Annotated in this window: 51 protein-coding genes and 4 pseudogenes (1 of these 55 running past the window's edge); 30 read left to right on the forward strand and 25 right to left on the reverse strand. The window is 68.1% G+C overall.

The window, feature by feature from the left end:
- The 8 genes and pseudogenes from BM060_RS22415 to BM060_RS22450 all read left to right on the forward strand — a co-directional run.
- Positions 1-331, forward strand: a pseudogene (locus tag BM060_RS22415) (IS4 family transposase); the annotation flags it as partial.
- A 127-nt stretch (positions 332-458) separates the two neighbouring features.
- Entirely contained in the window at positions 459-2,735 is a 2,277-nt protein-coding gene (locus tag BM060_RS22420) for a putative bifunctional diguanylate cyclase/phosphodiesterase (protein ID WP_074983134.1), read from the forward strand.
- Between the two features lie 129 nt (positions 2,736-2,864).
- On the forward strand, positions 2,865-3,047 hold the full coding sequence (gene oscA, locus BM060_RS22425) for a sulfur starvation response protein OscA (RefSeq protein WP_009614015.1): 183 nt from the start codon (positions 2,865-2,867) through the stop codon (positions 3,045-3,047).
- 89 nt (positions 3,048-3,136) lie between these two features.
- Entirely contained in the window at positions 3,137-4,135 is a 999-nt protein-coding gene (locus BM060_RS22430; protein WP_074983137.1) for a sulfate ABC transporter substrate-binding protein, read from the forward strand.
- A gap of 89 nt (positions 4,136-4,224) precedes the next feature.
- Positions 4,225-5,043 (forward strand): sulfate ABC transporter permease subunit CysT, encoded by an 819-nt coding sequence (gene cysT / locus BM060_RS22435; RefSeq protein WP_074983139.1) that lies wholly within the window; start codon positions 4,225-4,227, stop codon positions 5,041-5,043.
- A 10-nt stretch (positions 5,044-5,053) separates the two neighbouring features.
- Positions 5,054-5,926 carry a sulfate ABC transporter permease subunit CysW gene (cysW, locus tag BM060_RS22440; protein ID WP_074983141.1) on the forward strand — a complete coding sequence of 291 codons (873 nt, stop codon included), beginning with the start codon at positions 5,054-5,056 and terminating at the stop codon, positions 5,924-5,926.
- Positions 5,927-5,929: 3 nt separating this feature from the next.
- Positions 5,930-6,919, forward strand: coding sequence for a sulfate/molybdate ABC transporter ATP-binding protein (locus BM060_RS22445; RefSeq protein WP_074983143.1), 990 nt, complete (start codon positions 5,930-5,932; stop codon positions 6,917-6,919).
- A 91-nt stretch (positions 6,920-7,010) separates the two neighbouring features.
- Complete coding sequence (locus BM060_RS22450; RefSeq protein ID WP_074983145.1) at positions 7,011-7,760, forward strand: sulfite exporter TauE/SafE family protein; 750 nt, start codon at positions 7,011-7,013, stop codon at positions 7,758-7,760.
- A 435-nt stretch (positions 7,761-8,195) separates the two neighbouring features.
- Here BM060_RS22450 and BM060_RS22455 read toward each other — a convergent pair whose 3' ends face one another.
- Positions 8,196-8,768: a TetR/AcrR family transcriptional regulator gene (locus tag BM060_RS22455; RefSeq protein ID WP_074983147.1), complete on the reverse strand. Its 573-nt coding sequence runs from the start codon at positions 8,766-8,768 to the stop codon at positions 8,196-8,198.
- 98 nt (positions 8,769-8,866) lie between these two features.
- Between BM060_RS22455 and BM060_RS22460 the strand changes: the two genes are divergently transcribed.
- Positions 8,867-9,610, forward strand: coding sequence for an SDR family oxidoreductase (locus tag BM060_RS22460; protein ID WP_061563079.1), 744 nt, complete (start codon positions 8,867-8,869; stop codon positions 9,608-9,610).
- A gap of 29 nt (positions 9,611-9,639) precedes the next feature.
- Positions 9,640-10,230: a 2-hydroxychromene-2-carboxylate isomerase gene (locus tag BM060_RS22465; RefSeq protein ID WP_074983149.1), complete on the forward strand. Its 591-nt coding sequence runs from the start codon at positions 9,640-9,642 to the stop codon at positions 10,228-10,230.
- A gap of 36 nt (positions 10,231-10,266) precedes the next feature.
- On the opposite strand, the gene BM060_RS22470 is transcribed toward BM060_RS22465, so the two are convergent.
- Complete coding sequence (locus BM060_RS22470) at positions 10,267-10,671, reverse strand: hypothetical protein (protein ID WP_074983150.1); 405 nt, start codon at positions 10,669-10,671, stop codon at positions 10,267-10,269.
- A 129-nt stretch (positions 10,672-10,800) separates the two neighbouring features.
- Between BM060_RS22470 and BM060_RS22475 the strand changes: the two genes are divergently transcribed.
- Complete coding sequence (locus tag BM060_RS22475; RefSeq protein WP_074983152.1) at positions 10,801-11,589, forward strand: MmyB family transcriptional regulator; 789 nt, start codon at positions 10,801-10,803, stop codon at positions 11,587-11,589.
- 6 nt (positions 11,590-11,595) lie between these two features.
- On the opposite strand, the gene BM060_RS22480 is transcribed toward BM060_RS22475, so the two are convergent.
- Positions 11,596-12,120 carry an Mpo1 family 2-hydroxy fatty acid dioxygenase gene (locus tag BM060_RS22480; protein WP_074983154.1) on the reverse strand — a complete coding sequence of 175 codons (525 nt, stop codon included), beginning with the start codon at positions 12,118-12,120 and terminating at the stop codon, positions 11,596-11,598.
- Between the two features lie 79 nt (positions 12,121-12,199).
- On the opposite strand from BM060_RS22480, the gene BM060_RS22485 reads away from it, so the two are divergent.
- Both BM060_RS22485 and BM060_RS22490 read left to right on the forward strand, forming a co-directional pair.
- On the forward strand, positions 12,200-12,895 hold the full coding sequence (locus BM060_RS22485) for a Crp/Fnr family transcriptional regulator (RefSeq protein WP_043315039.1): 696 nt from the start codon (positions 12,200-12,202) through the stop codon (positions 12,893-12,895).
- A 224-nt stretch (positions 12,896-13,119) separates the two neighbouring features.
- On the forward strand, positions 13,120-13,884 hold the full coding sequence (locus BM060_RS22490; protein ID WP_043315038.1) for a hypothetical protein: 765 nt from the start codon (positions 13,120-13,122) through the stop codon (positions 13,882-13,884).
- On the opposite strand, the pseudogene ppk2 reads toward BM060_RS22490, so the two are convergent.
- Together ppk2 and BM060_RS22500 are read right to left on the reverse strand one after the other, a co-directional pair.
- A pseudogene (gene ppk2 / locus BM060_RS22495) lies at positions 13,859-14,790 on the reverse strand (polyphosphate kinase 2). The gene BM060_RS22490 and the pseudogene ppk2 overlap by 26 nt on opposite strands.
- A 226-nt stretch (positions 14,791-15,016) precedes the next feature.
- Positions 15,017-16,003: a magnesium transporter CorA family protein gene (locus BM060_RS22500; RefSeq protein ID WP_043315036.1), complete on the reverse strand. Its 987-nt coding sequence runs from the start codon at positions 16,001-16,003 to the stop codon at positions 15,017-15,019.
- 89 nt (positions 16,004-16,092) lie between these two features.
- Between BM060_RS22500 and BM060_RS22505 the strand changes: the two genes are divergently transcribed.
- The 3 genes from BM060_RS22505 (at position 16,093) to BM060_RS22515 (ending at position 19,636) form a co-directional block, all read left to right on the forward strand.
- On the forward strand, positions 16,093-16,365 hold the full coding sequence (locus BM060_RS22505) for a hypothetical protein (protein WP_074983159.1): 273 nt from the start codon (positions 16,093-16,095) through the stop codon (positions 16,363-16,365).
- 61 nt (positions 16,366-16,426) lie between these two features.
- Positions 16,427-16,660 (forward strand): TIGR02647 family protein, encoded by a 234-nt coding sequence (locus BM060_RS22510; RefSeq protein ID WP_009614040.1) that lies wholly within the window; start codon positions 16,427-16,429, stop codon positions 16,658-16,660.
- Between the two features lie 132 nt (positions 16,661-16,792).
- The gene (locus tag BM060_RS22515) at positions 16,793-19,636 is read left to right on the forward strand and encodes a class I adenylate cyclase (RefSeq protein ID WP_074983161.1); all 2,844 of its coding nucleotides are present in this window, start codon (positions 16,793-16,795) and stop codon (positions 19,634-19,636) included.
- A 204-nt stretch (positions 19,637-19,840) separates the two neighbouring features.
- Here BM060_RS22515 and rnk read toward each other — a convergent pair whose 3' ends face one another.
- From rnk to BM060_RS22535, 4 genes are all read right to left on the reverse strand, one after another.
- A complete protein-coding gene (gene rnk / locus BM060_RS22520) occupies positions 19,841-20,248 on the reverse strand; it encodes a nucleoside diphosphate kinase regulator (protein WP_074983162.1) in 408 nt (135 codons plus the stop codon).
- 108 nt (positions 20,249-20,356) lie between these two features.
- Positions 20,357-20,557, reverse strand: a complete 201-nt coding sequence (locus BM060_RS22525) for a DUF1289 domain-containing protein (protein WP_074983165.1) — start codon at positions 20,555-20,557, stop codon at positions 20,357-20,359.
- The gene (cyaY, locus tag BM060_RS22530) at positions 20,535-20,870 is read right to left on the reverse strand and encodes an iron donor protein CyaY (protein ID WP_064584849.1); all 336 of its coding nucleotides are present in this window, start codon (positions 20,868-20,870) and stop codon (positions 20,535-20,537) included. Before cyaY ends, BM060_RS22525 begins: the two co-directional genes overlap by 23 nt.
- Positions 20,871-20,879: 9 nt before the next feature.
- On the reverse strand, positions 20,880-21,929 hold the full coding sequence (locus tag BM060_RS22535; RefSeq protein WP_074983167.1) for an AraC family transcriptional regulator: 1,050 nt from the start codon (positions 21,927-21,929) through the stop codon (positions 20,880-20,882).
- 386 nt (positions 21,930-22,315) lie between these two features.
- Between BM060_RS22535 and lptM the strand changes: the two genes are divergently transcribed.
- From lptM to BM060_RS22565, 6 genes are all read left to right on the forward strand, one after another.
- Positions 22,316-22,456, forward strand: coding sequence for an LPS translocon maturation chaperone LptM (lptM, locus tag BM060_RS22540; RefSeq protein ID WP_009614052.1), 141 nt, complete (start codon positions 22,316-22,318; stop codon positions 22,454-22,456).
- 11 nt (positions 22,457-22,467) lie between these two features.
- Positions 22,468-23,715 carry a diaminopimelate decarboxylase gene (gene lysA / locus BM060_RS22545; protein WP_074983170.1) on the forward strand — a complete coding sequence of 416 codons (1,248 nt, stop codon included), beginning with the start codon at positions 22,468-22,470 and terminating at the stop codon, positions 23,713-23,715.
- Between the two features lie 10 nt (positions 23,716-23,725).
- A complete protein-coding gene (gene dapF / locus BM060_RS22550; protein WP_074983172.1) occupies positions 23,726-24,556 on the forward strand; it encodes a diaminopimelate epimerase in 831 nt (276 codons plus the stop codon).
- Positions 24,557-24,581: 25 nt separating this feature from the next.
- The gene (locus tag BM060_RS22555) at positions 24,582-25,283 is read left to right on the forward strand and encodes a DUF484 family protein (RefSeq protein ID WP_074983174.1); all 702 of its coding nucleotides are present in this window, start codon (positions 24,582-24,584) and stop codon (positions 25,281-25,283) included.
- 82 nt (positions 25,284-25,365) lie between these two features.
- Positions 25,366-26,286, forward strand: a complete 921-nt coding sequence (gene xerC / locus BM060_RS22560; RefSeq protein WP_074983176.1) for a tyrosine recombinase XerC — start codon at positions 25,366-25,368, stop codon at positions 26,284-26,286.
- Positions 26,283-26,975 (forward strand): HAD family hydrolase, encoded by a 693-nt coding sequence (locus BM060_RS22565; protein WP_074983178.1) that lies wholly within the window; start codon positions 26,283-26,285, stop codon positions 26,973-26,975. The genes xerC and BM060_RS22565 overlap by 4 nt, the downstream gene beginning before the upstream one ends.
- A gap of 834 nt (positions 26,976-27,809) precedes the next feature.
- On the opposite strand, the gene sutA is transcribed toward BM060_RS22565, so the two are convergent.
- The 4 genes from sutA to glnK form a co-directional block, all read right to left on the reverse strand.
- On the reverse strand, positions 27,810-28,133 hold the full coding sequence (gene sutA / locus BM060_RS22570) for a transcriptional regulator SutA (protein ID WP_009614062.1): 324 nt from the start codon (positions 28,131-28,133) through the stop codon (positions 27,810-27,812).
- A gap of 77 nt (positions 28,134-28,210) precedes the next feature.
- A complete protein-coding gene (locus BM060_RS22575) occupies positions 28,211-28,636 on the reverse strand; it encodes a secondary thiamine-phosphate synthase enzyme YjbQ (protein ID WP_043268164.1) in 426 nt (141 codons plus the stop codon).
- Positions 28,637-28,737: 101 nt separating this feature from the next.
- Positions 28,738-30,072, reverse strand: a complete 1,335-nt coding sequence (locus tag BM060_RS22580) for an ammonium transporter (protein WP_074983180.1) — start codon at positions 30,070-30,072, stop codon at positions 28,738-28,740.
- Positions 30,073-30,106: 34 nt separating this feature from the next.
- On the reverse strand, positions 30,107-30,445 hold the full coding sequence (glnK, locus tag BM060_RS22585; protein ID WP_003457590.1) for a P-II family nitrogen regulator: 339 nt from the start codon (positions 30,443-30,445) through the stop codon (positions 30,107-30,109).
- 544 nt (positions 30,446-30,989) lie between these two features.
- Between glnK and BM060_RS22590 the strand changes: the two genes are divergently transcribed.
- The 3 genes and pseudogenes from BM060_RS22590 to BM060_RS22600 all read left to right on the forward strand — a co-directional run bounded on the left by BM060_RS22590 (position 30,990) and on the right by BM060_RS22600 (position 35,031).
- The gene (locus tag BM060_RS22590) at positions 30,990-33,020 is read left to right on the forward strand and encodes an acyltransferase family protein (protein WP_074983182.1); all 2,031 of its coding nucleotides are present in this window, start codon (positions 30,990-30,992) and stop codon (positions 33,018-33,020) included.
- Positions 33,021-33,112: 92 nt separating this feature from the next.
- Positions 33,113-33,379 carry an accessory factor UbiK family protein gene (locus BM060_RS22595; protein WP_074983184.1) on the forward strand — a complete coding sequence of 89 codons (267 nt, stop codon included), beginning with the start codon at positions 33,113-33,115 and terminating at the stop codon, positions 33,377-33,379.
- A 186-nt stretch (positions 33,380-33,565) separates the two neighbouring features.
- Positions 33,566-35,031 (forward strand): annotated as a pseudogene (locus BM060_RS22600) (YifB family Mg chelatase-like AAA ATPase).
- Positions 35,032-35,034: 3 nt separating this feature from the next.
- On the opposite strand, the gene BM060_RS22605 reads toward BM060_RS22600, so the two are convergent.
- Entirely contained in the window at positions 35,035-35,265 is a 231-nt protein-coding gene (locus BM060_RS22605) for a DUF1127 domain-containing protein (protein ID WP_074983187.1), read from the reverse strand.
- A gap of 174 nt (positions 35,266-35,439) precedes the next feature.
- On the opposite strand from BM060_RS22605, the gene BM060_RS22610 reads away from it, so the two are divergent.
- Positions 35,440-36,891: an aminotransferase-like domain-containing protein gene (locus tag BM060_RS22610; RefSeq protein ID WP_074983189.1), complete on the forward strand. Its 1,452-nt coding sequence runs from the start codon at positions 35,440-35,442 to the stop codon at positions 36,889-36,891.
- Between the two features lie 335 nt (positions 36,892-37,226).
- Complete coding sequence (locus BM060_RS22615) at positions 37,227-38,039, forward strand: TlpA family protein disulfide reductase (RefSeq protein WP_074983191.1); 813 nt, start codon at positions 37,227-37,229, stop codon at positions 38,037-38,039.
- 22 nt (positions 38,040-38,061) lie between these two features.
- On the opposite strand, the gene BM060_RS22620 is transcribed toward BM060_RS22615, so the two are convergent.
- The 3 genes from BM060_RS22620 to BM060_RS22630 form a co-directional block, all read right to left on the reverse strand.
- Entirely contained in the window at positions 38,062-39,114 is a 1,053-nt protein-coding gene (locus tag BM060_RS22620; protein ID WP_058488046.1) for a hypothetical protein, read from the reverse strand.
- 207 nt (positions 39,115-39,321) lie between these two features.
- On the reverse strand, positions 39,322-40,374 hold the full coding sequence (locus tag BM060_RS22625; RefSeq protein WP_074983193.1) for an HAD family hydrolase: 1,053 nt from the start codon (positions 40,372-40,374) through the stop codon (positions 39,322-39,324).
- 179 nt (positions 40,375-40,553) lie between these two features.
- A complete protein-coding gene (locus BM060_RS22630; protein WP_074983195.1) occupies positions 40,554-41,474 on the reverse strand; it encodes a LysR substrate-binding domain-containing protein in 921 nt (306 codons plus the stop codon).
- A 137-nt stretch (positions 41,475-41,611) separates the two neighbouring features.
- On the opposite strand from BM060_RS22630, the pseudogene BM060_RS22635 reads away from it, so the two are divergent.
- Positions 41,612-43,080: pseudogene (locus BM060_RS22635) on the forward strand (NorM family multidrug efflux MATE transporter).
- Here the strand turns inward: BM060_RS22635 and BM060_RS22640 are convergent.
- Entirely contained in the window at positions 42,981-44,702 is a 1,722-nt protein-coding gene (locus BM060_RS22640) for a putative bifunctional diguanylate cyclase/phosphodiesterase (protein ID WP_370311013.1), read from the reverse strand. The pseudogene BM060_RS22635 and the gene BM060_RS22640 overlap by 100 nt on opposite strands.
- A gap of 232 nt (positions 44,703-44,934) precedes the next feature.
- Between BM060_RS22640 and rep the strand changes: the two genes are divergently transcribed.
- Positions 44,935-46,944, forward strand: coding sequence for a DNA helicase Rep (rep, locus tag BM060_RS22645; RefSeq protein WP_074983200.1), 2,010 nt, complete (start codon positions 44,935-44,937; stop codon positions 46,942-46,944).
- Between the two features lie 374 nt (positions 46,945-47,318).
- A complete protein-coding gene (locus BM060_RS22650) occupies positions 47,319-47,891 on the forward strand; it encodes a xanthine phosphoribosyltransferase (protein ID WP_074983203.1) in 573 nt (190 codons plus the stop codon).
- Positions 47,892-48,040: 149 nt separating this feature from the next.
- Here BM060_RS22650 and BM060_RS22655 read toward each other — a convergent pair whose 3' ends face one another.
- From BM060_RS22655 to BM060_RS22685, 7 genes are all read right to left on the reverse strand, one after another.
- The gene (locus BM060_RS22655) at positions 48,041-49,879 is read right to left on the reverse strand and encodes an acetyl-CoA hydrolase/transferase C-terminal domain-containing protein (RefSeq protein WP_135499852.1); all 1,839 of its coding nucleotides are present in this window, start codon (positions 49,877-49,879) and stop codon (positions 48,041-48,043) included.
- Positions 49,880-51,009: 1,130 nt separating this feature from the next.
- Positions 51,010-51,435 (reverse strand): c-type cytochrome, encoded by a 426-nt coding sequence (locus BM060_RS22660; RefSeq protein WP_074983207.1) that lies wholly within the window; start codon positions 51,433-51,435, stop codon positions 51,010-51,012.
- Between the two features lie 158 nt (positions 51,436-51,593).
- On the reverse strand, positions 51,594-52,142 hold the full coding sequence (locus BM060_RS22665; RefSeq protein WP_009614094.1) for a cupin domain-containing protein: 549 nt from the start codon (positions 52,140-52,142) through the stop codon (positions 51,594-51,596).
- A 168-nt stretch (positions 52,143-52,310) separates the two neighbouring features.
- Entirely contained in the window at positions 52,311-53,390 is a 1,080-nt protein-coding gene (gene alr / locus BM060_RS22670; protein WP_074983210.1) for an alanine racemase, read from the reverse strand.
- 111 nt (positions 53,391-53,501) lie between these two features.
- Positions 53,502-53,855, reverse strand: coding sequence for a RidA family protein (locus BM060_RS22675; RefSeq protein WP_043268137.1), 354 nt, complete (start codon positions 53,853-53,855; stop codon positions 53,502-53,504).
- The gene (gene dadA, locus BM060_RS22680) at positions 53,830-55,125 is read right to left on the reverse strand and encodes a D-amino acid dehydrogenase (protein WP_043268135.1); all 1,296 of its coding nucleotides are present in this window, start codon (positions 55,123-55,125) and stop codon (positions 53,830-53,832) included. Before dadA ends, BM060_RS22675 begins: the two co-directional genes overlap by 26 nt.
- Positions 55,126-55,477: 352 nt before the next feature.
- On the reverse strand, positions 55,478-55,538 hold the 3' portion of the coding sequence (locus BM060_RS22685) for a YdbL family probable chaperone protein (protein ID WP_074983213.1). 284 nt of this gene lie beyond the right edge of the window; 61 of the gene's 345 nt are visible here — the last part of the coding sequence; the start codon falls outside the window, past its right edge — the gene reads right to left on this strand; it ends in the stop codon at positions 55,478-55,480.

Raw genomic sequence — 55,538 nt, forward strand, 5'->3', positions numbered from 1 at the left:
ACTCTGGATTTACCTGCTGGCACACAACCTGATTCGCCTGATCATGGCGCAATCGGCCTCGATGGCTGACTGCCTACCCCGTGAATTGAGCTTCAAGCACAGCCTCCAGCTATGGCTGGCGTGGCGGCAATTCGACGATGATCCTGACGGAGGTACGACTCTTCGCGGCCTGCTGGTTCTGGTCGCGCAACAGCGTGTCGGCAATCGCTCCGGGCGAGTTGAACCCAGAGCCCTCAAGCGAAGGCCAAAGCCCTACCCATTACTGACCTGCACACGTCAATCTGCTCGGGCAGCGATCAAGAAACACGGTCATCCGAAAAGGGTTAAGTAAGTGCCATTCAGGCCAGCTCGCATTATCACCAAGCGTGGCGGGAAAACCATCCGGTCTTTTTGATATGAACAGGGGCCAATGGCCATCCTCTATACTGCGCAGCCAATAACTCGCTCCCCTCGCGATAATGAATCCACGCCCGAGTGCCCTCCGCATCTGTTTGCTGTACCTGCTGTTCGCCTGCTTATGGGGGCTTACGAGCGACCAGTTGTTGCGCCTGGCGGTCGGCGACGCTGACCTGCTGCCCTGGCTGGTGGCGAAAAAGTATCTTTTCTTTGCCATCAGCGCCGGCGTGCTGTTCCTGCTGCTGGCCCGGCAGTTCAAGTGGATGCAGCGCACCTTCGCCGCCCGCGAGAGCAGCGAACGGCGCTTCGAACGGGCCCTGGACGCCCTGGACGACGGCCTCTGGGAATGGGACGTCGAGCGCCACCAGGTGTTCTACTCGCCCGGCTACGCGCGGATGACCGGCCTGAGCGAGGCGGAACTGGGCGACAGCTTCGAGGCCTGGGAACGGCGGCTGCACCCGGACGACCGCGACAGCGTGCTGGCCCAGCACCGCGACCTGCTGCAACGGCGCAGCCAGCGCCTGGAATGCACCTACCGCCTGCGCCACGCCGACGGCAGCTACCGCTGGGTGCATGCCCGCGCGCGCCTGAGCGGCGGCCACGACGGCGAGCCGCTGCGCATGACCGGCATCAGCCGCGACGTCACCGAGCAGCGCGAGGCCAACGACCACCTGCGCCAGGCCGCGGCGGTGTTCGAGGCGACCCAGGAAGGCCTGCTGGTGACCGACGACAAGGGCGTGATCCTCCACGTCAACCCGTCATTCCAGCGCATCACCGGCTACAGCACCGACGAGGTGGTGGGGCGCAATCCCTCGATGCTCAAGTCCGGGCGCCAGGACGACGCCTTCTACCAGCGCATGTGGCAGGCCCTGAACAGCGAAGGCCTGTGGTGCGGGGAAATCTGGAACCGGCGCAAGAGCGGCGAGGTGTACCCGCAGTGGCAGCACATCTGCGCCGTGCACGACGAACAGGGGCGCCTGACGCACTACGTCGCGGTGTTCTCCGACCTCAGCAGCATCAAGCGCTCGCAGCACGAGCTGGACTTCCTCGCCCACCACGACCCGCTCACCGGGCTGCCCAACCGCCTGCTGCTGCGCGAGCGCATCGAGCAGGCCCTGGCCCGCGCCGACCGCGAACAGGGCAGCGGCGCCCTGCTGCTGCTCGACCTGGACCACTTCAAGCACGTCAACGACAGCCTCGGCCACAGCGCCGGCGACCAGCTGGTCAAGACGGTGGCCGAGCGCCTGCGCGGCTGCCTCGACGAGCACGCCTCCCTGGCGCGCCTGGGCGGCGACGAGTTCGCCGTGGTCCTGGAGAGCCAGCAGCCGCACCACGCCAGCAGCCTCGCCCAGCGCCTGCTGGAGGCCATGCACGCGCCCTTCGAGGTGCAGGGCCAGCCGATCTACATCTCCGCCAGCATGGGCGTCAGCCTGTTCCCCGACGATGCCCGCGACGTCGACCACCTGCTGCGCCACGCCGATGCCGCGCTGTTCCAGGCCAAGGCCAGCGGGCGCAACCTGTACGCCTTCTACACCCCGGAGCTGACCGCCCGCGCGCGTTCCCACGTGCAGGTGGAAGCCGCCCTGCGCCAGGCGCTGGAGCACGACGAGTTGCGCGTGTACTACCAGCCGGTGCACGACCTGGCCAGCGGCCAGGTGGTCGGGGTGGAGTCGCTGGTGCGCTGGCAGCACCCGCAGCGCGGCCTGGTGCCGCCCTGCGAATTCATCCCGGTGGCCGAGGAATGCGGGCTGATCGCCGCCATCGACGCCTGGGTGCTGGACCAGGCCTGCCGGCAGATGCGCCAGTGGCTGGACGACGGCGTGGCGCTGGATTTCGTCGCGGTGAACCTGTCCAGCCGCCTGTTCGGCCGCGACGGCCTGGAACAGCGCGTGGCCCGCGCCCTGCAGGAAAGCGGCCTGCAGCCGCGGCACCTGGAGCTGGAAGTGACCGAGAGCGCCATCATGCAGAACATCGACCAGTCGGTGGCCCTGCTGCAGCGCCTGCGGGCGCTGGGCGTGCAACTGGCGATCGACGACTTCGGCACCGGCTATTCCTCGCTGATGCGCCTGAAACGCATGCCGGTGCAGAAGCTGAAGATCGACCAGGGCTTCGTCGCCGGCCTGCCCGGCGATGCCGAGGACGCCGCCATCGCCCGCGCCATCATCGCCCTGGCCCGCAGCATGGGCCTGAGCGTGGTGGCCGAGGGCATCGAGCGCCCGGACCAGGCGGCCTTCCTCCTCGACCACGCCTGCGACTTCGGCCAGGGCTACTGGTACGGCCGTCCGCAGCCGGCCGACGAGCTGCCCTGGGCGCGGACGGCGGCGACCGAATCGAATTAAAACCTGGTGGAATATAAAAATTCTTAAATAGTATTTTTAAGAATATTCGACTCCTGCCTAAGATGCGCTCACACCGCACGCGCCGCCCATCCGGGACGGCCCGGCGAAGCCCACCAAGGAGCCCAGATCATGAGCGCAACCCTCCGTAGCCTGGAAGGCCAGGACGAAGCCAACATCCTGCGTGAAGTGCAGAGCGCCCTGCGCGGTCTGCGTTTCGGCGCCGTCGAGATCACCGTGCACAACGGCCAGGTGGTGCAGATCGAGCGCAAGGAGAAGTTCCGCCTGCAGCAGCCCGCCAGCCGCCAGAGCTGACCCCCGGGGCCCATGCGCCCCACCGCGACGCCCCCGATAAGAACACGCCAACAAGCACAACACTGAAGATTCGTATCCAGGAGCTGCACATGTCCATCCGCCGTTTCGCCCTGGCCGCCCTGGCCAGCGCCTTGATCGCCGGCCCCGCGGCCGCGGCCACCCAACTGCTGAACGTCTCCTACGACCCGACCCGCGAGCTGTACCAGGCCTACAACGCGGCCTTCATCAAGCACTGGAAGGCCCAGGGCGGCGACGACCTGACCGTGCAGCAATCCCACGGCGGCTCCGGCAAGCAGGCCCGCGCGGTCATCGACGGCCTGAAGGCCGACGTGGTGACCCTGGCCCTGGCCGGCGACATCGACGAACTGCACAAGCTCGGCAACCTGCTGCCGGCCGACTGGCAGGCGCGCCTGCCGGACAACAGCACTCCCTACACCTCGACCATCGTGTTCCTGGTGCGCAAGGGCAACCCCAAGGGCATCAAGGACTGGGCCGACCTGACCAAGCCGGGCGTCGAGGTCATCACCCCGAACCCGAAGACCTCCGGCGGCGCCCGCTGGAACTTCCTGGCCGCCTGGGCCTGGGCGAAGAAGCAGTACGGTAGCGACGACAAGGCCCAGGACTACGTCAAGGACCTGTACAAGCACGTGCCCGTGCTGGACACCGGCGCCCGCGGCTCGACCATCACCTTCGTCAACAACAACATCGGCGACGTGCTGCTGGCCTGGGAGAACGAAGCCTTCCTGGCCAAGAAGGAACAGGGCGGCGAGAACTTCGAAATCGTCGTACCCTCGCTGTCCATCCTGGCCGAGCCGCCGGTGGCGGTGGTCGACAAGACCGTCGACAAGAAGGGCACCCGCAAGGTCGCCGAGGAATACCTGAAGTACCTGTACAGCGAGGAAGGCCAGCGCATCGCCGCGCAGAACTTCTACCGCCCGCGCAACGCCAAGGTCGCCGCCGAGTTCGCCAACCAGTTCCCGAAACTGGACCTGGTGACCATCGACAAGGACTTCGGCGGCTGGAAGGTCGCGCAGCCGAAGTTCTTCAACGACGGTGGCATCTTCGACAAGATCTACCAGGCGCAGTGAACCGCGCAGCCACAAGCGGCGAGCCATAAGCTGCAAACAGCTCGCTTGCCGCTTGTGGCTTTCGGCTTGTAGCTAACCGAGAGGTTTCAATGTCACGACGCATCTCCCCGGTCATACCCGGCTTCGGGCTGACTCTGGGCTACACCCTGGTGTATCTCAGCCTGTTGGTGCTGATTCCGCTGGGGGCCCTGTTCCTCAAGACCACCGAGCTCACCTGGGAACAGTTCTGGACCATCATCACCGCCCCGCGCGTGCTCGCCGCGCTCAAGCTGAGCTTCGGCACCGCGCTGATCGCCGCCCTGATCAACGGCGTGATCGGCACCCTGCTGGCCTGGGTGCTGGTGCGCTACCGGTTCCCCGGGCGCAAGATCATCGACGCCATGATCGACCTGCCCTTCGCCCTGCCCACCGCCGTGGCCGGCATCGCCCTGACCGCGCTCTACGCCCCCAACGGCATGATCGGCCGCTTCGCCACCGAGCTGGGCTTCAAGATCGCCTACACCCCGCTGGGCATCACCCTGGCGCTGACCTTCGTGGTCCTGCCCTTCGTGGTGCGCACGGTGCAGCCGGTGCTGGCGGACATCCCCCGCGAGGTCGAGGAAGCCGCCGCCTGCCTGGGCGCCAAGCCGCTGCAGGTGTTCCGCCACGTACTGCTGCCGGCGCTGCTGCCGGCCTGGCTGACCGGCTTCGCCCTGGCCTTCGCCCGCGGCGTCGGCGAGTACGGCTCGGTGATCTTCATCGCCGGCAACATGCCGATGAAAACCGAGATCCTGCCGCTGCTGATCATGGTCAAGCTGGACCAGTACGACTACACCGGCGCCACCGCCATCGGCGTGCTGATGCTGGTGGTGGCCTTCGTCCTGCTGCTGCTGATCAACCTGCTGCAACGCCGCATCGAGACCCCGTAAGGAGCGCGCCATGAGTTCCGTAACGCTTTCCACCGCACAAGCGGCGAACGCCGCCCGGCGTGGCGCCCCCTGGGGCCGCCGGGCGCTCATCGGCCTGGCCTGGCTGGCCTTCGCCCTGTTCCTGCTGATGCCGCTGTTCGTGGTCCTGAGCGAGGCGCTGAAGCAGGGCTTCGGCACCTTCCTCGAGTCTATCGTCGAGCCCGACGCCTTGGCCGCGCTGAAACTCACGCTGATCGCCGTGGGCATCTCGGTGCCGCTGAACCTGGTGTTCGGCGTGGCCGCCGCCTGGTGCGTGACCAAGTTCGAGTTCCCCGGCAAGAGCATCCTGGTGACGCTGATCGACCTGCCGTTCTCGGTCTCGCCGGTGATCGCCGGCCTGATCTACGTGCTGCTGTTCGGCGCCCAGGGCTACTTCGGGCCGTGGCTCAGCGACCACGACATCCAGATCGTCTTCGCCGTGCCCGGCATCGTCCTGGCCACCATCTTCGTCACCTTCCCCTTCGTCGCCCGCGAACTGATCCCGCTGATGCAGGAACAGGGCACCCAGGAAGAAGAGGCCGCGCGCCTGCTCGGCGCCAACGGCTGGCAGATGTTCTGGCACGTGACCCTGCCGAACATCAAATGGGGCCTGATCTACGGCGTGGTGCTGTGCACCGCGCGGGCGATGGGCGAGTTCGGCGCGGTGTCGGTGGTTTCCGGGCACATCCGCGGCGTCACCAACACCCTGCCGCTGCACGTCGAGATCCTCTACAACGAATACAATCACGTCGCCGCTTTCAGCGTCGCCACCCTGCTGCTGCTGATGGCCCTGGTCATCCTGCTGCTCAAGCAGTGGAGCGAGTCGCGCCTGTCCCGATTGAAAGTCAAAGCTGACGAGGAATAAGCCATGAGTATCGAAATCCGTAACGTCAGCAAGAACTTCAACGCCTTCAAGGCGCTCGACGACATCAACCTGGACATCCACAGCGGCGAGCTGGTGGCCCTGCTCGGCCCCTCCGGTTGCGGCAAGACCACCCTGCTGCGGATCATCGCCGGCCTGGAGACGCCGGACGCCGGCAACATCGTCTTCCACGGCGAGGACGTCTCGCAGCACGACGTGCGCGACCGCAACGTCGGCTTCGTGTTCCAGCACTACGCGCTGTTCCGCCACATGACGGTGTTCGACAACGTCGCCTTCGGCCTGCGCATGAAGGCCAAGAAGGAACGCCCGAGCGAGGCGCGCATCGCCGAGAAGGTCCACGAACTGCTGAACATGGTGCAGCTGGACTGGCTCGCCGACCGCTACCCGGAACAGCTCTCCGGCGGCCAGCGCCAGCGCATCGCCCTGGCCCGCGCCCTGGCGGTGGAGCCGAAGATCCTGCTGCTGGACGAGCCCTTCGGCGCCCTCGACGCCAAGGTGCGCAAGGAGCTGCGCCGCTGGCTGGCGCGCCTGCACGAGGAGATCAACCTCACCAGCGTGTTCGTCACCCACGACCAGGAAGAGGCGATGGAAGTCGCCGACCGCATCGTGGTGATGAACAAGGGCGTGATCGAGCAGATCGGCTCGCCGGGCGAGGTCTACGAGAACCCGGCCAGCGACTTCGTCTACCACTTCCTCGGCGACTCCAACCGCCTGCACCTGGGCAACGACGAGCACCTGCTGTTCCGCCCGCACGAGGTCTCGCTGTCGCGCCAGGCGGTGGAAGCGCACCGCGCGGCGGAAGTCCGCGACATCCGCCCGCTGGGCGCGATCACCCGGGTGACGTTGAAGGTGGACGGCCAGGACGAGCTGATCGAGGCCGAGGTGGTCAAGGACCACGACAGCCTGGTCGGCCTGGCCCGCGGCGAGACGCTGTACTTCAAGCCCAAGGCCTACCAGCAGGTGGCCAGCATCTGAGGCGCCGCCCGTTGCAGAAGAACCCCGCCGCGGCGGGGTTCTTCGTTTGCGGGTATCCTGCCCCGCTCCACCGCCAAGGCAAGGCCCGCCCATGTTCGACTCGCTGCCCGCGCACCTGGACCTGATCGTCCTTACCTTCCTCCTCGCCGGCCTGGTCAAGGGCGTGGTCGGCCTCGGCCTGCCGACGGTGGCGGTCGGCCTGCTCGGGCTGCTGATGCCGCCGATGCAGGCGGCGGCCATCCTGGTGGTGCCCTCCACCGTCACCAACGTCTGGCAACTGGCCGCCGGGCCGCGCTTCCTCGGGCTGCTCAGGCGGATGTGGGGCATGCTCGCCGGCATCGTCGCCGGCACCCTGGCCGTGGGCTGGTGGCTGGGCGGCGAACACTGGGCGGCGGCCACGCCGCTGCTGGGCGTGGCGCTGGTCCTCTATGCGCTGCTCGGGCTGTCGGCGAAGCGCTTCCAGGTGGCGCCGGCACACGAGGCCTGGCTGTCGCCGCTGATCGGCCTGGCCACCGGCGCCATCACCGCGGTCACCGGTGTCTTCGTGATCCCCGCGGTGCCTTACCTGCAGGCCCTGGGCCTGGAGAAGGACGACCTGGTGCAGGCCCTCGGGCTGTCCTTCACCGTCTCCACCCTGGCCCTAGCGCTCACCCTCGGGCAGCAGGGCTCGCTGTTGCATGCATCGGTGCTGGGAGTGTCGTTGCTGGCGCTGCTGCCGGCATTGGCGGGGATGTACCTGGGGCAGTGGCTGCGCAACCGCATCAGCCCGACGGCCTTTCGCCGGTGCTTCTTCGGGGGGTTGTTGTTGCTTGGCGCGGACCTGGCCCTGCGGGGACTCTGAGGCCCTGGGGCTCTGGGGGCTTTTCGTAGGAGCGAGCTTGCTCGCGAATGGTGCCTCCCGGAAACATCGATACCAACCTGAACACCGCCCCTCTCCCCAGCCCTCTCCCTGAAGGGAGAGGGAGCTAGTCCGTGCCGGCGCGAAGGCCGTGCCTCATGGAGGCATCAGGCTTTATGCGTAGCATCAGGAAGAGCCGAAACATCAGCACACGCCAAACAGCCCCTCTCCTCAAGGGAGAGGGAGCTAGTCCGTGCCGGCGCGAAGGCCGTGCCTCATGGAGGTATCAGGCTTTATGCATAGCATCAGGGAGAGCCGAAACATCAGCACACGCCGAACGGCCCCCTCTCCCTTCAGGGAGAGGGCTGGGGAGAGGGTGCGGAGTCAATCCAAGGCACCGTAGCCAGAGGGAAACGCCATTCGCGAGCAAGCTCGCTCCTACGAAGAAACCCCATCCTCCAACCGCCGCAGCAGGAACCCCCTGCTCGACTCGATGATCGCCCGCTGCGTCTCCTCACTGGCCGTCATCCGCGCCAGCAACAACGCCCCGACGCACTGGGCAAGCATCGCCCACGCATCCTCCGCATTCCCCAACTCCTCCGCCCAGGCCTGCTGCAGCCCGAGCATCGCCGTCTCCACCGTGCCGCGCACCTGCTCGTCGGCGCGGGCGATGTCCGCGCCCAGGGCGGGAATGGCGCAGCCGCCGTCGACGTTCTGCACGTGGGCCAGCGTCAGGTAACGCTGCAGGCAGCGCTCCAGGCGCTCGCGGCCGTGGCTGTCGCCGGCCTTGCCCAGGCGCTCGGCGCTGCGCGTCAGCTCGCGTTCGACGATGGCGGCGAACAGCGCATCCTTGGACGGAAAGTGGTTGTAGAAGGCACCGCCGCTCAGCCCCACCGCCTTCATCAGCGCGTCCACGCCGACACTGGCGAAGCCTTCGCGCTTGGCGATGGCGCCGCTGCTCTCCAGCAGGCGCTGGCGGGTTTCTTCCTTGTGGCTGGCTGAGTAGCGCATGGCGTGGGCTCCGGAAACGGCTTGACGGCTGCCGGAAGCATAACATAACGTTCGTTTACCAAACGATCGTTTACCCATAACAAACAGAGGAAACGAACATGAGCGCTGCCTCCCCCAACGAAAAGAAAGTGGTGCTGGTGATCGGCGCCGGGGACGCCACCGGCGGCGCCATCGCCCGCCGCTTCGCCCGCGAGGGCTACGTCGCCTGCGTCACCCGGCGCTCGGCGGACAAGCTGCAACCGCTGGTCGACGCCATCCGCGCCGAGGGTGGCGAGGCCCACGGCTTCGCCTCGGACGCGCGCAAGGAGGAGCAGGTGGCGGAACTGGTGGAGACCATCGAACGCGACATCGGCCCCATCGAGGCCTTCGTCTTCAACATCGGCGCCAACGTGCCCTGCAGCATCCTCGACGAGACCGCGCGCAAGTACTTCAAGATCTGGGAGATGGCCTGCTTCTCCGGCTTCCTCACCGGCCAGGCGGTGGCCCGGCGCATGGTCGCGCGCCAGCGTGGCACCCTGCTCTTCACCGGCGCCACCGCCGGCCTGCGCGGCGCCGCCGGGTTCGCCGCCTTCGCCGGGGCCAAGCACGGCATCCGCGCGCTGGCCCAGAGCATGGCCCGCGAGCTGGGGCCCATGGGCCTGCACGTGGCCCACGTGGTGGTGGATGGCGCCATCGACACTGAGTTCATCCGCGACAACTTCCCGGAGAAGTACGCGCAGAAAGACCAGGACGGCATCCTCGACCCCGAGCACATCGCCGACAACTACTGGTACCTGCACAGCCAGCCGCGCGACGCCTGGACCTTCGAGCTGGACCTGCGGCCCTGGATGGAACGCTGGTAATCCACAACGACAACAAAGAGGGATCACCCATGAGCAAAAGCGTCGAGTTCTACTTCGACTTCGGCAGCCCCACCTCCTACCTGGCCTACACCCAGCTGCCGGGCATCTGCGCCGCGGCCGGCGCCGAGCTGGTCTACCGCCCGGTGCTGCTGGGCGGCGTGTTCCAGGCCACCGGCAACGTCTCGCCGATCGCCGTCCCGGCCAAGGGCCGCTACACCCTGATCGACATGCAGCGCTTCGCCCGCCGCTACGGCGTGCCGCTGAAGATGAACCCGCACTTCCCGATCAATACCCTGCTGCTGATGCGCGCCGCCACCGGCGTGCAGTTGCGCCAGCCGGAACGCTTCGAGGCGCTGCTGGCCTGCGTGTTCAAGGGCATGTGGGTGGACGCCCTGAACCTGGGCGACGCGGCGGTGCTGGGCCCGCTGCTGGCCGAGGCCGGCTTCGATCCACAGGCGCTGCTGGCGCTGGCGGCGGACCAGGAAGTGAAGGACGCGCTCAAGGCCAACACCGAGGCGGCCATCAAGCGCGGCATGTTCGGCGCGCCGACCATGTTCGTCGGCGAGGAGATGTTCTTCGGCCAGGACCGCCTGGACTTCGTCCGCGAGGCGCTGGCCTGAAGCGAAGGGCGGCCCCGCAAGGCCGCCCCTCGCGCCTCACAGGCCATGGAGCACGGCGGAGCGGCGCAGGCCGAAGAACTCAAGTTCCGCCAACACCCCGACCACCAGCGCCTGGCCGATGACGAAGGCGCAGCCCAGCACGCTCGGCTGAACCCAGCCGCTGAGCAGCAGGAACAGGCTTTCCAGCACCCACAGCAGGTTGGCGGCGATCACCGCCCAGACGCCGGTGCGCGGCAGCACCTCGCAATTGGCCATCCAGGCCAGCACCAGGGCGAAGGGCAGCAGCACGATGCCGGCCACCATCAGCAGTACGACGGGCAGGCCGAACAGTTCGCTCAGCGGGTTGGCGGCCAGCGCCAGCAGCAGGCCGGTGGCGCCGCCGGCGAGGGCGTCCAGTTGCAGGGAACGGCGGAGCAGCGGGGACGGTTGCAGCAGAGTCATGGCGAATCCTCCTGAACGAAGCGCCGCCGGTCCGCGGCGCCTGGCCGAAGAATCCGCCGCGGCGGGCACAGCGTCGATTACCTGCCAGGTAATGGCCGGGCCCCGGACAGAGGTCTATCGTTCGTTCCCATGGACAGCCAAACCCTCCCCGTCGGCGCCCTGCTGCGCCAATGGCGCCAGCGCCGCCGCCTCAGCCAGCTCGACCTGGCCTGCGACGCGGACATCTCCACGCGCCACCTGAGCTTCGTCGAGACCGGCCGCGCCCTGCCCAGCCGCGAGATGCTCCTGCACCTGGCCGAACAGCTGGACATCCCGCTGCGCGAGCGCAACCGCCTGCTCGGCGCCGCCGGCTACGCGCCGGTGTATTCAGAGCGGACGCTGGACGACCCGGCACTGACCGTGGCGCGGCAGGCCATCGACCAGTTGCTCAAGGCCCACGAGCCGAACCCGGCGATGGTGGTGGACCGCCACTGGAACCTGCTGGCCTCCAACCACGCGGTGAGCGTCTTCCTCATCGGCGTGGCCCCCGAGCTGCTCGCCGCGCCCTGCAACGTGCTGCGCATGAGCCTGCACCCGCGCGGCCTGGCACCGAGCATCCTCAACCTGGGACCGTGGAAGGCGCATGTGATGGCGCGCCTGCAGCGGGACATCGACGCCAGCGGCGACCCGCAGTTGCAGGCCCTGCGCGACGAACTGGCGCTCTACCCGGCGCCGCCCCACGAAGAGCAAGCCAGCGGCGACATGGTGCTGATACCGGTGCAACTGAACACCGAGCTGGGCGTGCTCAGCCTGATCGGCACCATCACGGTGTTCGGCACGCCGGTGGATGTGACGCTCTCGGAGTTGGCGCTGGAAACCTTCTTCCCCGCCGATGCGCGCAGCGCGGAAATCCTGCGCCGGCTCACCGGCGCGGGCTAGGGAAGATCAGACAGCCGCCTTGCGCTCGCGGATGCAGGTCGGCCCGGCGCGCTCTTCCACGGCGCGGCGCACCTCGTCGCGCAGGCCGAGCAGGAAGGCCGCCTCGGCGGCGACGAACAGCGGGCCGACCACCAGCCCCATCAGGTCGTCGACGAAGGCCGGCTTGCGCCCCTCGTACCAGTGGCCGACGAACTGGATGAACCAGCCCACCACGAACAGGCCGATGCCCCAGGCCAGCCAGCTGGCGGTGGAACCCGCGGCCAGCACCGCGCCGGCCCACAGCGACAGCGCCAGGAGCACGCCCATGAGCACGCCGAAGCGCAGGTCCAGGCGCAGGTAGAACGCCAGCGCGGCCAGCGCCAGCAGGGTCGCCGGGGCCAGCAGCAGGCCGCCGGCCTCAAGACCCGGGCGCGACAGCAGCACGGCGATGGACAGGACGATCATCGGGATGCCGATGAAGTGGCTGAGGATGTTGCGCCGGTCGCGGTGGTAGGCCGCGTACTGCGCCAGGTGGTCGACGAGTGTTTTCATTGTTCTGTCGTTCTCGGGCAAGGTACTGGCATCATGGCTTGGACTGCCGTACCACTCTGTCAACTAGCCGACAAAGCCCATGCCCGACACCGCCGACTGCCTGCAACGCATCGCCTCCGGCCGCTGGTTCCAGCACCTGCCCGCCGAACTGCGCGAAGCCCTCGGCCAGGCCGCCATCGTCCGCCGCCTGCCCGCCGGGCAGCGCCTGTTCGCCCGCGGCGACGCCCCCTGCGGGCTGTATTGCGTGGTCGAAGGCAGGATGCGCGTCGGCGCGGTGGGCGCCAGCGGCAAGGAAGCGCTGCTGGCCCTGGTGGAGGCGCCCAACTGGTTCGGCGAGATCTGCCTGTTCGACGGCCAGCCGCGCACCCACGACGCCTACGCCGAAGGCCCCACCACCCTGCTGCAGGTGCCGCTGCCGGCGCTGCACGCGCTGCTCGCCGAAAAGCCGCAGTACTGGCGCGACTTCGCCCTGCTGATGAGCCACAAGCTGCGCCTGGCCTTCACCGTGCTGGAGGAACAGGCCCTGCTGCCGGCCGCCCAGCGCCTGGCCCGGCGCCTGCTGATGCTGGCCGCCAGCTACGGCGAGGCGCAGGCCAGCCAGCGCGAGCTGCACCTGCCCCAGGAACAGCTGGCGGCCATGCTCGGGCTGTCGCGGCAGACCACCAACCACCTGCTCAAGGAGCTGGAAGCCCGCGGCGTGCTGCGCCTGAGCTACGCCGGCATCGAGATTCTCGACGCCCACGGCCTGCGTCTGGCCGCGGGAGAGGAAGCATGACGCCGTCGGCGAATCACTCTTTCGATCGGTTGCAACGGCCGGCGCAGGCGCTAGCCTTTGCTGGCCCGGAGCATCGGGCGGGGCGCCAGGGGGAGCGCGCCCCGGTACGGTGACCCCTCGCAGGTAACCGGCCGGCCAGGCAAGGCCGGCGCTGTTCGCGAAACCACCCACGCCCGCCAAGGCGTGGCCAGGCGGCCAACAAGAACAACAGGGAAACTCCCGCCATGAACCGCAAATACCTCCTGCAGTACCTGTTCGTCTGTATTCTCACCCTCCTCGCCCTGCCCGCCCGGGCCAACCTGCCCAGCGACGAGCAACAGCTGCAGGCCATGCAGGTCGACGCCTGCCGGGCCCTGGGCAGCCTGATGCTGTTGCGCGGCGAAGGCTTCCAGGAGAACCACGCCAACCAGCTGAAGGCCGACCTGGCCGCCCTGGACGCGGCGGTCAAAAGCTACGCCAAGGCCGACGACGGCCTGCGCAAGGCCCACCAGGCGCTGCTCGCGCAGATCCAGGCCGGCACCACCTACGGCCCCAAGGAAGAGGACCTGCCCTGGACCTACCTGCCGGACCTGAGCCGCGCCCTGCGCGACTTCCTCGGCCAGGTCGAGCGCTTCGTGCCGCCGTCCGCGGCCGACGAGCTGCCGCTGTGGCAGGTGCCGGTGCGCATCGAATACCTTTCCGTGCAGTACCTGGCGCGTTCCTACCTGGGCGTGCTGGAGATCGCCCGCGAGGCGCCGCAGAGCTACCTCGGCCAGGACGAGAAGACGCTGCTGCCGCTGATCAGCCGCAGCCTCTCGCGCCTGCCACCGGGCGCGGCGAGCGGCAAGCTGCAGATGCGCTGGAACTACCTGGAAACCGCCCTGGGCGACATGAACAGCAAGAGCAACGCCCTGGTCAGCGCCTCCGGCCGGCCCTGGGCGCCGATCATCGTCGAACGCCACGCCCGCGAGCTGGCCGGCCAGCTCATGCAGCTGAGCCAGGCGCAGTGAGGCAGGCCCGGCGGCCCCTCAGGCCGCCGGGGCGCTCTCGCTGGCCTCGACCTGGCGCGGCAGCGGCGGCGTGGCATGCGGGCGCGCCAGCTCGTCGCGGTCCAGCTGGGCCGCACGCCCCACCAGCAGCGGGTCGGGGGCGTGGGCGATGGCCAGGTCCTTGCCGGGGTAGTCCAGCGTGTGCAGGAAGTGGCGTAGGCAGTTCAGCCGCGCACGCTTCTTGTCGTCGGACTTGACCACCACCCAGGGCGCGTCGGCGGTGTCGGTGTGGAAGAACATCGCCTCCTTGGCCTGGGTGTAGTCGTCCCAGCGGTCCAGCGACTGGATGTCGATGGGCGACAGCTTCCAGTGCTTGAGCGGGTCGTCGCGGCGCGACACGAAGCGCCGCAGCTGCTCCTCGCGGCTGACCGAGAACCAGTACTTGAACAGCTGGATGCCGTTGCGCACCAGCATGCGCTCCAGTTCCGGCGTCTGCTGCATGAACTCCAGGTACTGGCGCGGCGTGCAGAAGCCCATCACCCGCTCGACGCCGGCGCGGTTGTACCAGGAGCGGTCGAAGAAGACCATTTCGCCCGCGGTGGGCAGGTGCTGGACGTAGCGCTGGAAATACCACTGGCCGCTTTCCGCGTCGCTGGGCTTCTCCAGGGCGACCACCCGCGCGCCACGCGGGTTCAGGTGCTCCATGAAGCGCTTGATGGTGCCGCCCTTGCCGGCGGCGTCGCGGCCCTCGAAGAGCACCACGATGCGCTGCCCGGTTTCCTTCACCCAGCTCTGCACCTTCAGCAGTTCCACCTGCAGCTGCGCCTTGAGCGCCTCGTATTCCTTGCGCTGCAGGCGTTTGCGGTAGGGGTAGGACGAGGGCAGGCCGGCGGAGCCGGAATCCTCGTTGCTGCCGCGCGGCGCCATGGCCACGGTCAGGGCGACCGGGCCGTGGCTCTGGGCACGGATTTCCTCGCCGCCGCGGGTCGGCGTCGGGGCCTCCAGGGCAGCGAGGACGGGCGGGTTCTTGGCATCGGGCTGCGGCATGGTCTCCTCCTGTGAGACATGGGGCTCGGGCGAGCAATCCCCCCACTCTGCTAGCTGCCGGGTACGGCGATCTTGATCGATATCAAGGCCGCGCGCCCCGGCAACGCTACAGCCAGCCGCGGAACTTGAACCAGAGGTACGGGATGATCGCCGAGACCACCATGGCCACCAGCGCCAGCGGGTAGCCGCTGGCCCAGGCCAGTTCCGGCATGTGCTGGAAGTTCATGCCGTACACGGTGCCCACCAGGGTCGGCGGCAGGAACAGCACGGCGGCGATGGAGAACACCTTGATGATGCTGTTCTGCTCGATGTTGATCAGGCCCAAGGTGGCGTCGAGCAGGAAGGTGATCTCGCCGGACATCTTCGACTGGTACTCGCCCAGCGAACGCACGTCGCGCTCCACCGACTTCATGCCCAGGCGCGCTTCCTCGCTGATCCAGGCGTTGCCATTGCCGCTCTGGCGGAAATAGGCCAGCGGCCGGCTGACGCTGAGCAGGCTCTCGTTGAGCTTGGACAGCAGCGAGTTGGTGCGCCCCAACTGCTTGACGATCTGCTGCAGGTCGGTCTTGGGCACGCGGGAGCGGGGCAGCTCGCCATGGTCGGTGAAGATGTCCCGCGACAGCGTGTCCAACTGGCCCTGCACCGACTCCAGCACGTCGGCGATGCGGTCCACCACCGCGTCCATCAGGTTGACGAACAGCAGGTCGCTGGCGCCCTTGCAGCCGCTGCGCTGCACCCGCGTCTCGAAGGTGCGGAACGACAGCACGTCGGCGTATCGCACCGTCACCAGCCACTGCGGGGTGAGCACGCAGGTGACCTCGGCGGTGTTCGGCCGGTGCTCGCGGATGCCGCTGACCACCGAGGTGGTCATGTACAGCGCGCCCTTGCTCTCGTAGAAGCGCGAGGAATCCTCGATCTCGGCCATTTCCTCGCGGGTCGGCACGTCCACTTCGATGAAGGACTCCAGCAGGCGCTCCTCCTCTTCCGTGGGGTGCAGCAGGTCGATCCACAGCGTGCCCGCCGGCATGGCCGCGCCGACTTCGCCGGTGTGGCGCTGCAAGCGGTCGCCGTCGAGGGTGTAATAGGTGATCATGTCGCATCCGCGTCCTTCTGCGGCCATCCAGGTCAGCGCAGGTTGGACAACTTCCCCCGGCTGCACAAGCCCGCACGGAGCCACCCGGCATGAGCGACATCGACGACGGCGAAGAATCCTTCGCGGCAGAAACCCTGATCCAGGCCATCGAGAACCAGATCGAAAGCGGCGAGCCGGCGGCGGCCCGCGCGGTGCTCAACAAGCTCACGCTGGTCGGCTACGAGCGCGAGGAGGCCCTGGAAATGATGGCCCTGGTGCTGGCCCACGAGATCCAGGCGATGCTCGCCGAGGAACGCGCCTTCGACGGCGCCTGGTACGAGCAGGCCCTGCGCGCATTGCCGCAGCTGCCCGGCGAGGAATGAGCTTGCCGAGCGCGGGGTGGCTGTGGCTAAACTGGCGCAACATCGCCACCGAGGAGTCGCCATGGCCTTCACCCAAGAGCTGGTAGCGGAACTGGAATTGCTTGCCCTGTTCGATCTCGAGAACACCCAGGCAGGCCTGAAGATCCACCATGACGCGGCCCCGACGGCCGTCTCTGCGGCCGGGCGATTGCACGCCAAGGGCCTGATCGACCAGCCCGACGGCGGCTACCTGACCAGCCTGGGGCTGGACGCCGCCGAACACGCCCAGGTGCTGCTGAACATCCTCAAGCCCTGAACCCCGCGGCCGCCATCCATCGGCGGCCCGCCCCATTTCCTTAAGGACAGCCCCGCCGCGGTCGATATACAGTGCAGATCATGCGGTAATGGCACTCAGCCATAACCGCCCGATAGCTGACCGCGGCAGGCCATGACCTTCACCCACGAGATTCGTCCGGACATCGACGACGGCATCGACCGCAAGGTCCTGGCGCGCCTGCGCAAGCGCTTCCTGGCGATCAACCAGGGGCGCCTGGAGCGCGCCACGGCCGCGCTGTCGAGCCGCCAGCAACTGGTGCTGCGCCTGCTGCCGCTGCTGCTGGACGTCAACCACCCGCTGCTGCCCGGCTACGTCTCCGGCGCCACCCCGGCGGGGCTGTGCGGCTTCGTCCCCGACGACGAGCTGCTGGCCGAGGCCCAGCGCCTGACCCGCTCGTTCAGCTACAAGCCGCGCCGCGGCGAGGCCGACCTGCCGATCCATGGGCTGTTCCTGATGGGCAGCCTGGGCACGGTGGCCCAGGAGGAGCGGAGCGACCTCGACCTGTGGGTCTGCCACGCCCCGGGGCTCGCGCCCGGCGCGGTGGCCGAGCTGCAGCGCAAGTGCGAGCTGCTGGAGCGCTGGGCCGCGGGCCAGGGCGCCGAGGTGCACTGCTTCCTCATCGACCCGCGCGGCTTCGTCAGCGGCGCGCGCAACGCCCGGCTGACCTCCGACGACTGCGGCACCAGCCAGCACTACCTGCTGCTCGACGAGTTCTACCGCACCGCCATCTGGCTCGGCGGGCGCACGCCGCTGTGGTGGCTGGTGCCGGAATACGAGGAAGGGCGCTATCGCGACTACGTCGAGCAACTGCTGAGCAAGCGCTTCATCCGCCACGGGGAAGTCCTCGACCTCGGCCACCTGGCGCACATCCCGCCCGGCGAGTTCGTCGGCTCGGGCATGTGGCAGTTGTTCAAGGGCATCACCTCGCCCTACAAGGCGGTGCTCAAGCTGCTGCTCAGCGAGGTCTACGCCAGCGAGCACCCGCAGGTCGCCTGCCTGGCCCTGCGCTTCAAGGCCGAGGTCTACGCCGGGCGCCTGGAACTGGACGAGCTGGACCCGTACATCCTGCTCTACCGGCGCCTGGAGGAATACCTCCTCGCGCGCGGCGAGCAGGAACGCCTGGAGCTGGTGCGCCGCTGCCTGTACCTGAAGGTCGGCAAGAAGCTCAGCCGCCGCCCGCAGCAGGGCCGCAAGAGCTGGCAGCGCCTGCTGATGGAGCGCCTGACCGGCGCCTGGGGCTGGGACGGGCGCGTGCTCGGCCTGCTCGACGCGCGCAGCCAGTGGAAGGTGCGCCAGGTCACCCTGGAGCGCCGCGCCCTGGTCAACGAGCTGACCTACAGCTACCGCTTCCTCTCGCGCTTCGCCCGCCAGCAGCGGGCCGCCAGCGGCATCGACCCGCGCGACCTGGGCGTGCTCGGCCGGCGCCTGTACGCCGCCTTCGAACGCAAGGCCGGCAAGGTCGAGCACATCAACCCGGGCATCGCCCCGGACCTGGGCGAAGACCTCCTCACCCTCGCCCGCCTGCCCGCCGGCAACGCCGCCGAGGGCGGTTCCTGGGCGCTGTTCCCGGGCAACCTGACGGGCGCCGAGCTGGCCGACTACGCGCCGCTCAAGCGCGCCCGCGAGCTGATCGAGCTGCTGGCCTGGAGCCACCGCAACGGCGTGATCGATGGCGGCACCCGGCTGTCGCTGCAGCCCGGCGACAGCGACCTGAGCGAACACGAACTGGGCAACCTGCTGCTCGGCCTGCAGCAGGCAATGCCCATGCCCCTGGAAGAAGTGGCCGAAAGCGCCCTGCTGCGCCCCAGCGCCCCGGCCAGCGTGCTGATCCTGGTGAACGTCGGCCTCGACCCGCTGCGCCAGCACAGCCAGGCCAACCTGCACATGACCAGCGGGCGCACCGACTCGCTGGGCTACTCCGGCATGCGCGACAACCTGGTGCTGACCCTCGACCAGGTCACCCTGAACAGCTGGAACGAACTGCTGGTCAGCCGCTACGCCGGCCCCGGCGCGCTGCTCGACTGCCTGCGCGACTACCTCAACGCCCTGCCCGCCGACACCGCGCCGCCGCGCCTGCTGGTGCGCTGCTTCTGCCGCAACCGCGCGGCGGCCATCGCCCAGCGCGTCGAGGAACTGTTCCAGGACGCCTACGCCCAGCTGGCCAGCGGCAACGGCGGGCGCTACCTGCTGCAGATCCGCCAGCAGTACCACCTGCTGCGCCTGCAGCCGGGCCAGGTCAGCCACCAGAGCCTGGCCGACCTGCCGGCCCTGCTCGAACACCTGGGCGAACGCCAGGGCGCCTATAGCCCGCTGCACCTGGACCGCCACGCCCTGGAAGGCGAGGACCTGGCGCTGCTGCTGCCGCTCGGCCGCCCCGGCTGCCTGCAGGTGTTCTACCGCCTGGACGAGGACCAGGCCACGCTCTACCTGCTGGACGAACGCAACTCCCTGTGGCACGGCCGCCAGGCCTGCGACGACGAGCAGACGCTGCTGGTGCCGCTGCAGCGTTTCCTCCAGGCCATGCTCTACCGGCGCAGCGCGCAGCTGCCGCTGGGCGAGGCGCAGCCGGTGCAGGAAATCATTTATTACGAATTGCTACCGGCCGGCCGCGGACGGGCTCGCCGGGTGGAACGCCGCCAGGCGCCGCCCAGCGCGCAGGAGCGGCCCTACTACAACGTCCAGGCGATCGTCGAGCCGGGGGCGGGGCAGCGTTCGCGCATCACCCTGTACTGCAACCACCGCGAGTTTTCCGAACTGGAGTACGGCGCCGGGCTGTTCCAGGCCGTGGCCCGGCACATCCTCGCCCAGCGCCGCGGGCAGGAGCGCTACCCCTGCTACATCACCGACCTGGACCTGTCGGCGGTGGCCGCCGAGTCGGCGCTGCAGAGCATCCATTACCTGCGCTACAAGCAGCGTCTGGAGAGCGCGCTGAACCAGGCCCTGGCCGAGGCCTGAGGCCGCCTCAAAGCCTATTCACGATCTCGCGAGCTAGAGCAGAACAAGGCGCAACGACCAACGGGAGTAACAGCCGAAGGCTGGCCCGAAGGGCGAGCGCAGCGAGTCAAACAGGCGAGGAAGCGCAGTTTAGTCCACTAAATGAGCATTACTCGCCTGTTTTTAACGCAGTTATGCCGACGCGCAGCAGATCGTGACGGACGCTCAGCGGTTGTAGTCGCCGGCGGCTTCGGGCTGATAGGTGATGTCCAGCAGGCTCAGCTTGAGGGTCTTGCCGCCCGGGGCCGGCCAGTCGATGCTCTGGCCGACGGTCAGGCCCAGCAGCGCGGTGCCCACCGGCGCGAGGATGGATACCTTGCCTTCGCCGCCAGCGTCCTCCGGGTAGACCAGGGTCAGCAGGTACTCCTTGCCGCTGCTTTCCTCGCGGCAGCGCACGCTGGAGTTCATGGTCACCACGCCCGGCGGCACCTCGTCGTGGCCGACCACGTTGGCGCGGGACAGCTCGGCTTCCAGCGCTTCGGCGGCCGGGCCGTACTCTTCCAGGCTGTCGAGCAGGCGCTCCAGACGTTGCAGGTCGAGACGGGTAACGGTGATGGACGGTGCGGTGGTCATGATGGCCGGCAGACTCCTTGGCAGTGGATCAAAAAAAGAAAAACCCCGCCCAAGGCGGGGTTTTCAGCGGACACTAACACAGTACCGCGAATAAGCAAGACCACCCGGTCAGGGGCCCGGCCACAGCGGTTTGCGGCGTGCCAGGGCGGCCTCGACTATCTGCCGCCGGCGCATGCCGTCGGCCTCGTTCCATTCGAGAATCTCCGCCAGGCTGCGCCCGCAGCCCAGGCAGACGTCGCCCTCGTCCAGGCAGCAGCGCCGGCAGCAGGGCGAGGGGACCGGCGCCTCAGAGGCCGGGGAACTCGACATCCGCGCCCGCCTGCTCGAGGGTCGCCCGGTTGAGCAGCGCGCCCAGCGGCTCGCGGGTGCTGTCGCTCAGCCACAGGCTGCCGGACTCGTCGTAGTCGAAGTGGAAACCGCCGGAACGCGCCGCCACCCACAGCTGGCGCAGCGCCGGCTGGCGGCTGAGGATCAGCTGGCTGCCGTTCTCGAAGCGCACGGTCAGCACGCCGCCGGAATTCTCCAGGTCCACGTCCAGGTCACTGTCATCGAAGGCGTCTTCCACCGTGGTCTGCACCTCGTCGACGAGGTCGTGGAAACGGGCTTCGCTCATGCTGCTCATGCATTGTCCTCAGGAATCTGCCAAAGGCTGCAGTGTACGCCGGTATTGCCCGAGACTCTGCCCCGTCCAGCGGCGGAAGGCCCGCGCCAGCGAGCCGGTCTCGCTGAAGCCGACCAGGCTGGCGACGTCGGCCAGCTCCAGCGCCGGGTCGCGCAGGTGGTGCAGCACCAATTGCTGGCGCGTCTCGTCCACCAGGCGGCTGAACGACAGGCCGCTGTCGCGCAGGCGGCGCTGCAGGGTGCGCGGGCTCAGGGCCAGCTCGCCGGCCAGGGCCTCCAGGTCCACGGCCTGCTCCGGCAGGCGCTCGGCCAGGCACTGGCGGGCCCGTTCGAGCACGCCCTCGCCGCGGCGGATGCTCTCCAGCAGGCGCCCGGCGTAGGCGTCGAGGGTGCGCTGGATCTGGCTGTCGGCCTGGCCCAGGGGCAGCGCCAGCAGGCGCCGGGGGAAGACCAGAGCGTTGTCCGCCTGGCCGAACAGCACCGGGCAGCGGAAGATGCGCCGGTGCTCGGTGGTGTCGGCCGGCGCCGGGTGGCGGAAGCGCACTTCCAGCGGCGCCTGCTGCAGGCCGCTGATCCAGTGGCCGAAGCGCAGCCAGCAGGCCAGGGTCTCCTCCGCCAGTTGCCGCTGCTGGCGCGGCAGCAAAGGCTCCCAGCGGTGCCGCACCAGCGGCTCGTGGCCGGCGCGCGGCGGCTCGTCGGCCAGCTCGACGCGGCCCAGGCTGCCCACCAGCTCCGCATAGCGCGCCTGGCGGTGCAGGGCGTCGCCGAGGGTCGCGCAGCTCATCAGCAGGTAGCCGAGCACGCCGAAGTGGCCGGGGCGCACGGCCTCGCCCAGGTGCAGGCCGAGGTCGGCGTCGCCGCTCAGCGCCAGGCCCAGCTCCAGCAGGTCGACATAGACGCTGGCGGCGATGCGCGCCTCGCGCTGGTCGAGGATCGACGGCTCGAGCTGGACGCCGGCCAGCAGCCGTTGCGGCGCGACGCCGCGACGCTCGAGGTGGTCCACCAGGCCCTGCACGTAGGCGATGGAAATGGAACCGGCGAGTGGGACGGGGGCTTGCATGGGTCCTCCGTTTTTTCTGTCAGATCCTAGGGGCTGGCGGGGGCTGATCGCAAACCGCGTTGCTGCGAAAAATGTCGTCAGGCTAGGCGCGGGACGCCGGGAATGGTCGCCCCTTGCCAAGTCCCGCAACGATGCATGGCGACATTTTCCGCGCAACCCGAAGGGACGGGACTGCTCCGGCGCGCCGCCGCCCATCCGTCGTGTGACTGCGCGACGGGGTCAAGGCAGGTGCCGTACTCGCGCTGGAACAGGCGCCGTCGCGGCTGCGAGCAGCCCCCGCCAGCCCCTTTGGAAGGCCCGCCGGGCGGGAGTCCACTCGCATAGGCAAGGCGCCGGGGGGCCGGTATACTCCGGTCCAATTACGCTTTGAATACAAGGATTCCGCCATGAAGCGACTGCTTCTTCCCTTCGTCGCGCTCGCCGTGCTCAGCGCCGCGCTCGCCGGCTGCGGCCAGAAAGGCCCGCTGTACCTGCCGGACGACCAGCAAGCCCAAAGCAAGCACAGCAAGGACCGCTACGGTCTGTAAGGGAGCAGCACATGGAGGCATTCAACGTCCGTGACGGGCAACTGTTCGCGGAAGGCGTGGCGTTGTCGGCGCTAGCCGAGCGCTTCGGCACGCCCACCTACGTCTATTCGCGCGCTCACATCGAGCAGCAGTTCCGCTCCTATACCGACGCCCTGCAGGGCCTGCCGCACCTGGTCTGCTTCGCGGTCAAGGCCAACTCCAACCTGGCCGTGCTGAATGTCCTGGCGCGCCTGGGCTCGGGCTTCGACATCGTCTCGCGCGGCGAGCTGGAACGCGTGCTGGCCGCCGGCGGCGACCCGGCCAAGGTGGTGTTCTCCGGCGTCGGCAAGAGCCGCGACGACATGCGCCGCGCCCTGCAAGTGGGCGTGCACTGCTTCAACGTCGAATCCGCCGTGGAGCTGGAACGCCTGCAGGAAGTAGCCGCGGAACTGGGCGTGAAGGCGCCGGTGTCGCTGCGGGTGAACCCGGACGTGGACGCCCAGACCCACCCCTACATCTCCACCGGGCTGAAAGAGAACAAGTTCGGCGTCGACATCGACGAGGCCGAGGCCATCTACGCCCGCGCCGCCGAGCTGCCGAACCTGGAAGTGAAAGGCGTGGACTGCCACATCGGCTCGCAGCTGACCCAGCTGGAGCCCTTCCTCGACGCCCTCGACCGCCTGCTGGCGCTGGTCGACCGCCTGGCCGCGCGCGGCATCCTGATCCGCCACCTGGACCTGGGCGGCGGCCTGGGCGTGCGCTACCGCGACGAAACCCCGCCGCCGGCCAGCGACTACATCCGCGCCATCCGCGAGCGCCTGGGCAGCCGCGCGCTGACCCTGGTGTTCGAGCCGGGCCGCTACATCGTGGCCAACGCCGGCCTGCTGCTGACCCGCGTGGAGTACCTCAAGCACACCGCGCACAAGGACTTCGCCATCATCGACGCGGCGATGAACGACCTGATCCGCCCGGCGCTGTACCAGGCCTGGATGGACGTCACCGCGGTGCGCGAGCGCAGCGGCGCCAAGCGTACCTACGACCTGGTCGGCCCCATCTGCGAGACCGGCGACTTCCTCGCCAAGGGCCGCGAGCTGGCCCTGGAGGAAGGCGACCTGCTGGCGGTGCGCTCGGCCGGCGCCTATGGTTTCGTCATGAGTTCCAACTACAACACCCGCGGCCGCGCCGCCGAGGTGCTGGTGGATGGCGAGCGGGCCTTCGAGGTGCGCCGCCGCGAGACCGTCCAGGAGCTTTACGCCGGCGAAAGCCTGCTGCCGGAGTGAGGCCGAAACCATGCTACTGCGCTTCACCAAGATGCACGGGCTGGGCAATGACTTCATGGTCCTCGACCTGGTCAGCCAGCACGCCCACGTGCTGCCCCGCCACGTCAAGACCTGGGGCGACCGCAACACCGGCGTCGGCTTCGACCAGCTGCTGATCGTCGAGCCGCCGGGCAGCCCCGAGGTCGACTTCCGCTACCGCATCTTCAACGCCGACGGCAGCGAAGTGGAACAGTGCGGCAACGGCGCGCGCTGCTTCGCCCGCTTCGTGCTGGACAAGCGCCTGACCATGAAGAAGACCATCCGCGTCGAGACCAAGGGCGGCATCATCGAGCTCAGCGTCGCCAACGACGGCCAGGTCACCGTGGACATGGGCGCGCCGCGCCTGGCGCCGGAACAGGTGCCCTTCGTCGCCGACGCCGAAGCCACCAGCTACGCCGTGGAAGTCGACGGGCAGACCGTCGAGCTGGCCGCCGTCTCCATGGGCAACCCCCACGGCGTGCTGCGGGTGGACGACGTCGACAGCGCCCCGGTGCGTACCCTGGGCCCGCAGTTGGAGGTGCACCCGCGCTTCCCGGCCAAGGCCAACATCGGCTTCCTCCAGGTGCTCGACGCCAACCATGCGCGCCTGCGCGTGTGGGAGCGCGGCGTCGGCGAGACCCTGGCCTGCGGCACCGGCGCCTGCGCCGCCGCGGTGGCCGGCATCCGCCAGGGCTGGCTGCGCTCGCCGGTGCAGATCGACCTGCCGGGCGGCCGCCTGAACATCGAGTGGGCAGGCCCCGGCCAGCCGGTTATGATGACCGGGCCCGCCGTGCGGGTGTACGAAGGCCAGGTCCGCCTGTAACCCGAGACGCCAAGCCGAGACGCCCATGACCGAGAACAGCCCGGAACACCGCCCGCCGCTGGATGCCGAACAGGTCGCCGAGTACCTGCGCGAGCATCCTGAATTCTTCGTCGAGCACGACGAGCTGATCCCGGAGATGCGCATCCCCCACGAGAGCGGCAGCGCCGTCTCGCTGGTGGAGCGCCAGGTGCGCCTGCTGCGCGAACGCAACATCGAGATGCGCCATCGCCTGGCGCAACTGATGGACGTGGCCCGCGACAACGACCGGCTGTTCGACAAGACCCGCCGCCTGGTGCTCGACCTGCTCGACGCCACCAGCCTGGAGGAAGTGGTCAGCACCGTGGAAGACAGCCTGCGCCACGAATTCCAGGTGCCCTACGTCAGCTTCATCCTGTTCAGCGACAACAACCTGCCGGTGGGCCGCTCGGTGAGCAGCGCCGAGGCGCACCAGGCCATCGGCGGCCTGCTCTCCGGCGGCAAGACCGTCTGCGGCGTGCTGCGCCCCCACGAGCTGGCCTTCCTGTTCGGCGAAGCCGAGCGCGAGGGCGTCGGCTCGGCGGCGGTGGTCTCGCTGAACTACCAAGGCCTGCACGGCGTGCTGGCCATCGGCAGCCCGGACCCGCAGCACTACAAGAGCTCCCTCGGCACCCTGTTCCTCGGCTACGTGGCCGAGGTCCTGGCCCGCGTCCTGCCGCGCTTCTCCGCGCCGCTGCGGTCGGTACGCTAGCCAGGCAGCGGCAAGCCTCAAGTTTCAAGCCGCAAGCAAGGCAACGCGGTGGAAGCCGGGCTTTTCACTTGGAGCTTGAAGCTTGAAGCTTGTAGCTGACATCGATGCCTTCCTCGAACACCTGCGCAGCGAGCGCCAGGTGTCCGCGCATACCCTCGCCGGCTACCGGCGCGACCTGCTCAAGGTCGTTGCGCTGTGCGAGAAGAACGGCATCGCCGACTGGGCCGACCTGCAGGTGCGCGAGCTGCGCGCGCAGGTCGCCCGCCTGCACGCCCAGGGCCTGGCCAGCCGCAGCCTGGCGCGGCTGCTCTCGGCGGTGCGCGGGCTCTACCAGTACCTGATCCGCGAGGGCCGTTGCCGGCACAACCCCGCCGACGGCCTGGCCGCGCCCAAGGCCGCGCGCAAGCTGCCGCGCACCCTCGACGCCGACCGCGCCGGGCAACTGCTCGACGGCGCCCTGGAGGACGACTTCATCGCCCGCCGCGACCAGGCCATGCTGGAGCTGTTCTATTCCTCCGGCCTGCGCCTGTCCGAGCTGGTCGGCCTGGACCTCGACGGCCTGGACCTGTCCGCCGGGCTGGTGCGGGTACTCGGCAAGGGCAACAAGGTCCGCGAACTGCCGGTGGGGCGCGCCGCGCGCAAGGCCATCGAGGACTGGCTGCCGCTGCGCGAGATGGTCCGCCCGGCCGACCGCGCGCTGTTCGTCGGCCACAGCGGCAAGCGCCTGACGCCGCGCGCCGTGCAGCTGCGGGTGCGCCAGGCCGGCGTGCGCGAGCTGGGCCAGCACCTGCACCCGCACATGCTGCGGCATTCCTTCGCCAGCCATATCCTGGAATCCTCCCAGGACCTGCGCGCGGTGCAGGAACTGCTCGGCCACGCCGACATCGCCACCACGCAGATCTACACCCACCTGGACTTCCAGCACCTGGCCAAGGTCTACGACAACGCCCACCCGCGGGCCAGGCGCGTCAAACGCGATACCGATACAGGAGCCGAGGAATGAGCATCCGGCTGGTCACCTTCGACCTCGACGACACCCTCTGGGACGTCGCCCCGGTGATGAACAGCGCCGAGGCCACCCTGCGCGAATGGCTGGCGGCGAACGCCGAGCAACTGGGCCCGGTGCCCATCGAGCATCTGTGGGAGATCCGCGCGCGGCTGATGCAGCAGGACCCAATGCTCAGGCACCGCCTGAGCGAGCTGCGCCGGCGCATCCTCCTGCACGCCCTGCTCGACGCCGGTTATCCACAGGCGGAAGCGGCGGACCTGGCCGAGGCCGGCTTCCAGGTCTTCCTCCATGCGCGCCACCAGGTCAGCCTGTTCCCCGAGGTGCACCCGACGCTGGAGGCCCTGGCCAACCGCTTCATCCTCGGCGTGCTCACCAATGGCAACGCCGACGTGCGCCGCCTGGGGCTGGCCGACTACTTCCAGTTCGCCCTGTGCGCCGAGGAGCTGGGCATCGGCAAGCCCGACCCGAAGCCCTTCCAGGAAGCGCTCAAGCGCGCTGGCGTTGAGCCGCAGCAGGCGGTGCACATCGGCGACCACCCCAGCGACGATATCGCCGGCGCCCGTCGCGCCGGCCTGCAGGCCATCTGGTTCAACCCGGCGCGCAAGGCCTGGGAGGGCGAGGAAGCGCCCAGCGCGATCATCCACAGCCTCGCGGAGCTGCCCGGGGTGCTGGCGCGGCTGTAATCGAAATGCTCCTCGTGGGAGCGCAGTGTCGTTCCCTTAAGAAAAAATGCCGTTTCTCTGCCTGGGAGAAACGGCGTTTTTCATATGGGAGGGGGCTGTGGCTTCGCTTGCGAATCCTGATCCCTCGCTCCGATCCTCACCCCCGTCATTCCCGCGAACGCGGGAACCCAGAGACTTCTTTGGGGTTGGGCTTGGTGTAGCGCGCCGCTCCGAGTGCGTTGATGTCTCTCGTTTCGCCCCCTCGGGCGAGTCCCTTTTGTCAAACGCCACAAAAGGAACCAAAAAGGCTTGCCCCGACATACGGGCCCGATGGAGCCGGGCTACCCTCACGAATTCCCCCGCCACGGAGGCCCGCCCCGAGGGTACGTCCCTGTAGCCCATCGGGGCTCTCGCGACATCCATGTCGCATGACCTCCTGAGCGCCGGTTTCGCTCGGCCTTCTGAAGGGGCACTCCGGTGCGCGCGGATATTCCTCTGGAAATCCAAGAGCAAACGCGCTTTTGCTTTTGCTTTTCGTAGGAGCGAGCTTGCTCGCGAACCCTGGTTTCCCGCGTCCGCGGGAATGACAGGGTGGGGTTAGGCGTTCCAGGCTGACTCCAAACTCCCCATCCACTCCGAACAGCCCCCTCTCCCTTCAGGGAGAGGGTTGGGGAGAGGGCGCTCTTAACCCCAACACCTACGCCCCCGGCAAACCCCATTCGCGAGCAAGCTCGCTCCTACGAAAAGCCGCACCTGCAGGAACGGCCCCCCACCGACCCGCCCCAACAGGCCACCATAAAGAAAAAGCCCGCCGCTCCCCTTCCGGGGAGGGCGGGCTTCTTCACGACGTCGCCCTTAGATGGGGCGGCTGCCGTATTTGCTGTCCGGCTTCTTCGGCGGATCGGCGACCACGTTGGGCTCGATCTCCTGGACCTTGCCGCCACGGGAGAGGAACTCTTCCATGGCCCTGGCCAGGGCGTCGCGCTCCTTCTGCTTGGCCTCCACCGAGGGCAGTTCCTCTTCCTCTACGGCTGCCTTGGCTTTCTTGCCGCCACCAGAGGAAGCCGGGGCCTCGTCGGCTTCGCCATCGGCGTCGCCATCGTCAGCCGCGGCCAGCTCTTCGCCGTCGTCCTCGTCGGCACCTTCCAGCTCGTCTTGTTCAAGTTCTTCGTCGCTCATCGCTCAACCTCGTGGTGCTGCAAAGCAGGTTAGTTATAGCCCAGCCGCGCGCTTTGACGAACGCTGCCGGAAAAAATTCACAGAGCCTCGCCCTGCAGGGTAGCCAGCACCTTTCGCGGCCCGCCGTGATCGCGGTGTTCGCCCAGGTAGATGCCCTGCCAGGTGCCCAGCGCCAGGCGCCCGGCACTGACCGGTAGGGTCAGCTGGCAGCCCAGCAGGCTGGCCTTGAAGTGCGCGGGCAAGTCGTCCGGCCCTTCGTAATCGTGCTCGTAGCCACCCTCGTCCTGCGGCACCAGGCGATTGAAGAATCGCTCGAAGTCCCGCCGTACCGAGGGGTCGGCATTCTCGTTCAGCGTCAGTGACGCCGAGGTGTGCTGCAACAGCAGGTGCAGCAGGCCGACCCGGCAGCGCGCCAGGTCCGGCAATGCCGCCAGCACCTCGTCGGTGACCAGGTGGAAACCGCGCGACCGCGGGCGCAGGGTGATCAGGGTCTGCTGCCACATGGCGAAGCCTCCGATTGGCTACCGATGCGGGCGCATTCTAGCGAAGCGCAGAAAAAAACAAAGGGCGCCCGTAGGCGCCCTTCGTCGAACTCGCGCGAACCTTACAGGTTGTAGCCGCGCTCGTTGTGCAGGGCCAGGTCCAGGCCCACGGTTTCTTCTTCTTCGGTGACGCGCAGGCCGATGACCAGGTCCAGCACCTTGAGGATCACGAAGCTGACGATCCCGGTGTAGACGATGGTGAAGGCCACGCCCTTGAACTGGATGAACAGTTGGGCGCCAATGTCGGTGACGGTGCCGAAGCCACCCAGGGCCGGCGCTGCGAACACGCCGGTCAGCAGGGCGCCGACGATGCCGCCGACGGCGTGCACGCCGAAGGCGTCCAGGGAGTCGTCGTAGCCGATGGCGCGCTTCAGGCTGGTGGCGGCGAAGAAGCAGATCACACCGGCGGCCAGGCCGAGGATGATGGCGCCCATCGGGCCGCAGGTGCCGGCGGCCGGGGTGACGGCCACGAGGCCGGCGACCACGCCCGAAGCGATGCCCAGGGCGCTCGGCTTACCGTGGGTGATCCACTCGGCGAACATCCAGCCCAGGGCGGCGGCGGCGGTGGCGATCTGGGTCACCAGCATGGCCATGCCGGCGGTGCCGTTGGCGGCGGCGGCGGAACCGGCGTTGAAGCCGAACCAGCCCACCCACAGCAGGGCCGCGCCGACCAGGGTGTAGCCCAGGTTGTGCGGGGCCATGGCGGCGGTCGGGTAGCCCTTGCGCTTGCCCATCACCAGGCAGGCCACCAGGCCGGCCACACCGGCGTTGATGTGCACCACGGTGCCGCCGGCGAAGTCCAGCACGCCCCAGTCCCACAGCAGGCCGCCGTCACCGCTCCAGACCATGTGCGCGATGGGGGCGTAGACCAGGGTGAACCACAGGCCGGTGAAGATCAGCAGCGCGGAGAACTTCATGCGCTCGGCGAAGGCGCCGACGATCAGCGCCGGGGTGATGATCGCGAAGGTCATCTGGAACATCACGAAGACGCTTTCCGGGAACAGCGCGGCGGCGGAGGTCAGGCCTTCGCTGGTCAGGCCGCTGAGGAAGGCCTTGTCGAAGCCGCCGACGAAGGAGGCGAAGTTGATCACGCCCTTCTCCATGCCGACGGTGTCGAAGGCCAGGCTGTAGCCGTAGACGACCCACAGGATGCTGATCAGCGCGGTGATGGCGAAGCACTGCATCATGATCGACAGGACGTTCTTGGCGCGCACCATGCCGCCGTAGAACAGCGCCAGGCCGGGGATGGTCATCATCAGCACCAGGGCGCTGGAAATCAGCATCCAGGCGGTGTCACCACTGTTCAGGACCGGGGCCGCAGCTTCGTCCGCCATGGCCAGGCCAGGCATTGCGAGGGACAAAAGGGCTCCTAGCCCTGCGAACTTGCGCAGAGTCATTGTTGTTTCTCCTGGGGCGGGGGGTTCGGTTGGCTTAGATGGCGTCGGTACCGGTCTCGCCGGTACGGATGCGGATCGCCTGTTCCAGATTCACGACGAAAATCTTGCCGTCGCCGATCTTGCCGGTGTTGGCGGCCTTGGTGATGGCCTCGATGACACGGTCCAGCTGGTCATCGGCGATGGCCACATCGATCTTCACCTTGGGCAGGAAGTCGACGACGTATTCCGCACCACGGTACAGCTCGGTGTGCCCCTTCTGCCGGCCGAAGCCCTTGACTTCGGTCACAGTGATGCCCTGCACGCCGATCTCGGACAGCGACTCGCGCACGTCGTCGAGCTTGAACGGCTTGATGATGGCTGTGACTAGCTTCATGAAACTCTCTCCCGTGTTTTGGTGGACTCGCCCCAGGAAAACGAACCCGGGGACAAGTCTAAGCGCAGTGTCTGGCTTTGTAACGCGCCGGCCGCCCTACCTCAGCACTCCGACCTCTTCCAGCCGCTTCCCGCGAAGCGCTCGTCAGCTCCGCCAGCCGCACCGGACCTGCATCGGTGCACGCTATGCCAGCCCCAAAGCAGGAAGCTTGCCAGCTCGGCGAAAAGCCCGGCGATTCAGCCGCTTAGCGAAAAACGCCGTGCGCCGGGCGATGGCCAGGCGCCATGTCGCGCACCAGAACCGGGCAGTCCTGCCGCCATGCCTGCGCAAAAATCGTGCAGCGCCCTGCTTTTTCCGGCCAACGCGGGGGCCGACCAGGGCCATCCGGGCGGCGCCATAGGGAAGAGGCTCGACCAGCGCTGGACCAGGGCCATCTATCCGAAGGGATTTTCCGAAAGCCTGAAGGCAAGTTCCTCAGTATCCGAGCGGGCGTCGCCGCAGGAGTCGAAAGACCTATCTTTCGCCGATTTGCGGACAACCAGCGATGAGCCTTCTCCCCAGCCGCCGCGCCTGGCCCGGCCAGGCAACCCCCACGCCCGCCAACCACTTCAGGCAGGACATCAACGGCCTGCGCGCCCTGGCGGTGGTCGCGGTCATCCTCTATCACTTCGACGTCGGCGGACTGGCCGGCGGATTCGTCGGCGTGGACGTGTTCTTCGTGCTCTCCGGCTACCTCATGGCGGGGATCATCGGCACGGGCCTGCAACGCAACGACTTCTCCGTCCTGGCGTTCTACTGGGCCCGGGCCAGGCGCATCCTTCCGGCGTTGCTGGTGGTCTGCGCGGTCGTGCTGGCCGTCGGCTGGCTGCTGCTGGCACCGAACGACTACAAGACCCTCGGCCGGCACGCCCGACAGTCCCTGGCCTTCCTGTCCAATCACCTGTATCTGAAGGAAGCCGGCTACTTCGACAGCGCCAGCCAGGCGAAATGGCTGCTGCACACCTGGTCGCTGTCCGTCGAATGGCAGTTCTACCTGGCGTTGCCGCTCATCCTCGCCCTCGCCTGGAAGCTGCTGCCCCGGCGCGGCACGCTCGTGGGCGTGCACCTGGCGCTGTTCTCCTGCTCGCTGGCGCTGTGCATCACGCTGACCGCCAGCCATCCGCAAAAGGCTTTCTACCTTCTGCCCGCCCGCGCCTGGGAAATGCTCCTGGGCGGGTTGTGCTTCCTGCTCTGCTCGAACCTCGGGCTCCCGGCGACGGCGCGGCGCCTGCTGGAAGCCGGCGGCCTGGCGCTGATAGGGGCGTCGGTATTCCTGCTCGACGAGTCCGCCGCCTGGCCCGGCGCACTGGCGCTGCTGCCGACACTGGGAACCGCCATGGTGCTGGCGGCCCGGCGGGAAACCTCGCCGTGGTGCACCCATGGCGCCGTCCAGTGGCTGGGCACGCGCTCCTACTCCCTGTACCTGTGGCACTGGCCGCTGGTGGCCTGGCTGTTCCATGCCGGCCACCGGCAAACGCCCCTGTGGATCGCCGCAGCCTTGCTGCTGACGTTATTGCTGGGCGAACTCTCCTACCGGCTGGTGGAACGACCGACGCGACGCTGGCTGAGCACGAGCAGGCGAACGTTCGCCGTGGCCGGCCTGGCCGGGCTGATGATCCTCGCCGGCTACCTGGCGCAGGTGGTGGTCAGGGCGAAAGGCTTCCCGCAACGGATGCCCGCGGACATCCTGGCGATGCGGGAACAGGCCCTGCAGGGCACGCCGCGCAACGGGGAGTGCCTGAGCAAGGGCGCGGGCTGCGTGTATGGCGGGCCGGACATCCAGGCCATGCTCATCGGCGACAGCCACGCCGCCTCCGTGGTCACCGCCGCGCAACTCGCGCTGCCCGACGCCGGCCAGGGCATCTACCTGCGGGCCGCGCCAGCCTGCCTGCCGGTCCCCGGGCTGCACATCCGCGAGCACCCGCGCGACAACCCGGAGGACACCTGCAACCGCCTGCGCCGGCAGCTGCCGGCCGAACTCGGCGATGCGCCCGGCCGGGTGCCACTGATCATCGTCACCCGCACCTCCGTCTACCCACTGGGCTACAACGGCATCGACCAGAACCGCAAGAACCGGCCGCAGGCCTACATCAGCTCGCCCGTGGACGAGCCCAGCAGCGAATGGCTCGAAGCGTTCGCCCGGCTCTACATCGACCACGCCTGCGCCCTGGCGCGGCAGCGCCCGGTCTACCTGGTGCGGCCGATACCGGAAATGCGCGTCGACGTACCGGATGTGATGAGCCGGAAGATGCTCCAGGGGAAGGCGCCGCAAGTCACCCTCAGCCGGGCCGACTACGAGGCGCGCAACGGCTTCGTCTGGAGCGTGCAGGACCGCGCCCGCGAAGCCTGCGGCGTGCAGATTCTCGATCCGCTTCCCTACCTGTGCGACGAAGGGCAATGCTACGGCGGCCGGGAAGGACAGGCCTACTACGCCGACGACAACCACCTGAACGCGGCGGGCAGCCGGCTCCTGGCGCCCATGTTCGCCAAGGTCTTCGCGGACCTGTCCACGGCCCAGGCCGATCCCCCGCGCTAACGCGCAGAACCTGCGGCGGCTGCCCGGTCCGCGCCAGCGGCACCGGGCAGCGTGATAGACTCCCTACCCAGTCCCAACCGGAAACCCTCGCCATGCTGCCGCCCAAAGCCTTCCTCGACGCCCTCGGCCAACAGGCCAGCCGCCTCTTCGGCGGTGAATCGCCGCTGCCCCGCGCCGAGCTGGAGGCGCAATTCAAGGTCCTGCTGCAGAGCGCCTTCGGCAAGCTCGACCTGGTCAGCCGCGACGAGTTCGACAGCCAGATGGTGGTGCTCGCCCGCACCCGCGCCCGCCTGGAGGCGCTGGAAGCCAAGGTCGCCGAACTGGAAGCCAGACTCACGCCGCCCGCCGAGACCGAATAAGCCGCAGGGGTTGGGAAAGGAGAGAGCGATTCCTCTCCCGCTTTTCTTCCCGTTCGTGTTCACCAACCCGGACCAACAAGAAACTTCCCACAGGACATAGGCAGCATTACAGCGGCTTCGAGCATGGTCCCAGCTTCCCTGACCTCCTAGACTGGCGGTTTGTGAGGGAAGAGGCTGCCCCCATCCATGTCCCTGGCCATCGTCCACAGCCGCGCCCAGGTCGGCGTCGAGGCTCCCGGCGTCACCGTCGAGGCGCACCTGGCCAACGGCCTGCCGTCGCTGACCCTGGTCGGCCTGCCGGAAACCGCGGTCAAGGAAAGCAAGGACCGCGTGCGCAGCGCCATCCTCAATTCCGGCTTCGAATTCCCCGCCCGGCGCATCACCCTCAACCTCGCCCCGGCCGACCTGCCCAAGGACGGCGGGCGCTTCGACCTGGCCATCGCCCTGGGCCTGCTCGCCGCCAACGGTCAATTGGCCGGCACCAGCCTGGACGGCCTCGAATGCCTCGGTGAACTGGCCCTGTCCGGCGCCCTGCGCCCGGTGCAGGGCGTGCTACCGGCGGCCGCGCCCTGGTGGTGCCGAAGGAGAACGCCGAAGAAGCCAGCCTGGCCAGCGGCCTGACCGTCTACGCCGTCGGCCATCTGCTGGAACTGGCCGCGCACCTGACCGGCCAGACGCCCCTGGCGCCCTACCAGGCCCGCGGCCTGCTGCGGGAAACCCCGCCCTACCCCGACCTCGCCGAGGTCCAGGGCCAGGCCGCGGCCAAGCGCGCCCTGCTGGTGGCTGCCGCCGGGTCGCACAACCTGTTGCTGAGCGGCCCGCCGGGCACCGGCAAGACGCTGCTGGCCAGCCGCCTGCCGGGGCTGCTGCCGCCGCTGAGCGAAGACGAGGCGCTGCAGGTGGCGGCCATCCACTCCGTGTCCGGGCGCGGGCCGCTGACGCACTGGCCGCAGCGCCCGTTCCGCCAGCCACACCACAGCGCCTCGGCCGCCGCGCTGGTTGGTGGCGGAAGCCGGCCGCAACCCGGGGAAATCACCCTGGCCCACGAAGGCGTGCTGTTCCTCGACGAGCTGCCGGAGTTCGATCGCAAGGTCCTGGAAGTCCTCCGCGAGCCCCTGGAAGGGGGAGAAATCGTGATCGCCCGGGCCAACGGCCGGGTGCGCTTCCCGGCGCGCTTCCAACTGGTGGCGGCTATGAATCCGTGCCCCTGCGGCTACCTGGGCGACCCCAGCGGCCGCTGCCGTTGCACCCCGGAGCAGATCCAGCGCTACCGCGCCAAGCTCTCCGGCCCGCTGCTGGACCGCATCGACCTGCACCTGACCGTGGGCCGCGAGAGCACGCGCCTGGTGCCCCAGGGCGACAGCCTGGGCAGCGCCGAGGTCGCCGCGCAGGTGGCCAGCGCCCGCGAACGGCAACTGGCGCGACAGGGTTGCGCGAACGCCGTCCTCGACCTCAAATCAATGCACCATAATTGTGCGCTGGACGATCAGGACCAGGCCTGGCTGGAAACCGCCGGCGAGCGCCTGGACCTGTCCCTGCGCGCCCTGCACCGCATCCTCAAGGTCGCCCGCACCCTGGCCGACCTGGAAGGCGCCGAACGCATCGCCCGGCCGCACCTGGCCGAGGCCCTGCAATACCGCGCCGGGCACTGAGCCTCAGCAGCGCCAGAACGGCCGCAGCGCCTCGATGCGCGCCTGCTCGCGGGAAATGCCGATGTCACGCAGCTGCACGTCGCTGAGCTCCAGCAGTTGCCTGCGCGTGCGCACCCGCCGCCAGAATTGCCGCCAGCGACTTTCCACCGGGCCGCGCGGAGCCAGGCTGCCGTCGTCGATGCCGAGCAGCTCGCGCTGGTACAGGGTCAAGCGCACGTCTGTCATGCCGTTCATGTCGTCACTCCTCCTCCGAGCCTGTGGATAGAGTGGCGAAAGGGCAGGCTTCATTACAGATTCAAAGAAATGGAATTTTTTCCATACAGACAGCGGAAAAAACCAACTGAATGGCGTATTTTTGCCCGATCTGTACTGGTCTTCGCCGCCACGGCGCGGCACGAGGCATCTGTCATGAAGCGCTATGCACAACTGGCCGCCACCCTCGGCGAGCGCATCGAGCAGGGGCTGTACCGCCCTGGCGACCGCCTGCCCTCGGTGCGCTCACTGAGCGAAGAGCACGGCGTCAGCATCAGCACCGTGCAACAGGCCTACCGGGTGCTGGAGGATGCCGGGCTGGTCGAACCGCGGCCCAAGTCCGGCTTCTTCGTCCCCGAACGGCGCCCGCAGCCGGCCATGCCGGCGATGACCCGGCCGGCGCAGCGGCCGGTGGACGTATCGCAGTGGGACCAGGTGCTGGAGCAGGTGCGCCACGCCCCCGGCGGCGATTTCGTCCAGCTCGGCCGCGGCACCCCGGACATCGCCAGCCCCTCGCTCAAGCCGCTGCAGCGCGCCATGGCCAACGCCGCGCGGCGCACCGACCTGCAGGCCCTGGGCTACGAAGGCCTGCAGGGTTCGCTGGCGCTGCGCGAACAGATTTCCCGGCTGATGCTGGATTCCGGCTGCCAGGTGCCGCCCAGCGAAACGATCATCACCACCGGCTGCCAGGAGGCCCTGGCCATCACCCTGCGCGCCATCTGCCAGCCGGGCGACATCGTCGCCATCGATTCGCCGAGCTTCCATGGCGCCATGCAGACGCTCAAGGCCCAAGGCCTGAAGGCCCTGGAAATCCCCACCGACCCGACCAACGGGGTGAGCCTGGAAGCCCTGGAGCTGGCCATGGAGCAATGGCCGGTGAAGCTGATCCTGCTCACCCCCAACTGCAACAACCCGCTGGGCTACATCATGCCCGACGCGCGCAAGCGCGCCCTGCTCAGCCTGGCCCAGCGCTACGACGTGCCCATCCTGGAGGACGACGTCTACGGCGAACTGGCCTATGCCTACCCGCGGCCGCGCAGCATCAAGTCCTTCGACAGCGACGACCGCGTACTGCTGGCCAGCTCCTTCTCCAAGACCGTGGCGCCGGGCCTGCGCACCGGCTGGGTGGTGCCGGGACGCTACCTGGACCGCATCCTCCACCTCAAGTACATCGCCAGCGGCACCTGCGCGCCGCAGCCGCAGATGGCCCTGGCCGAGTTCGTCGGCGGCGGCCACTACGAGCCGCACATCCGCCGCATGCGCGCCCAGTACCAGCGTCACCGCGACCTGATGACCGACTGGGTCGCCCGCTACTTCCCCGAGGGCACCCGCGCCACCCGGCCACAGGGCGGCTTCATGCTCTGGGTGGAACTGCACCCGCAGTTCGACAGCGTGCGGCTGAACCGCGAACTGCAGGCCGAGCGCGTGCAGGTGGCGGCCGGCAGCATCTTCTCGGCCGCCGGCAAGTACCGCAATTGCCTGCGCATGAACTACTCCAACCGCGACCTGCCACGTATCGAAGAAGCCGTGCGCAAGGTCGGCGCCTGCGCCACGCGGCTGGTGGAGGAACTGCACGCCGAGGCCGGGGAGGATGTCGCTCTGGCGTGAAGGGGCATAGCGCCTGGGCAACGGTGTTGGGGAGGCACGGTCGTAGGAGTGGCTGTCTTGCCGGCTGCACCAAGGTGCTCTTCGTAGGATGGGTTGAGCCTGCGAAACCCATGCTGCCGCGGTGATGGGTATCGCTTCGCTCAACCCATCCTACGACGGTGTTTCTCCGGCGCTTTGTAGGAGCGGGCCCTGCCCGCGATTCGCGCGCAGGGCGCGCTCCTACAGGGAAATACCGTGCCGGGCGACAAGGCACAATCGAAACATTTATCCACAGCACACCTCCCGCCCACCGGCACGGGGCTGCGATACTCGCGGCCTGCCTCCCGGAGACCGTCATGACCAGCCTGATCCTCGGCCCACTCGCCATTCCCATGCCCCAGGCCCTGCTCTACCTGGGCTTCCTCGCCGCGCTGCTGGGCGGCTGGCTGGCCGGGCGCAGGCGTGGCGGCAACCCCGAGGGGGCGCTGTTCGCCATGCTCCTGGCCGGCCTGCTGGCGGCGCGCCTGGCCTTCGTCGCGCGTTACGCCGGGCAGTACGCGACGGCGCCCTGGAGCGTGCTGGACATCCGCGACGGCGGCTTCCTCGCCTGGCCAGGCGCCCTCGCCGCGGCCCTGCTCGGCGCCTGGCTGACCTGGCGCCGCCAAAACCTGCGCCGGCCGCTGGCCATCGCCTTGGTGAGCGGTCTCTGCATCTGGGGCGGTGGCAAGGCGGTGGTCTCCGCCCTGGACCGCGGCCAGCAGCTGCCGGCCCTGGCACTGAGCGACCTGCAAGGCCGCCCGGTGAACCTCGGCCAACTGGACGGCCGCCCGTTGGTGGTCAACCTCTGGGCCACCTGGTGTCCACCCTGCCGGCGCGAGATGCCGGTGCTGGAAGCCGCCCAGCAGGCGCGCCCGGACGTGCGCTTCGTGCTGGTCAACCAGGGTGAGTCGAGCGAGGCCGTGGCCAACTTCCTCGCCGGCCAGAACCTGAAGCCCAGGGAAGTCCTGCTCGACCTCGGCAACCAGTTCGGCCAGGCCACCGGCGCCTACGGCATGCCGACCACCTTCTTCTACGCCGCCGACGGCCACCTGCGCCACAGCCACATGGGAGAGCTGTCCGCCGCCAGCCTGGAGCACGGCCTGCAGCAGTTGGCCGAGCCCCGGCGCTGAGCCGGGGCCGGCCGAACCCGCGCTACTGGATCTGCTCCGGCGTCACTATCACCCAGTTCTTGTCCGCGGTGACCGGCTGCCCCAGCTTGGCCTGGGCCTCGGCGTTCTTCTTGATCATGCCGTCGAGCTGGTCCATGTACTTGGCCTTGCGGTTTATCCACAGGTGGACGCCGTTCTCGGCGGTGCCGTTGAACAGCATGTAGCCGTCGCTGCTGGGGGTGTCGCCGCCGACCAGGATGGGGCGCTTCCACTGGTCGATGTAGGTGAGGATGGCGGCCTGCTTGCCGGCCATCCAGGTCGCCGGGGTCCACAGGTAGGGGGTGATCTCCAGGTCCATATTGGCCTTGGGATCGTATTTGCCCTCGCCGATCTGCTTGCGCGCGGTGGTCAGCGCGCCGGTCTTGCGGTCCTTGAGCAGGGTGGTGACGCCGATGACGTTCTGCGGCTTCACGTTGTAGCCGTACTTCGGATCGCTGGCGACCATGCGCACCAGTTCCTCGTGGGCGGCGGTCATCACGTAGACCTCGATGCCGTTCTCCATCAGCTTGTTGTACAGCTCCTGCTGGCCGGTGAAGACCTTCGGCGGGTTGATCTCGATGGTCTTGACCGCGTCACCCTCGTAGTAGGTGCTGGGGATCGGCTTGCCATAGGCCATCAGCTCGTCGACGTAGCCCTTGAGTTCCTTGAGGGTGAAGCCGGAGAACACCTGGGCGACCCAGGGGTAGCAGACCAGGTCGTCGACCTCGCAGAGGCGGTAGTAGTAGCTGTTCAGGCTTTCCTTGTGGCCGCCCACGTCCTTGAAGGGGATCAGCTTCAGCGACGGGTCCAGCTTCTCGCGGGTCAGCACGCCTTTCATTTCCAGGAAGGGCAGCAGCGACTCCTCCAGGTCGTAGCGGTAGCTGGTGTTGTCCATGTCGAAGACCGCGAAGGCGCCCTTGTTGGCGTTGGCCGCGATCAGGGCGTCCAACTGCTTGGCGGCCGGTTCCGGCCAGTGCTTGAGTTCGGTGGCGGCGAAGACGCTGCTGGCCAGGCCGCCGAGCAGCAGCGCGGCGAGCAGGGTGCGCATGGGTTTCATCTGGTTTCCCCCGAGGTGGTCTTGTGGGTGGAAGGACCCGGCGCGGGCCGTTCCCTGGACTAGTCCAGCATTCACCCTAGCAAAGCCGTGTTGCAGTCCTGCGATGAACGCGACCTCGGGCGTTGCCTGCGCGCCAGGACTTGGCCAGGAGCGACAGGGCATGCCTGGAAGCGGCGGGCAGCGCAGGGGGCGCCGCCCGCCGCTGGCTCAGAGAATCTCCTCGGGCGTGACCACCAGCCAGTTCTTGTCGACGCGCACCGGCTGGCCGAGCCTGGCCTGGGCCTCGGCGTTCCGCTCGATCATGCCTTCGAGCTGGTCCATGTACTTGGCCTTGCGGTTCACCCACAGGCGCATGCCGTCGTCCGCCGTGCTGTGGAACAGCATGTGGCCGTCATTGCTGGGCGAGTCGCCGCCGACCAGGATGGGCTTCTTCCACGGGTCGATGTAGGTCTGGATGGCCGCCGTCTTGCCGGCCATCCAGGTGCCCGGGGTCCACAGGTAGGGGGTGAATTCCAGGTCCAGGTTGGCCTCGGGATCGTACTTGCCCTCGGTGATCTGCCGGCGCGCGGTGGTCACCGCGCCGGTCTTGCGGTCCTTCAGCAGGGTGCTGACGCCGATGACGTTCTCCGGCTTGACGTTGTAGCCGTACTTCGGGTCGCTGGCGACCATGCGCACCAGTTCCTCGTGGGAGGCGGTGAGGATGTAGACCTCGATGCCGTGCTCCATCATCCGCTTGAACAGTTCCTGCTGGCCGGTGAACAGCTGCGGAGGCTGCACCTCCACGGCGCTCAGGGTGTCGCCGTCGTAGTAGTCGCTCTTGACCGGCTTGCCGCTCGCCATCATGGCGTCGAGGTGGCCCTTGAGCTCGCGCAGGGTCAGGCCGGAAAGCGCCTGGGCGGCCCAGGGGTAGCAGACGCGGTGGTCGAATTCGCAGAGCCGCGTGTAGTAGCTGTTGAGGCTCTCCTTCTTGTCCTTGAGGTCCTTGAAGGGGATCAGCTTCAGCGAAGGGTCGAGCTTGTCGCGGGTCAGCACGCCCTCGTTCTCCAGGTACGGCAGCAACGCCTCGGCGACGTCGTAGCGGTAGCTGGTGTTGTCCATGTCGAAGACGGCGTAGGCGCCCTTGTTGGCGTGGGCCGCGATCAGTTCGTCGAGCTGCTTCGCCACGGGCTCCGGCCAGTGCTTGAGCTCGGTCGCGGCCACGGCGTCGTTGGCCAGGCCGCCGAGCAGCAGGATGCCGAACAATAGTCCATAGGTTTTCATCGAATGTTCCCCCGGTTGCGAATGGCGGGGAAGGCGCGGCGACATGGGCTTTGGCCCATCATTGATGGCCGGGCGTTTTCCCCTCCGCCACGACCGTAGCAAGGGGGAAAAGGACCAGACAGGCGGTCGGGCGTCGCATGCGCATTCCGGCCGCAGGGGCCGCTGAAACGCCCTACAAGCTACTCCAGCATTTCAACCTGCGGCAGTCGCATTGCGCTGACTTCGGCCAGAAGAAAATCCCTCAGACGACGCAGGCGCTCCTGCTGTCGCCGCGCCTTGGGCCAGACCAGGTAATAGCTCTCGCCGCTGGCTACCGCGCTGGGCCAGGGCAGCGCCAGGCGGCCGGCGGCGGCATCCTCGGCGACCATCACCAGGTCGCCGATGGACAGGCCGTAGCCGCGGGTGGCCGCGACTATGCCCAGCTCCAGGGTGTCGAACACCTGGCCGCCCTTGAGCGACACCTGCTCCTCCAGGCCCACGCGCTGCAGCCAGCGGCGCCAGTCGCGGCGGTCCGGCGTGGGGTGCAGCAGCTCCGCGGCGGCCAGCCGCTCGACGTCCCAGGGGCCATCGTCCAGCAGTTGCGGGGCGCCGACCGGGATCAGCCACTCGGGGAACAGCAGGCAGCTCTCCCATTCCGCCGGGAAGCGCCCGGCGCTGAGCAGCACCGCGCAGTCGAAGGGCTCGCGGGCGAAGTCCACCTCGTCGACGTCCATCCAGGCGCTGGTCAGCTGCACCTCGATATCGCTGTTGGCCATGCGGAACACGCTCAGGCGCGGCAGCAGCCAGCGCATGGTCAGGGTCGAGGGCGCCTTCAGGCGCAGCACGTCCTCGTCGCTGTGCAGGCTGGCGCAGGCGCGCTCCAGGGCGTCGAAGCCGTCGCGCAGGCCCGGCAGCAGCAGGCGCGCCGGCTCGGTCAGGCGCAGCTGGCGGCCCTGGCGCTGGAACAACTGGCAGTCGAAGTGCTCCTCCAGGGTGCGCACGTGGCGGCTCACCGCGCTCTGGGTGATGGCCAGTTCCTCGGCGGCGCGGGTGAAGGAGGCGTGCCGGGCGGCCGCCTCGAAGGCGCGCAGGGCATAGAGCGGGGGCAGGCGACGGGGCATGGTAGGCCTTCAGGCATGAGTCTGACTCATGGATTGCATCGCTTTTTTCCTTTTGTGGGAAGGCCCCACGCCCCACCAGAATGGGCGAATCGACCAATCCGGGAGGCGCCAGGCGCCGCCCAAACCAGACTCATGCCATGCCCACGCCCTACCGCACCGAACTGCAGGCCATCCTGCGCCTGGCCGGGCCGCTGATCGCCGCCCAGCTGGCCTATGTCGCCATGGTCTTCACCGACACCCTGATGATGGGCAAGCTCGGCCCCGACGCCCTGGCCGCAGGGGGCCTGGGCGCCTCCACCTACGCCTTCGTCTCCACCGTGTGCAGCGGCGTGGTGGCGGCCACCGGCAACCTGGTGGCGATCCGCCATGGCGCGCGCGACAGCGCCGGCGCGGCCGCCGCCACCCAGGCGGGGCTGTGGGTCGGCCTGGGCCTGGCGCTGCTCGCCGGCGCCCTGCTGTGGAACCTGGAGGCGCTGCTGCTGGCGCTCGGCCAGGCGCCGGCGACGGTGCACGGCACCATGAGTTTTCTGCACAGCATTCTCTTCGCCCTGCCCGGCTACCTGGCCTTCATGGTGCTGCGCGGTTTCACCAGCGCCATCGAGCGGCCCGGCCCGGTGATGGCCATCAGCGCGCTCGGCGCGCTGGCCAACCTGGGCCTGAACTACGCCTTCCTCGACGGCTGGTTCGGCCTGCCGCGCCTGGGCCTGGCCGGCATCGGCCTGGTCACCGCCATCGTCATGAACCTGCTGCCGCTGATCCTCGCGCTGTACCTGCGCTGGCACCCGGCCTATGCCGGCTACCCGCTGCTGCGCGGCCTGGGCCGGCCGCAGCGCCGGGAGATCGCCGAGACGCTGCGCCTGGGCCTGCCGATCGGCGGCACCTACGCGGTGGAGTCGGGCATGTTCACCGTGGCCACCCTGTGCATGGGGGCGATCGGCGCCACTGCGCTGGCCGCGCACCAGATCGCCATCCAGTCGGTGTACCTGGCCTTCATGGTGCCGGTGGGGATTTCCTACGCGGTGACCTTCCGCATCGGCCAGCACTACGGCGCCGGGCGCCTGCTCGAGGCGCGCCGCGCCGGGCGGGTGGGCATCGGCTTCGGCGCGCTGTGCATGTTCGCCTTCGCCCTGCTGTTCTGGCTGGCGCCGCGCCAGGTCATCGGCCTGTTCCTCGATCTCGAGCAACCGGCCAACCAGGCGGTGGTGCAACTGGCCGTGAGCCTGCTGGCGATCGCCGCCTGGTTCGAGCTGTTCGACGGCCTGCAGAGCATCGCCATGGGCGCCATCCGCGGCCTCAAGGATGCCCGCATCACCTTCCTGGTGGGCCTGGCCGGCTACTGGCTGGCGGGCGTGCCGCTGGCCTGGCTGCTGGCCTTCCCCTTCGGCTGGGGCCCGCACGGCGTCTGGTGGGGGTTGGCGGCGGGGCTGGCGTGTACCGCGCTGGGCCTGTGCCTGGCCTTCGAGGCACGCACCGCGCGGCTGCTGCAGCCGATGGCGGAACCGGGCTTCAGTTGCCGACCGGGTCCTGCTGCCTGAGCGCGCGTCCGGCGCCGAACACCAGGAAGCGCGCCAGCTCGGGCAACGGCAGCGGGCGGCTGATCCAGTAGCCCTGCACCTGGTCGCAGCCGAACTGGCGCAGCAACTGGCGCTGGTCGGCGCTTTCCACGCCCTCGGCGACCACCTCCAGGTTGAGGTTGTGCGCCAGGTTGATCATGGCCCGCACCAATTGGCGGTTCTCGGCGCGCTCGGACATGCCGCCGACGAAGCTCTTGTCGATCTTCAGCAGGGTGATCGGCAGGCTGTTGAGGTGGACGAAGGAGGAGAAGCCGGTGCCGAAGTCGTCCAGGGAGAAGCGCACGCCCAGTTGCCCCAGCGTCTGCATGGTCTGCAGGACCTGCTCGCTGCGGCGCATCACGGCGGTTTCGGTGAGTTCGAATTCCAGCCAGCGTGCATCCACGCCGCGCTCGGCGATCAGCCGTTGCAGCGTGGGCAGCAGTTGGCTGTCCTGGAACTGGCGGAACGACAGGTTGATGGCCATGTGCAGCGGCGGCAGGCCGCGCCCGAGCAGCCACTGCATGTCGCGCAGGGCGCGGGCGATCACCCAGTAGCCCAGCGGCACGATCAGCCCGCTCTCCTCGGCCAGGGGCACGAAGTCCCCCGGGGTGAGCAGCCCGCGGCTGGGGTGGCGCCAGCGCACCAGGGCCTCGAGGCCGACGATGGTGTCGCTCTCCAGGTCCAGGCGCGGCTGGTAGTGCAGTTCCAGTTCGTCGCGGCGCAGGGCCCGGCGCAGTTCGCTTTCCAGTTCGGCCAGGCTGCGCGCGCCGCGGTTGATGCGCTCGTCGAAGAGGTGGAAGGTGCAGCCCTGGCGCATCTTGGCCTGCTGCATGGCGATGTGCGCGTGCCACATCAGGGCGTCGGCGCTATCGCCGGAGCGGGCATGGGCCAGGCCCAGGCTGCAGCCCAGCAGCAGGCTCTCGCCCTCCACCCAGTAGGGCTCGCCCAGCACTTCGACGATGCGCTCGGCCAGGCGCTCGGCGCGCCGTGGGTCGCGGCGGGTGTCCAGCAGCAGGGCGAACTCGTCGCTGCCCAGGCGCGCCAGGCGGTCGCCGTGCTCCAGGTGCGAGCGCAGGCGCGCCACCACCTGCAGGATCAGGCGGTCGCCGGCCTGGTGGCCGAGAGCGTCGTTGACGTGGCGGAAGTTGTCCAGGTCGAGGTGGCCGAGGGCCAGGCCGCGGCCCTGGAACTCATCCAGCTGCGCGGCCAGCAGGGTCTGGAAGCCCTGGCGGTTGGCGATGCCGGTCAGCGGGTCCTGCTCGGCCAGGCGCTGCAGGGTGGCTTCCAGGCCGCTGCGCTCGCGGGCGTAGCGCAGGGAACGGCGCAGCACCTCGCTGCTCAGCTGCGGCGTCAGCCAGTCGGCCACGCCGGCGGGCGTCTGCGCGGGCTCGTGCTCCAGCAGCAGGATGATCGGCAGCCGGCAGTTGTCCCGCGACGGCAGCCGGCCCGGGGTAGCCAGCACCAGGCCGACCTCGTCCTCGTCGAACAGGCTGCGGGCGGACTCCCAGGAAGGCGCGGTGATCAGCGAATAAGCGTTGCCCAGCGCGGCGAGATGCTCGCGCAGCAGCTGGGCCCACTGTGGCGTTTCAGCCAGCAGGAGCAGGCGCGTGGACTCGACCGACGCAGCCAAGCGACCCCCATGAAAAGAAAAGGAATGCCCCGGGCGCCATCCCATGCCCCGGCCATCCGGATTGGCGTTCCAGCGCCCGGACGATGCCGTCTGTCGGAGCGGAACCAAGGAAACTCTTCAGAGTTTTCTTCAACTAATGCAGCCACAAGCCTAATACAAGTATGAATTTATCCAAAACGGCGAAGCGCGACGGCGTCACAGATCGCCGTTTTTCCGCAGCCCCGGGCGGGGCTGGTAGAATGGCCGCCCGCTTCGCCATCGATACCCTTCCCGAACCATGTCCCGACTCAACCCCCGGCAGCAAGAGGCCGTGAACTACGTCGGCGGCCCCCTGCTGGTGCTGGCCGGCGCCGGCTCCGGCAAGACCAGCGTGATCACCCGCAAGATCGCCTACCTGGTCCAGCAGTGTGGCATCCGCGCCCAGTACATCGTCGCCGTCACCTTCACCAACAAGGCCGCGCGCGAGATGAAGGAGCGCGTCAGCACCCTGCTGCGCCCCGGCGAAGGCAAGGGCCTGACCGTCTCCACCTTCCACAACCTGGGCCTGAACATCATCCGCAAGGAATACGCCGCCCTGGGCTACAAGCCCGGCTTCTCGATCTTCGACGAGAGCGACGTGAAGGCGCTGATGACGGACATCATGCAGAAGGAGTATTCCGGCGACGACGGCCTGGACGAGATCAAGAACCTGATCGGCGGCTGGAAGAACGACCTGATCCTGCCCGACGAGGCCCTGGCCCAGGCGCGCAACCCCAAGGAAAAGACCGCCGCGATGGTCTACCTGCACTACCAGCGCACCCTGCGCGCGTACAACGCGGTGGACTTCGACGACCTGATCCTGCAGCCGGTGAAGCTGTTCCAGGACAACCCGGACATCCTCGAGAAGTGGCGCAACCGCGTGCGCTACATGCTGGTGGACGAATACCAGGACACCAACGCCAGCCAGTACCTGCTGGTGAAGCTGCTGGTGCAGCAGCGCGCGCACTTCACCGTGGTCGGCGACGACGACCAGTCGATCTACGCCTGGCGCGGCGCGCGTCCGGAAAACCTGATGCAGCTCAAGGACGACTTCCCCTCGCTGAAGGTGGTGATGCTGGAGCAGAACTACCGCTCCACCAGCCGCATCCTCAAGTGCGCCAACGTGCTCATCGCCAACAACCCCCACGTGTTCGAGAAGCAGCTGTGGAGCGAGATGGGCGAAGGCGACCCGATCCGGGTGATCCGCTGCCGCAACGAGGAAGCCGAGGCCGAGCGGGTGGCCATGGAAATCCTCACCATCCACCTGAAGACCGAGCGGCCCTACAGCGAATTCGCCATCCTCTACCGCGGCAACTACCAGGCCAAGCTGATCGAGCTGAAGCTGCAGCACCACCAGATTCCCTATCGCCTGTCCGGCGGCACCAGCTTCTTCGCCCGCCAGGAAGTGAAGGACCTGATGTCCTACTTCCGCCTGCTGGTGAACCCGGACGACGACAACGCCTTCCTGCGGGTGATCAACGTGCCGCGCCGGGAGATCGGCTCGGCGACCCTGGAGAAGCTCGGCAACTACGCCACCGAGCGCGGCTGCTCGATGTTCGCCGCCAGCGGCGAGCTGGGCCTGGCCGAGCACCTGGACGCGCGCTTCGTCGAGCGCCTGCAGCGCTTCAAGCGCTTCATCGACAAGGTCCGCGAGCAGTGCGCGGGCTCCGACCCGATCGGCGCGCTGCGCAGCATGGTGATGGACATCGACTACGAGAACTGGCTGCGGCAGAACGCCTCCAGCGACAAGGTCGCCGACTTCCGCATGGGCAACGTCTGGTTCCTCATCGAGGCGCTGAAGAACACCCTGGAGCGCGACGAGGACGGCGACATGACCATCGAGCAGGCCATCGCCAAGCTGGTGCTGCGCGACATGCTCGAACGCCAGCAGGAGGAAGAGGAAGGCGCCGACGGCGTGCAGATGATGACCCTGCACGCCTCCAAGGGCCTGGAATTCCCCTACGTGTTCATCCTCGGCGTGGAGGAGGAAATCCTCCCCCACCGCTCCAGCATCGAGGCCGACAGCATCGAGGAAGAGCGGCGCCTGGCCTACGTCGGCATCACCCGGGCGAAGAAGAACCTGGCCATGACCTTCGCCGCCAAGCGCAAGCAGTACGGCGAGATCATCGACTGCTCGCCGAGCCGCTTCCTCGACGAACTGCCGCCGGAGGACCTGGTCTGGGAAGGCCACGAAGACGCCCCGGTGGAGGTCAAGGCAGCCAAGGGCAACGCGGCCCTGGCGGACATCCGCGCGCTGCTCAAGCGCTGAGCGCGGCAGGGCCCTGCGTCTTCGTAGGAGCAACTGTCTATTGGATTCCCGCGTTCGCGGGAATGACGTCGGAAAACACGACTCTCACCCCGTCATTCCCGCGAACGCGGGAACCCAGAAAACAACGTAGGAGCGGATTCATCCGCGATGGCCGTCCGGCACGGATAGGAAATTCGCCGCCAACCTGTAGGAGCGGGCCCTGCCCGCGATTCGCGCGCAGGGCGCGCTCCTACAATGGAATGCCACGGCGACGGCCAGCGGAAGCTGTCCATCCGATCAGCTTCTTCTTTTGTCGGAGGGTCGCGCAGGCCAGCGCTTACGAGGTAGAATTGCGCGCTTCATCAGCGGCCCCAGCTCCGCCAGGAAGCCCCCAATTGAACACCCTCAAAGACAAAATCCGCAGCGAAGGCATCGTCCTGTCCGATCAGGTCCTCAAGGTAGACGCCTTCCTCAACCACCAGATCGACCCGCTGCTGATGAAGCAGATCGGCCACGAGTTCGCCGAACGCTTCAAGGGCCAGGGCATCACCAAGATCGTCACCATCGAGGCCTCGGGCATCGCCCCGGCGGTCATGGCCGGCCTGGAGCTGGGCATCCCGGTGATCTTCGCCCGCAAGTTCCAGTCGCTGACGCTGAAGAACGACCTGCTGATCTCCAAGGTGTTCTCCTTCACCAAGCAGACCGAGAGCACCATCGCCATCTCCGCGCGGCACCTGACCGCCGCCGACCACGTGCTGGTGATCGACGACTTCCTCGCCAACGGCCACGCCGCCAAGGCGCTGATCGACCTGATCCAGCAGGCAGGGGCGAGCATCGCCGGCCTGGGCATCGTCATCGAGAAGTCCTTCCAGGACGGCCGCAACCTGCTGGAAAGTGAAGGCTACCGCGTCGAATCCCTGGCCCGGGTGAAATCCCTGTCGGGCGGCGAGGTCGAGTTCCTCGACTGACTCAGGCTGCGCTGTGAAAAAGGCGGGCGCCCGGCAAGGGTTCCCGCCTTTTTTCGTGCCCTTCATTCCCTTCGTAGGAGCGAGCTTGCTCGCGAACCGCTTCGGCGCCAGGTCTGTTCGCGAGCAACAACTAGGCGTCCCCCTCGCTCCTACACAAAGCCGTCCCGGGTGGCGTGCAGGCCGGCGAGGATCAAGCGCTGGTAGAGCTCTTCGCGCAGGCCATCCGGCTGCTCCAGGCCCATGCGCGCCAGGTGCGCCGGGAAGGCCGCCGGCTCCGGCGCGTCCAAGGTGGCCTTGCCCAGTTCGAGGATCTCGCTGAGCCGGAGTTTGCTCTTCAGCCAGGTCAGCGCCCGCAGCAGGTCGCGTTCCTCGGACATGAAGTCGCAGCCCAGCGGGTATTCCGGCAATGCCTCGCGATGCTGCGCACAGACCGCCTGCAGGCGTTCGGGAAGGTTGTCGCGGTAGCGCCGCTCCAGCTCGAAATCCGCCGGCAGCTTGCCCGCCGCCTTGGCCTCGGCGATGAGGCCGTCCTGGAAGCGTGAATCGGCGATGGCCAGTAGCGCTTCGATCACCTCGGCGTCGTTCTTCCCGCGCAGGTCGGCGATGCCGTACTCGGTCACCACGATGTCGCGCAGGTGCCGCGGAATGGTGGTGTGACCGTAGCTCCAGACGATGTTCGAGCTGACCTCGCCGCCGCTCTCGCGCCAGCTGCGCAGCAGCAGGATGGAGCGCCCGCCGTGCAGCTCGTGGGCCTGGGCGACGAAGTTGTACTGGCCGCCGACGCCGCTGACCACGCGGCCGTCCTCCAACTGGTCGGCCACCCCGGCGCCGAGCAGGGTGACGGTGAAGGCGCTGTTGATGAAGCGTGCGTCGCGGCGCTGCAGGCGCTTGAGTTCCTCGTCGCGGTAGAGGTTGTTGACGAAGCCGATGCCGGTCATGGCGATGCCGGCCAGGCGCTCGGCCGGCAGTTCGCGCAGGCGCTGGTAGAAGGCTTGTGGGCCGAGGAAGAAGCCAGCGTGCAGCCAGATACCGCCGGCGTCCGCGCGCGGCCGTTCCACCTGTGGATAAACCTGCCGCTTGAGTACGCCGGCCTCGGCCAGGTCCAGCAGGCCCGGCACGAACATCTCGCTGCAACCGTAGAGGCCCTGGCTGAAGGTACCCAACCCACCTTCGCGTTCGATCACTCCGGCGTGGCGCTCGGCGATCTCCAGTTCGGCGAGTAGCGAGCAGTATGCAGCGTTGTCGCGCTGGCGCAGCAGCAGCGCCGAGGTCACCGCATCGCCCATGGCGCCAATGCCGACCTGCAGGGTGCCGCCGTCGCGCACCAGGGCGCTGGCGTGCAGGCCGATGCAGTGGTCCTGCCAGCCCACCGGCATGTAGGGCGTGGAGAACAGCGTGCTGGCGTCCTCCGGCTGCTCCACCAGCAGGTCGAAGATATCTTCGTCGACCTCGGCGTCGCCCGGCATGTACGGCAGGTCGCGGTGCACCACGCCGATGCAGAGGATGCGCTCACCGGCCGCGCGGCGGCGGCGCAGCATGGGCAGCAGGTCGAGGGTGATGTCCGGATTGCACGACAGGCTCAGCCTGCCGGGCCGCGCCGGGTCGCGGGCGACCAGTTGGGCCACGGCGTTGATGCCCTTGGCGTCGAGGTCGCGGGCAACGTGGCTGTAGTTGCAGCTGATGTAGTTCTGCTGCGCCGGCGCGCTGTCCAGCAGGCTGCCCGGCTGCAGGTAGAACTCCTCGACGCGCACTTTCGGCGGCAGGCTGCCCTGGCGCAGGTCGCGCAGGTAGTCGAGCTCCGGGTAGTCGCCGTACAGGCGTTCGACGAAGGGTTCGAGGAAGCGCCGCTGCAGCTCGCTGCCGGCCTGGGGGCGGCCCAGCGACAGCGCGGTGTAGAGCGTCAACTGGCGCGCCGGCTGCTCGCCCAGGCGCCGGTAGAGAAGGTTGACCAGATGGTTGGGCTTGCCCAGGCCCAACGGCAGGCCCAGGCGAATCGGGCCATCGAGCCCGGCCAGCAGGTGGTCGACGGCTTCGTCGAGGGTGCAGCGGTGCGCCAAGGTGCGATCCTCCGTGGTTGCCTGTCCAGTTTGGACCGGAAACCGGCGGTGAGGCTCCGGCGTCTTTTCATTTAAGTGGTGCGGTGGTTCAGCGAAGGTGGCCAAGCCTGACTCCGCTCCCTCACCCCAACCCTCTCCCGGAGGGAGAGGGGGCCGTTCGGAGTGGGTGGGGAATTTGGAGTCATCCTGAAACGCCTACACCTCCTCGTCATTTCCGCGAATGCGGGAATCCAGTGATTTGCATATGGATTCAGGGAGCTTCGTGATTCCGCTTCACGCCGAACGGTCCCCTCTCCCGCTTGCGGGGGAGGGTTAGGGAGGGGGAGCGGAGTTCAGGGTTGGCAGAAGTGTGTGGGCGGAGTCCGTCACCCTCTCCCCAGCCCTCTCCCTGAAGGGAGAGGGGGCTGTCCTGAGCGAAGGGAAAATCCTGAGTCATCCTGAAACGCCTAACTCTACCCCGTCATTCCCGCGAACGCGGGAATCCAGTGGCTGGTGGGTTCGCGAGCAAGCTCGCTCCTACGAAAAGCAAAAGCGCGTTCGCTCTTGCTCTGGCTTTTGGATTTCCAGAGAAACATCCGCGCGCACCGAAACGCCCCTTCAGAAGGCCGAGCGAAACCCGCGCTCAGGAGGTCATGCGACATGGATGTCGCGAGAGCCCCGCGGGCTACAGGGATGTACCCTCGGGGCGGGCCTCCGTGGCGGGGGAGTTCGCGAGGGTAGCCCGGCTCTGTCGGGCCCGTATGCGGGGCAAGCCTTTTTGGTTCCTTTTGTGGCGTTTGACAAAAGGGACTCGCCCGAGGGGGCGAAACGAGAAGGCAGGGCAAACTCGGAGCGGCGCAAAAACACCCAAGCCAAGGCAGCTGGGTTCCCGCGTTCGCGGGAATGACGGGGTGGAGATCGGAGCGCAGGACCAAAGTTCGCAAACCAAGCCTTCGCAAACCAATCCCTATCCCTATCCCCACCCCCATACGAAAAATGCCGTTTCCCCAACCAGAGAAACGGCATTCTTTCTTAAGCCGACAGCATCAGCCCGTAAGCGGCTTTTCCTGCCAGCCCGTGGCTCAGAGACCGGACATGTGCTTGATGGCAGCCTTCAGCTCATCGTCCGAACAGTCAGCGCAGGTGCCTTTCGGCGGCATGGCATTGATGCCGGAAATGGCCTTGGCCAGCAGACCATCGAGGCCCCCCTGGTCCTTGGCGCGCTTGTCCCAATCGCCCTTGTCGCCGACCTTGGGCGCGCCCAGCAGGCCGGTGCCGTGGCAGTTGGTGCAGACCTTGCCGACGATCTCTTCGCCCGAACGCGGCGCACCGCCACCTCCGGCGGAAGCGACAGCGCCGACGCCTTCGCACTCCTTGCCCTGGACGCAGACCTTGCCCACCGGTTCCAGGCGCTTGGCGATGTCGTCATTGGTCGTGGCTTGGGCGCCAGCGGCCATCAGGGCCAGTACGGCGGCCTGGGCCACCAGGATTTTCTTTATCAGGTTCACCCTTTTACCCTCATCGTGGCTTGTACGCCCGGGCACGGTTTCCATCGCAGTCTAGGTAGCGCGGGCGGCCGCAAGTATAACGGAAGAGCGCGCGTCTGAAACAATTGCAGGGCCCGCGGGGGCCTTGCGTCATACGGTCGCAGGCGGCTCAGCCGCCTCTAAAAATTTGCCGGAGTCGTCGCGCTTATGAGCCTCGCCGGCGCATCGAAGGGGTTGCGGAAGCGATGCGGGCGGGTGCTGTCGAAATAGTAGCTGTCGCCGCTTTCGAGGACGTAGACCTCGTCGCCGACGGTCAGCTCCAGGCGGCCTTCGACCAGCACGCCGGTCTCCTCGCCTTCGTGGGAGTACATGTCGTCGCCGGTGTCGGCGCCTGGCGGGTAGGTCTCGTCGAGCAGCGTGATGGCGCGGCTGGGGTAGGCCTTGCCGATCAGCTTCATGATGATGTCGCCGTCGGACAGGTCGCTGAGCTCGTCCGCCTTGTAGACCACCTGGGTGTTGCTGTCCTGCTCGATGTCCAGGGAGAAGAACTCCACCAGGGACATGGGAATGCCGCCCAGCACCTTCTTCAGGGAGCTGATCGACGGACTCACGCTGTTCTTCTCGATCATCGAGATGGTGCTGTTGGTGACGCCCGCGCGCTTGGCGAGTTCACGCTGGGACAGCCCTTTGAGTTTACGGATGGCTTGTAGGCGAGCGCCAACGTCCAAGGGTGGGGTCCTCCTTATCTTATTTCTTGTTCTGCCAGGCTCTAACGGGCGGAACCCGCCTGCGCCTTGCGGCGAGCGGGTTCCGAAGTGCCCGTATCATGGCAACACCGTTCAGTATTTACAACAGATCGGCCTCGGATACTGCGCAAACTTTACGCAGTTCGTCGCTCAGTCGCCGCTGTAGACCCGCGGTACGCGCTTGAGGTTGCAGAACAATTGATAGGGGATGCTGCCGCACAGGCTGGCGAGTTGGCTGGCCGGGACGTTCGGCCCCCACAGCTCGACGCGGCTGCCCAGGCCGGCGCCGGGCAGGTCGGTGAGGTCGACGGTGAGCATGTCCATGGACACCCGGCCAATGATGCGGCTGGCCTGGCCGTCGATGAACACCGGGGTGCCGTCTGGCGCGTGGCGCGGGTAGCCGTCGGCGTAACCCATGGCGACCACGCCGACGCGCACCGAGCGCTCGGCGACGTAGCGCGCGCCGTAGCCCACCGGCTCGCCGGCCGGCAGTTCGCGCACGCCGATGATCTTCGACTCCAGGGTCATCACCGGGCGCAGCTGGTCGGCCAGCGGCTGGGCCTGTTCGAAGGGGGTGGCGCCGTAGAGCATGATGCCCGGGCGCACCCAGTCGCTGGGCACGCTCGGCCAACCGAGAATGCCAGGGGAGTTGCGCAGGCTGACCTCGTAGGGCTGGCCCAGACCGGCGCGCACGGCCTCGAAGGCGGCGACCTGTTCCTCGGTGCGCGCGCAGTCCAGCTCGTCGGCGCGGGCGAAGTGGCTCATCAGCACCACCTTGGCCACGTGCGGCAGGGCCTGCAGGCGCGCCAGGGCGGCGGCGTAGTCCTGCGGGAAGAAGCCGACGCGGTGCATGCCCGAGTCCATCTTCAGCCACAGCGTCAGCGGCTTGGCCGGGCGGGCGCGCTCGATGGCCTCCAGTTGCCAGGCCGAGTGCACCACGCACCAGAAGTCATGGCGCTCGATCAGCTCCAGCTCGCTGGCCTCGAAGAAGCCTTCCAGCAGCAGGACGGGCGCGCGGATGCCGGCTTCGCGCAGCTCCAGGGCCTCTTCGATGCAGGCCACGGCGAAGCCGTCGGCTTCCGCCTCCAGGGCCTTGGCGCAGCGCACCGCGCCGTGGCCGTAGGCATCGGCCTTGACCACCGCCAGCGCGCGCGCGCCGCTGACTTCGCGGGCCAGGCGGTAGTTGTGGCGCAGGGCCTGGAGGTCGATCAGGGCACGGGCTGGACGCATGGCGGGAACTCTCTGTTATTCGGGTACGGCGCAGCCGCGGGCGAACCCGCGCCCACGAAGGCCGTGAAGCAAAAAAAGGCCTGGCAATCCGACCAGGCCCCACGCAAAGGTTTACGGCAGGGCCGCGACCACCGACATCTCCACCAGGATCTCCGGCTCGCAGAGCCTGGCTTCCACGGTAGCGCGGGCCGGGGCGGTGCCTTGCGGCAGCCACTGGTCCCAGACGGCGTTCATGCCGGCGAAGTGCGCGTCGATGTCCTTCAGGTAGATGGTCACCGAGAGGATGCGCGTCTTGTCGGTGCCGGCCTCTTCGAGCAGGCGCTCGATGCTGGCCAGGACTTCGCGGGTCTGCTGTTCGACGCCGGCGGCCATGTCGTCGCCCACCTGGCCCGCCAGGTAGACGGTGCCGTTGTGGACGACGATCTGGCTCATGCGGCCATTAGTGTGCAGGCGCTGGATGGCCATTCTGAGCCTCCGAGGCGTTGCTGTAGCGGGAAATGTCCAGGCCGTCGGTGCTGATCTGCGGGCGCTTCTTCGCCATCAGGTCGGCCAGGTAGCGGCCCGAGCCGCAGGCCATGGTCCAGCCCAGGGTGCCGTGGCCGGTGTTCAGGTACAGGTTGCGGTAGCGGGTGCCGCCGACGATCGGGGTGCCGTCCGGGGTGGCCGGGCGCAGGCCGGTCCAGAAGGTCGCCTGGCTGACGTCGCCGCCCTCGGGGTAGAGGTCGGTGGTGATCATTTCCAGGGTTTCGCGGCGGCGCGGGTTCAGCGACAGGTCGAAACCGGCGATCTCGGCCATGCCGCCGACGCGGATGCGCTGGTCGAAGCGGGTGATGGCGACCTTGTAGGTCTCGTCGAGGATGGTCGAGGTCGGCGCCATGTCCGGGTTGGTGATCGGCACGGTCAGCGAGTAGCCCTTCAGCGGGTAGACCGGGGCGTTGATGCCCAGCGGCTTGAGCATCTGCGGCGAGTAGCTGCCCAGGGCCAGCACGTAGTGGTCGGCGGTGACCAGTTGGCCATCGATCCACACGCCGTTGATGCGGTCGCCGGCGAAGTCCAGGCGCTGGATGTTCTGGTTGAAGCGGAACTCCACGCCCAGGCCCTGGGCCAGTTCGGCCAGCTTGGTGGTGAACATCTGGCAGTCGCCGGTCTGGTCGTTGGGCAGGCGCAGGGCGCCGACCAGCTTGTCGGCCACCTTGGCCAGAGCCGGCTCGACGCGGGCGATGCCGGCGCGGTCGAGGACTTCATAGGGCACGCCGGAGCTTTCCAGCACGGCGATGTCCTTGGCGGCGGAGTCGAGCTGGGCCTGGGTGCGGAACAGCTGGGTGGTGCCCAGGGTGCGGCCTTCGTAGGCGATGCCGGTTTCGGCGCGCAGTTCGTCGAGGCAGTCGCGGCTGTACTCGGACAGGCGCACCATGCGCTCCTTGTTCACCGCGTAGCTGGCGGCGTTGCAGTTGCGCAGCATCTGCCACATCCAGGCGTACTGGCTGGGGTCGCCGGTGAGCTTGATGGCCAGCGGCGCGTGCTTCTCCAGCAGCCACTTCATGGCCTTGAGCGGGATGCCCGGGGCGGCCCAGGGCGAGGCATAGCCGGGGGAAACCTGGCCGGCGTTGGCGAAGCTGGTTTCCAGGGCCGGGCCGGGCTGGCGGTCTACCACCACCACTTCGAAACCGGAACGGGCCAGATAGTAAGCACTGGCGGTGCCGATCACACCGCTGCCAAGAACCAGAACGCGCATCGCTGCCTCCCACGTCGCGTGGGGCACGCGACGTTTCTTATTTTGAACGTCAGTTGCGCGCAGTATAGGAATTCGACCGCAGAAATAATCACTATTTAACAGGCGTTAATTGAAGGAAATTCTTGGTGAAAACGCCTTTCACGGAGGCGCATCCACCAGATAATCAGCAAAAACACCTGAAAAATCCATAGCCATGCAAGTATGTCGGATCGCGGTTTTCAGCAACTAATTCGGTGCGCTTTGGCGAACGCGGGATTTACTCCCGCCAGGGCCGGGGCCGGCAGGAATAAGCGCTGCCGCGACGCCGGGTCGCAGGCGCCGCCCGACGGGCGGCGGCGCCAGGGAAATCCCCTTACTTGCGCACCCACTTGCCATTGAGCTGGATGTATTGCCCGGACGGGGTGCGGTCCATG

Origin of the sequence: Pseudomonas citronellolis, assembly GCF_900112375.1 — a bacterium.
Classification (GTDB): Bacteria; Pseudomonadota; Gammaproteobacteria; order Pseudomonadales; family Pseudomonadaceae; genus Pseudomonas; species Pseudomonas citronellolis.

Excerpts from the sequence above, each read along its gene's own strand:
- BM060_RS22620 (WP_058488046.1), bottom strand. The coding sequence starts at position 39,114 with ATGAAACCCATGCGCACCCTGCTCGCCGCGCTGCTGCTCGGCGGCCTG.
- BM060_RS22485 (WP_043315039.1), top strand. The coding sequence starts at position 12,200 with ATGCCCGACACCGCCGACTGCCTGCAACGCATCGCCTCCGGCCGCTGG.
- cysT (WP_074983139.1), top strand. The coding sequence starts at position 4,225 with ATGTCACGACGCATCTCCCCGGTCATACCCGGCTTCGGGCTGACTCTG.
- BM060_RS22615 (WP_074983191.1), top strand. The coding sequence starts at position 37,227 with ATGACCAGCCTGATCCTCGGCCCACTCGCCATTCCCATGCCCCAGGCC.
- BM060_RS22575 (WP_043268164.1), bottom strand. The coding sequence starts at position 28,636 with ATGTGGCAGCAGACCCTGATCACCCTGCGCCCGCGGTCGCGCGGTTTC.
- BM060_RS22505 (WP_074983159.1), top strand. The coding sequence starts at position 16,093 with ATGAGCGACATCGACGACGGCGAAGAATCCTTCGCGGCAGAAACCCTG.
- BM060_RS22450 (WP_074983145.1), top strand. The coding sequence starts at position 7,011 with ATGTTCGACTCGCTGCCCGCGCACCTGGACCTGATCGTCCTTACCTTC.
- BM060_RS22630 (WP_074983195.1), bottom strand. The coding sequence starts at position 41,474 with ATGCCCCGTCGCCTGCCCCCGCTCTATGCCCTGCGCGCCTTCGAGGCG.
- BM060_RS22640 (WP_370311013.1), bottom strand. The coding sequence starts at position 44,702 with ATGGGATGGCGCCCGGGGCATTCCTTTTCTTTTCATGGGGGTCGCTTG.
- BM060_RS22555 (WP_074983174.1), top strand. The coding sequence starts at position 24,582 with ATGACCGAGAACAGCCCGGAACACCGCCCGCCGCTGGATGCCGAACAG.
- alr (WP_074983210.1), bottom strand. The coding sequence starts at position 53,390 with ATGCGTCCAGCCCGTGCCCTGATCGACCTCCAGGCCCTGCGCCACAAC.
- oscA (WP_009614015.1), top strand. The coding sequence starts at position 2,865 with ATGAGCGCAACCCTCCGTAGCCTGGAAGGCCAGGACGAAGCCAACATC.
- BM060_RS22535 (WP_074983167.1), bottom strand. The coding sequence starts at position 21,929 with ATGCAAGCCCCCGTCCCACTCGCCGGTTCCATTTCCATCGCCTACGTG.
- cysW (WP_074983141.1), top strand. The coding sequence starts at position 5,054 with ATGAGTTCCGTAACGCTTTCCACCGCACAAGCGGCGAACGCCGCCCGG.
- dapF (WP_074983172.1), top strand. The coding sequence starts at position 23,726 with ATGCTACTGCGCTTCACCAAGATGCACGGGCTGGGCAATGACTTCATG.
- BM060_RS22475 (WP_074983152.1), top strand. The coding sequence starts at position 10,801 with ATGGACAGCCAAACCCTCCCCGTCGGCGCCCTGCTGCGCCAATGGCGC.
- BM060_RS22610 (WP_074983189.1), top strand. The coding sequence starts at position 35,440 with ATGAAGCGCTATGCACAACTGGCCGCCACCCTCGGCGAGCGCATCGAG.
- BM060_RS22465 (WP_074983149.1), top strand. The coding sequence starts at position 9,640 with ATGAGCAAAAGCGTCGAGTTCTACTTCGACTTCGGCAGCCCCACCTCC.
- BM060_RS22675 (WP_043268137.1), bottom strand. The coding sequence starts at position 53,855 with ATGGCCATCCAGCGCCTGCACACTAATGGCCGCATGAGCCAGATCGTC.
- BM060_RS22525 (WP_074983165.1), bottom strand. The coding sequence starts at position 20,557 with ATGTCGAGTTCCCCGGCCTCTGAGGCGCCGGTCCCCTCGCCCTGCTGC.
- BM060_RS22590 (WP_074983182.1), top strand. The coding sequence starts at position 30,990 with ATGAGCCTTCTCCCCAGCCGCCGCGCCTGGCCCGGCCAGGCAACCCCC.
- BM060_RS22565 (WP_074983178.1), top strand. The coding sequence starts at position 26,283 with ATGAGCATCCGGCTGGTCACCTTCGACCTCGACGACACCCTCTGGGAC.
- dadA (WP_043268135.1), bottom strand. The coding sequence starts at position 55,125 with ATGCGCGTTCTGGTTCTTGGCAGCGGTGTGATCGGCACCGCCAGTGCT.
- rnk (WP_074983162.1), bottom strand. The coding sequence starts at position 20,248 with ATGACCACCGCACCGTCCATCACCGTTACCCGTCTCGACCTGCAACGT.
- BM060_RS22595 (WP_074983184.1), top strand. The coding sequence starts at position 33,113 with ATGCTGCCGCCCAAAGCCTTCCTCGACGCCCTCGGCCAACAGGCCAGC.
- BM060_RS22490 (WP_043315038.1), top strand. The coding sequence starts at position 13,120 with ATGAACCGCAAATACCTCCTGCAGTACCTGTTCGTCTGTATTCTCACC.
- BM060_RS22455 (WP_074983147.1), bottom strand. The coding sequence starts at position 8,768 with ATGCGCTACTCAGCCAGCCACAAGGAAGAAACCCGCCAGCGCCTGCTG.
- BM060_RS22470 (WP_074983150.1), bottom strand. The coding sequence starts at position 10,671 with ATGACTCTGCTGCAACCGTCCCCGCTGCTCCGCCGTTCCCTGCAACTG.
- rep (WP_074983200.1), top strand. The coding sequence starts at position 44,935 with ATGTCCCGACTCAACCCCCGGCAGCAAGAGGCCGTGAACTACGTCGGC.
- lptM (WP_009614052.1), top strand. The coding sequence starts at position 22,316 with ATGAAGCGACTGCTTCTTCCCTTCGTCGCGCTCGCCGTGCTCAGCGCC.
- sutA (WP_009614062.1), bottom strand. The coding sequence starts at position 28,133 with ATGAGCGACGAAGAACTTGAACAAGACGAGCTGGAAGGTGCCGACGAG.
- BM060_RS22605 (WP_074983187.1), bottom strand. The coding sequence starts at position 35,265 with ATGAACGGCATGACAGACGTGCGCTTGACCCTGTACCAGCGCGAGCTG.
- BM060_RS22515 (WP_074983161.1), top strand. The coding sequence starts at position 16,793 with ATGACCTTCACCCACGAGATTCGTCCGGACATCGACGACGGCATCGAC.
- BM060_RS22480 (WP_074983154.1), bottom strand. The coding sequence starts at position 12,120 with ATGAAAACACTCGTCGACCACCTGGCGCAGTACGCGGCCTACCACCGC.
- BM060_RS22625 (WP_074983193.1), bottom strand. The coding sequence starts at position 40,374 with ATGAAAACCTATGGACTATTGTTCGGCATCCTGCTGCTCGGCGGCCTG.
- BM060_RS22460 (WP_061563079.1), top strand. The coding sequence starts at position 8,867 with ATGAGCGCTGCCTCCCCCAACGAAAAGAAAGTGGTGCTGGTGATCGGC.
- cyaY (WP_064584849.1), bottom strand. The coding sequence starts at position 20,870 with ATGAGCAGCATGAGCGAAGCCCGTTTCCACGACCTCGTCGACGAGGTG.
- BM060_RS22430 (WP_074983137.1), top strand. The coding sequence starts at position 3,137 with ATGTCCATCCGCCGTTTCGCCCTGGCCGCCCTGGCCAGCGCCTTGATC.
- BM060_RS22580 (WP_074983180.1), bottom strand. The coding sequence starts at position 30,072 with ATGACTCTGCGCAAGTTCGCAGGGCTAGGAGCCCTTTTGTCCCTCGCA.
- BM060_RS22420 (WP_074983134.1), top strand. The coding sequence starts at position 459 with ATGAATCCACGCCCGAGTGCCCTCCGCATCTGTTTGCTGTACCTGCTG.
- glnK (WP_003457590.1), bottom strand. The coding sequence starts at position 30,445 with ATGAAGCTAGTCACAGCCATCATCAAGCCGTTCAAGCTCGACGACGTG.
- lysA (WP_074983170.1), top strand. The coding sequence starts at position 22,468 with ATGGAGGCATTCAACGTCCGTGACGGGCAACTGTTCGCGGAAGGCGTG.
- BM060_RS22510 (WP_009614040.1), top strand. The coding sequence starts at position 16,427 with ATGGCCTTCACCCAAGAGCTGGTAGCGGAACTGGAATTGCTTGCCCTG.
- BM060_RS22500 (WP_043315036.1), bottom strand. The coding sequence starts at position 16,003 with ATGATCACCTATTACACCCTCGACGGCGACCGCTTGCAGCGCCACACC.
- BM060_RS22445 (WP_074983143.1), top strand. The coding sequence starts at position 5,930 with ATGAGTATCGAAATCCGTAACGTCAGCAAGAACTTCAACGCCTTCAAG.